Consider the following 47,307-nt stretch of genomic DNA (forward strand, 5'->3'; position numbering starts at 1 on the left):
TGGCATGCAGTTGCAAGGTGCGATGGCCATATTTGCGGTGAATCTAAAGCGGATATTGAGAATAGCCGACTAAGGATCATTGAGGAATACAACCGAATAGGGTCAAAAAAAGAAGACATCTCCTCTACAAAATGGGAATAAATGTCTTCTTTTTGGTTGAACTCGCCGGCCAGGAAAAAAACGTAAGTTCTTCAGTGGCCTCCAATTTCCGGGACGGTCTTTTTGTTTTTCGACAAATTACCTCATTTTTGCCCAAAATAGCTCTTGAATACCTAGTTCTTTTGGCATATGATTTAATAAATTCGATAGGCTTTATGAACCAATTCAGTAGATGCTTGCGGTATATGGCAGGGGAGGATCAACGTGAAACAGGTTATGAAAGTGTTGGTTATGCTGGTCATCGTATTAGTGGTGCTCAGCGGCAGGGGGGAACTGACGGGACAAGCAAGTGCAGCTTCAGATAAAGGCCCGAGAGAGGTCGGCGTCGGCCTGTATCTGCTAAGCATGGGGAAGCTGGATATTACGAGCGGGACGTTTAACGTGGACTTTTATTTGACGCTCAAGGATACGCAGCCGATTGAAGACAAGAGCTTCGAGGTGATGAACGGACGTGTGTCGAAGCAGGATTTGATCGAAACCAAGAACGATTCGGACGGCAAATTCGTCAAAATTTATCGCATCATCGCAACGCAATCGACGAAGACGGACCTTCGGAAGTTTCCGTTTGACCAGCAGTCACTGCCCATTGTCGTGGAAAGCACGCAGGAGGATAACACGCAGGTTAAGTATGTGCCGATCGCGGACGAGACGGGCATCGATGCGGATAACAGCTTTCCCGGGTGGACGATTAAGGGCTGGAGCACCAAGGTAAATGAGCATAATTACACGGTGTTTAACCAGCAATATTCGCAGTATGTGTTTAGCGTGGATATCACGAAGATTTGGTTCAACTCGTTTATCAAAACGTTTTTGCCCGTCCTATTTACGATCTTGATTACGCTTGTCATCTTCATTATTGCACCGGATAAAGTGACGACGCGGCTGGAAATCATTTGCTCCTTGCTGGTCGCCATTGCGATGTTCCATATCTCGATCTTTAATCAGCTGCCTCCAGTGAGCTATGCGACCGTCGCGGATGAGTTTATGTTTTTGACGTATTTCATTTTACTCGCGTGCATTTGCCTCAACGTTTATATTTATAAGCTTCTGAGCAGCAAAGACAGCCGAATGGTCAGCTTCGACCGAAAGGCCAAAGTCGGTCTGTTCAGCTGCGTTCCGGCGGCTTATATCGTATTTTTTGTCTTTCTGATTTAATTAGAGAATCGCAGAATGAGGGTATGATTTTGAAACTAGCACTGAGAACGCTCATGATCGCTATACTTCTGCTGCTTTTCGTCCGTCATGATGTCATGGCACAGTCGCAGCCGGAACGCCCAAGGGAAGTCGGGGTCGGGTTGTATGTGCTCAATTTCGGGGCTCTGGATATCAATGAGGGGACGTTCACAGCCGATTTTTACCTAACCATCAAAGATAGCCAGCCGATCCAGGACGACAGCTTCGAGTTTGTAAACGGCACGCCGCGCAAAATCAATACCACTGACGACTACAAAGAAGCGGATACGTATGTGAAGGTTTATCGGATCACAGCGGATTTGACGACGAAAGTCGACCTAAGCAAGTACCCGTTTGACAGCCAGCAGCTGCCTATTCGCCTGGAGAGCAAGGTGGAATCTACGGAGCACATGGTGTTTGTTCCATTGGACAGCAAATCCGGGATCGATGAGGGCAACAGCCTCCCAGGATGGAGCTTGGGCGCCTTGGCGGTGGACGTCAAAGAGCATTATTATCCCGTTTTTAAAGAGGGATACTCTCAGTTTCGGTTTGCCGTGACTGTCAGCAAGAACAGGTTCAATGCTTATTTTCAAACCTTCAGCTCGGTATCGTTTACTATCTTGGTTTGTCTGTTAAGCTTCTTGCTAGGGCCGGACAAGCTGCATATCCGATCCAAAATCACCAACGTCGCCCTTATCGCCTCGGGCATGTTTTTCAAAAAGCTGGTCGACCGCATTCCCGCCGTCAGCTATCTTACGTTTTTAGATAAATTCATGTTTCTTACCTATTCGGTGCTGATTATTTACATTCTTGTCAATGTGTACGTCACCTATCTGCAAAATCAAAACAACGACGGGCGAATCGCCGCTATGCAGACGTACTCTGTGTATGTGCTTGCGATGCTGACCCTGACGTTGTATATGGGCTTGTTTTGGATATATTTGTGAGGAGTCTGCCGTGAGGCAGGCTTTTTTTCTTTTGCTTTGCTCAGCCAAATTCCCCCCCAAGTGAAGTATAACAAGCACTCCAATCGAATATGGATTTAGGATAGGGACTACCACAGCGCGGAAAAAGGGGGCGTGAGCATGCGAGGGACACCGGTCGTGGGGATTACGGGGTACCATGTCCTTGGAGAGGAAGGTGTGGGAGGCAAGTTTCGCGGGCTTGCAGGGCAGGGCTTTAGCGTCATCGGGCACGACTACATTAACGCGGTGAGTCAAGCAGGGGGCATTCCGATCGGTATTCCGGTCGGAGATCCGGCAACAGCCAGGTCGATCATCAAGCGGCTGGATGGGCTGGTTCTGGCGGGCGGGGAGGACATGGATCCTACGCTGTACGGAGCGCATCCGGATGGACGCTGCGGGACGATCCGGCCGGAGCGGGATCTTTTTGAGCTGCAGCTGCTCGGAGAAGCGCTGGCCTTGAACAAGCCGATCCTCGCGATCTGCCGGGGGATGCAGCTTTTGAATGTGTTTTTTGGCGGCACGCTGTACCTGGATATTGCGGACTATTCGGACCAGGTGCTGTCCCATCAGTTTTCACGTGCACCGCGGTGGTATTTGGCGCATAGGGTTCAGCTGCTGTCCCCGCTGCTTCAGCGATTGTATCAAGCGGATGAAATTCGCACGAACAGCTATCATCATCAGGCCGTTCACGAGCTCGGCGAGGGGCTGCAGGTGGCGGCGGTGGCTGAGGACGGGATCGTGGAGGGCTTGCTGCATCCGGACCATCCGCAGCTGCTTGCCGTGCAGTGGCATCCGGAAATGCTGTCCGTGAAGCATGAGGAAGGGCTGATTCCGTTTCATTGGTTATTGGAGCAAATCCGAAGTGAAGGTGGGTGTTCGGCATGAGCTTGAGTGGTCCCTTGGAACGGTGGAATTTCGCATGGGTTAACGGGGAGCCGGTGAGGCTGGCACAATCGTTCGAGATTGTCAATCCCGCAACAGGAGAGCAGGTCGGTAGAGCACCCAAAGGCGGGAAAAAGCTGACGCTGCAAGCCATTGATGCGGCGTCCGAGGCGTTCCAGACTTGGGGCCGGACGCTGCCGGAGGAACGAGCACGCGTGCTGCATGGATGGGCCGATCGATTGCTTCAGCATCAGGCTGAGCTTGCGCTGTTGATGTCGCTCGAGCAGGGCAAGCCCTTAGAGGAAGCGGAGGGCGAGATCGAGGGCTCGGCCCGGTTTATCCGCTGGTATGCGGAAGAGGCGAAGCGCATTTACGGGGAGACGCTGCCGGGCTCCCGTGCGCAGCAGCGCATCATGGTGTGGCGCCAGCCGGTTGGCGTGGTCGGCATGATTACGCCATGGAATTTCCCGGCGGCGATGGTCGCGCGCAAGGTGGCGCCGGCGCTTGCTGCGGGCTGCACCGTGGTGCTGAAGCCTGCCAAGCAGACACCGCTTATCGCAATCGCGATGTTTGCGCAGTTAATCGCGTCGGGGCTTCCGCCCGGCGTGGCCAATCTGGTCACCGGCGATGCGGCGGCCATCGGAGATACGCTGCTCGGAGATCGGCGAGTGCGCAAAATTTCGTTCACCGGTTCAACGGAGGTTGGCAAGCGGATCATGCAAAAAGCGGCCGATCAGGTCAAACGGTTGTCCCTGGAGCTGGGAGGAAATGCGCCAGTCATCGTGTTCGCGGATGCGGACCTTGATCTAGCAGCGGAGGCGATCGTCAGCAATAAGTTCGAAAACTGCGGGCAAGTGTGCAACGGCATCAATGTGATTTATGCGCAGCGGGAGATTCAAGCGGCGTTATGCGACAAGATTGCGGCCCGCGTTCGAAGCTTGAAGGTTGGCCTTGGAACGGAACCGGGGGTTCAGATGGGGCCTTTGATTGATGAACCCGCTCGTGCCAAAGTTACGCAGCTCGTTGCTGACGCTAAGGCGAAGGGCGCGCAGGTGATTACAGGGGGCCACTGCATAGAGGGTGCCGCTTATGAGCGGGGATATTTTTATGCGCCAACGGTTTTAGCCGGAGTTACTGCAGACATGGCTCTAACTCAGGAGGAAATTTTCGGTCCGGTGGCTCCGATTGCATCTTTTGATGAGGAGCAGGAGGTGCTGGACCGCTGTAACGAAACGCCTTACGGGCTGGCTGCCTATGTATTTACACGGAATTTGAGCCGCATTTACCGGATGAGCGAGGGCTTGGAATTCGGGATGGTGGCGGTGAACGGGACGTCGTTAAGCGTTCCTCAGGCTCCTTTTGGCGGCATAAAGGAAAGTGGGATGGGGCGCGAGGGAGGCCATCACGGATTAGATGAGTTTCTGGAGCTGAAGTATGTTTCCTTGACTCTGGTGGAGTAGGGGGAAGGCATGATGGGGGAAAAGGAAAGCAATGTGAAAGGTATGCTCACGCTGGAGCAGCTGGAAGCGGCGATCCGTGGTGGAAGCATCGATACTCTGATCCTCGCTATATGTGATATGCAAGGGCGGCTGATGGGCAAGCGGTTGACCGGAGATTATGTGCTGCGGCAGGGGATTGTGAAGGGGACGCATTTTTGCGTCTACTTGCTGGGGACGGATATGGCGATGAACACGCCGACCGGCTATCAGCTGATGAGCTGGGAGAGCGGCTACGGCGACTGGCTGGCGGCACCGGATTGGACGACGCTGCGGATGATCCCTTGGCTCGACAAAACGGCGATGGTGCTCTGTGATGTGCTGGATGAGAAAACCGGGTTGCTAGTCCCGATCGCACCGCGCACGATTTTAAAGGCACAGCTGGAGAAGGCAGCGGAAAAAGGCGTTCGCTTCAAAGCCGCCAGTGAGCTGGAGTTTTACTTGTTTAAGGAGCCGTATGATGCGATTTATCGAAAAAACTACTCTGGCATGCAGGCAGCGGGCCACTACAATGAGGATTACCATTTGCTGCAGGGGACGCGCAATGAACCTATTTACCGTACGATTCGGAATCAGATGATTGAAGCTGGGATTCCCATTGAATCGTCGAAGGGCGAGGCGTATACTGGCCAACACGAAATGAACCTGCTGTACGGGGATGCGCTTGTTTCCGCCGACCGGCATTTGCTGTTCAAGCATGGGGTCAAAGAAATCGCGATCCAGCACGATTGCGCCGTCACCTTCATGGCGAAGCCGCATCACCAGTGGACCGGATCCAGCGGCCATTTGCACATCAGCATGTGGGATGCCGAAGAGGAGCGAAATCTGTTTTACGATCCTCAGGCAGAGCCGCACCATATGTCGGAGAGCATACGTCATTTTCTGGGCGGGGTGCTGGCGTTTACGCGGGATTTCTCGCTTTGTTTCGCCTCCAATATTAACTCCTACAAACGGTATGCCTCCGAAAGCTGGGCTCCGGTCTCACTGGTCTGGAGCGTGGATAATCGAACGTCCGGCTTTCGCATCGTTGGGGAGCGGCAGAGCCTGCGCATCGAAAACCGCATCCCCGGAGCGGACATGAACCCTTATCTGGCTTATGCGGCCATGATCGGCGCGGGGATGTATGGCGTGGAGAGCAAGCTGGAGCCCCCGCCAGAGTTTAAAGGCAATGCGTATGCTAGATGCGATTTGCCCCGAATTCCTTCGACACTCGGCGAAGCGAAGGAGCTTTGGCGGGAGAGCCCGGTGGTGCAGCGGGTGTTCGGTGAGCAGGTAGCGCAGCACTATTACAATATGGCCAGGGTGGAGCAGCAAGCCTTTGATGCTGTCGTGACGGACTGGGAGCGGTCGCGGTATTTTGAACAGGGATAGGGGGAACGGGAGATGCGCTTGCGGGATAAAGTATGCATCATTACGGGAGCGGGCGGTGGCATGGGGCGGAAGGCGGCGCTGTTGTTTGCCGGACAGGGGGCCAAGGTCGCTGTGTTTGAGGTGCAGGAGCAGGCCGGGCAGGAAACGGTTCGTTTCATCCGGGAGCAGGGGGGAGAGGCGGATTTTTTTGCCTGCGATGTGGCGGAGGAGCGGAGTGTCAGGGAAGCGGTGGAGGGGACGGTTGCGCGCTTCCAGCACATTGATGTGCTGTATAACAATGCCGGCATTATGCCTGCGGACGATCATTCGGTCATTGATACGTCGGCGGAGGTGTGGGATCGGGTGTATGGGGTGAATGTTAAGGGGATCTTTTTTACCTGCAAATATGTCATACCGGAAATGCAGAAACGGCAAAAAGGCTCCATCATCAATATCGCGTCCTTCGTTGCTTTGATGGGATGCAGTGTACCGCAGGATGCGTATACGGCTTCCAAGGGCGCGGTGCTCTCGCTCACCCGTTCGCTGGCGATCCAGTTCCGGCCGCAGGGAATTCGCACAAATGCTATTTGCCCTGGACCGATTGAGACCCCGCTCTTGACCGAATGGCTGCTGAAGGATGAAGAGGCAAGGCGTATTCGATTGGGACGTCAACCCACTGGTCGCTTCGGGAAGCCGGAGGATATCGTGAACTGCGCGATCTACCTCGCCTCGGACGAGTCGGATTGGACGAATGGAGCGATCATGAGCATCGATGGGGGGATTACTTGCAATTATTTTTGAGAGGGACTATAGGGAGGTTAGCTGCAAGGTCGGTTATGACTTTGCGGCTTTTTTAGTAATATTACACGAACTTATGTTCTGTAGCTCTTTTAACATACATCGGTAATAACTACAAGAGAAAGTAAAAACCCACCCCAAGGTTCTCCGCCGAAGGTGGGTTTTTGCCCTGTTTGACAAGAAGGGATAGCCCATTCAAGCCAATTGTATGGCCGAGTGTTTGCCGCACTCGGTCTTTCTATAACAAATCATACCATATTGAAAGTGTGAGTGACAATCATAAAGTTCCTTTTGAAGAGCAAGTCTTCGACTATATCAATCATCATAATGATGTTAGTGGCATTACCCATCGACGAGATCAAGGCGAGTAAATCAACTATTCGAGGGCAGGTGACCTCGCCATGCCATTCAACTAGCTTCCGATTCACCGTCCTGCAACACCTGTTTGCACAGCCAGATGAACGCCAGATTTTCCAGGATTGGACCCAACACATCAATGCCAGCCACCATCACAAACCCTAAGACGCTTCCAACGATCAGCAGCAGACCGGGCCAGCGCAAGGCGGTGCGGGAGAGCATGAGCGCAATACCATACAAGATCATGCCGACTCCTTGTAGAAGCACCGCACTCAAAAACCCACTACTGAGAGGCGGTGTCATCTCGGGTATTGGTTTGTGCGAAGTAAACGTATGATCCAGCCCTTGCAGGACCGGTCCAAAGAACGCGACTCCCCAGACCAAGCAACAGATCCACAGCATCCCCAGCAGCCCGACGATAAAGCTGATCAGCCCGTAGCGGCCCAGCTTGCTGGACAGTACCAGATACGAACTGAAAAAGCCGAAGACGAGCAGGTTTAGTCCGATGGCGCTGGCTAGATTCCGCACCAGAAAGTCGTCTGGCGAAACCCATCTCAGCAGGTTGGCAATGATCGAAATGATGGCCCCTGCAATCCCGATTACCGCGAACGCTCGGTATGCCCTTCCCATAGTCATTGTAAATCCCTCCGATCAAGTATGAGTTCGCTACTCAATCTATTCGAAGGGACACTATGGTAGAAGGAGAAAAATGCCATACTTGGTCGAATTAACTATAATTTAATTTCCTCTTCCGCTACGCGGCGTTGGCCGGATTTTACCGCTGCCGCCGGAACAATCGTCGGTGCTGCCTCACCGGCATAAACCATATGCCGAATCAGCTTCTCTGACAGCACACGGGACACCTCCACGTGCGATTCGAACCCGGCCAGGTTCGTCAGCTCATACGGATCGGCCTCCAGGTCGTACAGGAATTGCTCGACGTAGGTGTCCGAGCACGAATCCTGCACAGGATGCTTGTCCGGCGCTACGACGCAGTATTTCCAGCGCCGCGTCCGGATCGACCGCGCTACGCACGACTCGCTGATCTGAACGAACACCTCGTCGCCGGCTTCTGCCCCTTGCTTGCCGAGGCGAGAGAGCACGCTCGTCCCGTGCATATGCTCAGGAACGGGAATGCCGGCCGCATCCAGCAGCGTTGGCGGAATATCGATTAGGCTCGTCAGCCCGGTGAAGCGACCGCGAGCGGTAAAGCCAGGGCCGGTGATCGCCATCGGGATGCGAATCGAGCTTTCGTGGCAGGAGCGCTTGTATTCCGCGTTCCGCGTCTTAAAGTGGTTGCCGTGGTCGGTCGTAAACAGCACGATTGTGTTGTCGATCATGTTCAAGCTCTTCAGCGTATCCATCAGGCGGCCGAGCGCTTCATCCAGCCGTTTCACCATGCCGTAGTAGCCGTCGAGGTGCTGATGGGCCGTCCCGCCAAGCGCTGCCAAGTCCGGTGGAGTATAGCGAGATTGATACGTATTGCGGTATACGTCCGGGGACGGATAATCGTCGCGGTGATTTTGGTGATGCGGCTCGAGGAACGACATGAACAGGAAGAAGGGCTGATCGCTCTCTTGCTGGCCGTTGATGTACCGAATGGCGGCATCGGTTAAAGCATCTACACGGTAACCGGGCAGCTTTACGCGGTGGTTGTCATTATCAAAAAGTACCGTGTCATACGCGTCGGAAGTGTGCTCGAGGGAGTCAGCAGCTAGCCAGTAGCGGTAGCCTCCACGCTTTTTAACCGGAACAGGCGATGTGCGCGTGGCAGCCAAATGCCACTTGCCGATGTATGCGGTGTCATATCCCGCCTCATTGAAATACTGCGCAAGCGGCTTCGGCGAATCCGGCAGCGGAATGCCATTGCGGTAGCAGCCGGTGGCGGTGGCGTGCAGACCGGTTTGCAGGCAGGAGCGTGCCGGACCGCACACCGGCTGGCATGTAAACGCATATTCCACATGGGTGCCGTACTGTGCCAAACGGTCGAAATTCGGGGTCAGTCCCAGCGGATTGCCGTGAACGCCGGTCGTATCCCAGCGCTGTTGATCGGTAAAAAAAACGATAATATTTGGCTGGCTCAAAATCGTTCTACCTCCTTAAGATCGTTAAACAGTGCCTCGTTGTTGTCACGCTTCAATTATAACGCAGATCAAATATTAAATTATACTAAAGTAACGAGAAAAGGAGCCGAATTCTCTACGAATCAGCCCCTACATAAAATGTATTCGCTTACAAAATTGTTCCTAATGAACTCTTATACTTCCCAGGAGAGATGCCTACGGTCCGCTTGAACATTTTGAGGAAATTCGAGTAATCGTTGAACCCGCATCGCTCGCACGTTTCCGTGACACTGACGCCGCTGGCCAAAATTTCCTTCGCCTTGGAGATGCGCTTGAACAGGATGTATTCGTGGATGTTGCTGCCGATGTGCTTTTTGAATACGCGCCCCATATAGAACCGGTCTACGTAGAACTTCGCGGACAGCGACTCCAGCGACAGATCCTTGTCCAGATTCATGTCGATATGGTCGAGCAGCGCAATGAGCAGGTCCGGCATCGCGGTCTGAGGATCCAGGCGATTCACGTCTTTGAACACCAGATTGAGCAGCACGAGCACCTCGATCAGATAATTCAGCTTCAAAATCTCATATCCGGCATTGTTCTTCAGATTCTCGAATTGAGAAAACAGGCGCAGCAGCTCTTTCAGCTGGCTGGAGGAGAGCGAAATTTTATTATGCTGGCCCTTCGGCTTATTCAGAAAGCAGCCTAATAAATCCAGCCGGGGGGAGTTGAATGAGCGGACGATATGCGGCGCAAATTGCAGCGAAATCCGTTCGTACAAGTGGTCATTTCGAAACGAAGGCTTATGAATTTCTTGGTTGTTCGTAATCATCACATCGCCGTACTTGATCGGGTACATGCTTTTTTCCACAAAGTAGTTCACATCGCCCGAGATGAGAAAGTAAATTTCAAACTCGTTATGCAAATGGAAATTCACATTACAGGGGTTTGGATCATACCGCTGATAGTCGTACCGAATGCAGTCGTCTATACGTTCATAGGCCAAGTTCATCGCAATTCCCTCACTTTTGAAAACGGAATGGTTGTAGGCAAATGGTAGACAAAAGGTCGGTTCCTATGACTAGCCTAATATAGACTTTATGCCACTTTCCTTGCACATTTTGCTGAAAATATGGCTATTATTGGTGAAACTGGGATGCACAAAAACCTAGTTTTTAATCACAAAAAACAAGGACGATTTCTGACGTTGTATTTTAGAATAGCAGAGTAAGCGCTTTATTCCAGATACTACTAGTCAAATTGTATACGCTTTCGAGTACCGGGGGCAAGTCAATCTATAACCATGGAGGTTAGCTATGAGTCTGAAAAGCAAAGTGAAATTAGGTGTCGTAGGCATAGGCGGAATGGGAAGCAGCCATCTCCGGTATTTGACGCAAATGGATACGGTGGAAGTCGTAGGCGTGTGTGATGTGGTGCGGGAAAAGGCAGACAAAGCGGCAGCGCAATACCAGACTAAAGCGTACTACAGCCACACGGAGATGTTCGATCAATCCGGCATCGAGGCGATATTGATTGCCGTTCCGCATTACGATCACACAACCATCTCGATCGAGGCGTTCCAGAGAGGCATTCACGTGCTGTGCGAGAAGCCGATTGCCGTGCATGTGAACGATGCGAAGAGAACGATTGAAGCTTATGAACAGGCCAAGGAAACTTATCCTGAGTTGATTTTCGGCATCATGTTCCAAGAGCGAACCTATCCTTTCCATAAAAAAATCAAAGACATTCTGGAGGGCGGCGAGCTCGGCAAATTGATTCGGGCGACCTGGATTAATACGAAGTGGTTCCGCTCCCAGCTATACTACGATAGCGGTGACTGGCGTGCAACTTGGGCAGGCGAAGGCGGCGGCATTTTGACCAACCAGTGCCCGCATAATCTCGATCTGTATCAATGGCTGTTCGGCCTCCCGTCGAAGATCAACGGGTTTGCTCATATCGGCAAATACCATGATATCGAGGTGGAGGATGAAGTGACCGGCTACTTCGAGCATGAGAATGGCATGGTGGGCCACTTTATCGTGACGACGGCGGAGACACCGGGATCGAACCGGATGGAAATTGTGGGTGAGTACGGCAAGCTCATCTTTGAAGACAATAAACTCGTCTTTTACCGCACACGCGAATCGAGCATCGACTTCATTAAAAATTCCGACAGCCGGATGGGCAACCTGGAAAATTGGTACACCGAAATTCCAGTCAACGTGAATCAGCCAACCGGACATCGCGTGGTGACAGAGAAGTTTATCGCAGCGATTCAAAATGGCGGCGGCGACCTAATCGCCCACGGTCCGGAAGGAATCAACGGGCTGACGCTGGCGAATGCGATCATGCTGTCCTCGTTCAATGAACGTGCGGTCAGATTGCCGATCGATGGCGACGAGTATGAGGCAAAGCTGAAGGAGCTCATCCAAAGCTCCAAATACAAGAAACCCGTGAAGCAAGATGGCTCGATGGACATTAGCTTTTCCCAAGCTTAAATTTTCGCAGCTGCTTTACTAATAAAGTATAGGGGGAACGTCCAATGAAACGGAATCTTGGCAAACTTTCTGCATTATCGCTTTCAGCGGCTTTGCTCGTCAGTGTATTTTCAGGCTGTACCTCGAATGCTACGAAGCCTACGGGCTCCACGGAAAAAAGCGGCGAAGCAGCCATATCGACCATTCCATTGCCTATTGTAAGCAAGCCGATTACGTTAAAAATGTTCGTTGCCATGGACGCCAAAGTCGCCGCTACGATGAAGAACTACAATGAAATCGCCGTGTTCAAGGAGCTGGAGAAGCGGACTGGCATCCATATCGAGTTTATTCATCCGGCGTCGATGGATGCGGCGGCAATCAAGGAGCAGTTCAATCTAATGGTGGCCTCGGGCGATCTGCCTGACCTCATTTATTACAACTGGATCAACGATTACAATGGCGGACCGAATAAAGCGATCAAGGACGGTGTGATCCTGCCGCTGAATGATCTGGTCGACAAGTATGCGCCGAACCTCAAAGCGTTCATGGCTTCCGACCCGAAAGCGAATAAGCAGCTGCGTACCGATGACGGGACGATCTATGTGTTCCCTGAGGCGCAATCGCCGAATCAGTTTGCCAAGGTGAATCCGAACCCGAACCCTGCGTTCCAAACCTTCGGATGGCAGATCCGGGAGGATTGGCTGGAGAAGCTGAACCTGAAGAAGCCGGAAACGATCGACGATTGGTACGAGGTGCTAAAAGCATTTAAGACGAAAAATCCGAGCGGCAGCGGCAAAGGTGACGAAATTCCACTCGCGCCAAAAGGTGCCGGCGACCTGCAAAACTGGGTCCGAGCTTGGGGGATCAACTACGGCTTCTATGTAGACAACGGTAAAGTCAAATACGGGCCTTACACCCCTGAATACAAAGATTCCCTCACCACCTTGGCCAAATGGTATAAAGAAGGCTTGATTGACCCGGATTTCGGGATCACGGACGCCAAGCAATTCGATGCCAAAGTCATGGGCAACCGTGCAGGCTCTTGGGTCGGTTCGACGTCGGGAACGTTCGGACGCTTCGTGCAGCTGATGAAGGCGAAGGATCCGTCGGTCAAATTGGGCGGTACGGTGCCTCCATATGTAAAAGGTACGAAATCGTATAACTTCAACATCGATGAAATTAAGGTAGCCAGCGGTGGCGGCGTCGCCATCTCCGCGAAGAGCAAATATGCCAAAGAAGCGGCGATGTGGCTGGATTATGGCTATAGCCCTGAAGGCGGCCTGCTCAATACCTTTGGGATCGAAGGGCAAAGCTACAAAATGGTGAACGGCTCACCACAGCTGCTCCCAGAGATTACGAACAACCCGCAGGGGCTGTCGATTGACGAGGCATTGTCCAAATATTCCAGAGGCTCGGGCGGTCTTGCCTTCATCATGACGCCGGAGATTTGGCAGCAGCGGATGGCACTGCCTGAACAGCAGAAAATTATCGGCTTGTGGAAGGAAGGCTCCTACGATCGGACAATGCCGCCGGGCGTTACGCCGACCATCGAGGAATCGACGAAGATGGCCTCCGTTCTGTCGCAGGTGAACACCTATCGTGACGAAATGTTCTCGAAGATCATCATGGGACAAGTGCCAATCACCGAGTTCGATAATTATATGGCGAAGTTAAAGCAGATGGGCATCGAGGACGCGATCAAAATTCAACAAGCCGCTTATGACCGGTATATGGCAAGAAAATAAGCAGGATGAGTAGCAGCTAGGCGCGCCGGCTTCGCTTCAAGAGCGGAGCCGGACGTCAAGGCTGCTGCGCCAATTTCTTCTCTCAACGTTGACAACTGCAACAAAGGAGAATGGACGATGGAAAATATTACGGCACACGAAGCGGCGCTATCCCGAAGTGCCTACGAGAAGAAAAAGCAAGCCAGCTTTGTCCATAGACTTAGACGAGATCTAGTCAAGAACCGAATGATTTACATCCTCGCTTTGCCTGTCATTGCTTACTATATTATTTTTCAATATGTTCCGATGTATGGCGCTACGATCGCATTTAAGGATTTCTCCCCGATGAAAGGGATCTTAGGCAGCGATTGGGTGGGCTTCGAGCATTTCAAAGCGTTTTTCAACGATGTTTATTTTGGACGTATCCTTACGAATACCCTTCTTATTAGCATATATAACATTGTGTTCGGATTCCCGGCTCCGATTATTTTGGCGCTGCTGCTCAATGAAGTGCGCAAAGCCGGCTTCAAGCGCTTCGTCCAGTCGATCACCTATCTGCCGCATTTTATTTCCGTGCTGGTGCTCTGCGGGCTGATCGTGGATTTTACCGCTCGCAACGGGATTGTGAATGATTTGATGGCGTTTATGGGCTTTGAACGCACGGCGATGCTGCTGCAGCCCGGATGGTTCCGGACGATCTACGTGAGCTCGAATATTTGGCAGGAGGTCGGCTGGGGCTCGATCATTTATTTGGCAGCGTTAGCCGGTATCGATCAAGCACTGTATGAAGCGGCTACGATCGACGGAGCGGGGCGGTTCAAGCAGATGCTGCATGTGACTCTGCCGGGCATTATGCCTACGATCATTATTTTGTTCATTCTGCGTATGGGCAGCATGATGAACGTCGGCTTCGACAAAATTTTTCTGCTCTATAACCCGGTTACCTACGAGACTTCGGATGTCATTTCGACCTATGTGTACCGCAAAGGGATTCTCGAAGCGAACTACAGCTTCAGCTCGGCCGTGGGTCTATTCAACTCGGTGATCAACTTCGTGCTGCTCGTCATTACGAACAAGGTCAGTAAAAAAGTCAACGAGACCAGTCTGTGGTAGGGGAGGGATGACCATGAAGCAAACCATAGCGGAAAAGGTGTTTGGCGTATTCAATATCGCATTCCTGCTGTTTCTGACTTTAATTACATTGTATCCGTTCCTATATGTGGCTATGGCGTCCTTGAGCAATCCTTCCGAATTGGCTAGTCATTCCGGGATCTTGCTGTGGCCGATGGGCTTTAATATGGACGGGTACGTCAGCGTGTTTAAAAATCCGAATATCATCACGGGGTATACGAATACGATCATTTATGTGGTAGTAGGGACGGCCATCAACGTCATTATTACGGCTCTTGGTGCCTACGTCCTATCGAGAAAAGGCGTCATGCTGCGCGATTCAATAATGATGATGATCGTGTTTACGATGTTTTTTAGCGGGGGGCTCATTCCGAACTATCTGCTGGTCAAAAGCCTGGGCATGTTCGACACGATGTGGGCGCTCATTCTTCCCGGGGCGATCAGCACCTATAACTTGATCATTATGCGGACGGCGTTTGCGGCGATCCCGGAAAGCTTGGAGGAATCCGCGCGCATCGATGGAGCAGGCGATCTGACCATTTTGTTCAAAATCGTCATTCCGCTCTCGCAAGCGGTTATCGCGGTTATGATCCTGTTCTACGCCGTGGCTCACTGGAATTCCTGGTTCAGCGCCATGATTTATTTGCGCAACCGGGATGCGTATCCGCTGCAGCTGTTCCTTCGCGAAATTCTAATCAACAGCAGCACGGACAGCATGATCACCGGCTCCAGCGGGAGCGACAAAGAAGCGATCAGCGAAATTATTAAATACTGCACGATCATCGTCGCTACGCTGCCGATTATTGTCGTTTACCCGTTCTTGCAAAAATATTTTACCAAGGGTGTTATGATTGGCGCAGTGAAGGGATAAGCGGGATTCATTAGCTGGATAAGGCTGAAATCAAGGGGAGAAGAGGGAAGGACATGATCTCTGAGGACCAAGTGAAGTTTTATCAGGAGCAGGGGTATTTGCTGGTCAAAGGGGTGTTTAACAGCGAGGAAGTGGAGACGCTCCGGGGCTCGGTGGATACGTTCTTGCAGCGGGCGGCGGCCTCGAAATATGATCGCAGCCACGCATGGCAGGGAGACTACCTCCCGCCGGAGGAGCTCAAGAAGCTGGTGCTCAAAGGCTTCCACGATGTGCAATATCATGATGCGGCATTTATGCGGATGATTACGCAGCCGAATTTGGTTCACATTTTTACGAAGCTGATCGGAGACAACGTGCAGCTGCACCACACGAAGATGATGGTCAAGCCACCGGAAAAAGGCGCCGCTTTCCCGATGCACCAGGATTACCCGTATTTCCCGCACAGCAAGCACAGCATGATGCTGGCCAGCATCCATTTGGATCCGACCAATGAGGAGAACGGCTGCGTGCATGTCATTCCCGGCTCCCATAAGCAGGGTCCGCTGCCGCACGTGGGAAGCCATTACTTGAACCATAAGGAGTACCCGATCGACAGCGGCATTCCTTGCTTCGCCGAGCCGGGCGACGTGCTGTTCTTCAACTATTTGACGATTCACGGCTCGCCGATCAACCGGAGCGACCGGTTCCGACGCAACATTCTGGTGCAGGTACGTGATCCGGAGGATGCGCCGACCAACGATAAGCACGTCAACTGGGGCCAAGGCCTGATGCTGCACGGCATTAATCCGAGGTTCCGGAATTATAAGTATGAAGGAAAGCTGGAGGAAGCGGAAGCTTAACGGGCATGGGGCTGTCTCGAAGGTAGTTCATCTACTGGGCGGGGGAGCCTTTTGTCATTTGTTATTAGGCATGCTTGCTGGAAAAATAGAGCTTGGCAGCGCTGCCAACATACTGGCATAATTTAGGAGTAGTTACTCGTGTGCGTAGAGGAGGATGGGCAGTGGAGTTTCAAGGGAAGGTAGCGATTGTAACCGGCGGGTCCAAAGGCATGGGATATGGGGCAGCCAAGCGACTGGCCTCCGGAGGGGCAGCAATGGTCATTGCAGCATGGGAAGGAGCCGAGGAAGCGGCGGAGCAGGTACGTCAGGAAACCGGCAATCCGAACGTGCTTGGGGTGACGGTGGACGTGTCGCGCAGCGAACAAGTACAGGCCATGGTCCGGCAAACGGTGGAAGCGTTTGCGGGTGTCGATATTTTGGTCAACAGCGCCGGCATTCAGCGATACGGCACCGTGGTGGACACCGAGGAGGACGTCTGGGATGACGTGCTGAACATCAACCTGAAGGGCATCTACTTGGCGTCCAAGTATGCGATTCCGGAAATGCGCAAGCGCGGGGGCGGCGCTATTGTTCATATTTCCTCCGTGCAAGCTTATATGGCGCAAAAAGGAGTAGCAGCCTACAGCGCCTCCAAAGGGGCGATCAACGCCTTAACCCGGGCGATGGCGGTCGATCATGCGGCGGAAGGGATTCGCGTCAACTGCGTCTGCCCGGCTTCAATCGACACCCCGATGCTGCGCCATTCGGCGGAGCAGTTCAAGGGCGAGAAGACGCAGGAGGACATCCTGAAGTCGTGGGGCACGATGCACCCGCTCGGGCGGATCGGTACGATTCCTGAGGTGGCGGAGCTGATTGCCTTTTTGTGCAGTGAAAGAGCGTCCTTCATTACCGGAGGCGATTACAAAATCGACGGTGGCATGCTCTCCGCGCTTGGTGTGGTACTGCCGGAGTGAGTTACGTTCAGAAGTAAGTTGTGGCAAGGTAAGCAGCAAAAAAGACACGTTTCAGGCAGTGTCGCCTTGGGGACGTGTCTTTCGTTTTTTTGTGGCTCCAGTTAGGTTCGGTCTTCTGTGAGATAGGCTTTAACGGCCGGAGGCGTATAAGCGGCAAATTGCTGCAAGATGCCATGAGGAGTCGTATCCGTGATGACCATGGCGCGATTTTTTTCCTGCATAAATTGTTCACTGAGCATACGGTCGAATAATGAAATCAGAGGGTCAAAGTAACGGTTGATGTTAAACAACCCGCAAGGCTTGGCATGCAGACCCAGCTGCGCCCAGGTGAAGATCTCAAAATATTCCTCCATCGTACCCGGCCCGCCCGGCAAAGCGATGAAGCCGTCCGAGAGCTCCGCCATCTTGGATTTTCTCTCGTGCATGGAATCCACCAGGATCAGCTCCGTCAAGCCTTGATGCGCAATCTCGCGGTTTTGCAGAAAATAGGGTAGCACCCCGACAACTTGTCCTCCGGCCTCAAGCACAGCGTCTGCCACGGCTCCCATTAAGCCGACGTTCGCTCCGCCATACACCAGACGGATCCCCCGCTGTGCAAGCTCCTTGCCCAAGGCAGCAGCGCTTTCTCGATAAATCGGCGATGCCCCGACACTTGAGCCGCAAAAAACAGCAATACTTTTCATGATTTGACCTCCCCTTTTTGTAACAAAGATTGGGATTAATTGTATATGAGAAAAGGGAGGCAATCAAGGACCTGGAGTGTAGAATCGGCCAAAGACAAGGAGAACATCATGATCGCCCGCAATGCCACGATGTACCGCAAGGACTGGCTGGATGAGCTGGACTTAAAGAGCCTGAAACGCGGGAGGACGAATACATTATCATTAAGGTGTTTACGCGAACGACGATGGGGTACAACGCTTAGAGCTGATTTCGGACCTGCGATTGTAAACTATTAGAGAGCAGAGGGATAGGATGATGAGTGAAATGGAACGGAGACATCGGAGGCCGAATGTGCTCATTTTTATGACGGATCAGCAGCAGGAGGCGGTAACTCGGGAGACACATCCGTGTCGGACGCCGCACCTCGACCGGTTTGCGCGCGAGGGCGTGCGCTTTACGCACACCTACACGACAATGGCGCATTGCTGCCCGTCGAGGGCTTCTTTTTTTACCGGGTTATATCCGTCGCAGCACGGCATTCATAACAATGTCTGCACCGCCACGGCGATTCAGAAAGGGCTCAATCCAGGCGTAGAAACGTTCGGCGAAAAGCTGAAGGACGCCGGCTACTCGATGCATTTTAGCGGCAAATGGCACATCTCGGCCGAGGAAAATCCTTGCGATCGCGGCTGGGAGGAGCTGAAGGTGACCGCCGGCAAGGACGTGTTTATGGGGGCGAAAATCGACTCGTGGAGGCAGACGGTGCCTCAAGTGAAGCACCCGTCTGAGCGCAAGCCGGGCGAGCTGCTGCGTCCGGGCTGGGACGAGTACGTCTTGTACGGCACCACGGATCAGTCCTATGAGGAAATGGGCGATTACCGGGTGGTGACGAAGGCGAAGGAGCGGCTGGCGGAGCTGAAGCATGCCGAGCAGCCATGGTGCATGTATGTTGGGGTGCTGGGCCCTCACGATCCGTTCCTGATTCCGGAGAAGTACGCCGCCATGTACGACCCGGACGAGGTGGAGCTGCCGCCGAACTATGGCGATTCGTTGGAGTCGAAGCCCCGGGTGTACCAACGGATGCGGCGCGTCTGGAGCCAGCTGTCCGAGCGGGAGGTGCGGGAGTCGATCGCGCATTATTGGGGCTACTGCACGATGGTCGACGATCTGTTCGGCGACGTGCTGGAGGCGCTCAAGCAAACGGGCCAGGCAGACGATACGCTCGTGCTGTTCCTCTCCGATCATGGCGAGAGCGGCGGGGCGCATGGGTTGTTTTTGAAGGGGATCAGCCCGTACGAGGAAACGTACCGGATTCCTTGCATCGCGCGCTGGCCCCAAGGGATAGTTAATCCAGGGCGCAGCGTAGACGCGCTGGTCAGCATCATGGACTGGGCGCCCACATTTATGGACGTCGCGGAAGCGGGCGAGCTGAACGCCGGCGGCGCGGGGGCAAGCCTGCTGCCCTGGCTGCGGGATGAGCCGGTGGCGCCGGGGGCTTGGCGCGATGCCGTGTTCAACCAGTGCAACGGCGTGGAGGTGTATTTTACCCAGCGGATGGTGCGGACGGACCGGTATAAATTTGTCTACAATCCGGTTGATCTGGATGAGCTGTACGATTTGCAGGAGGACCCGTACGAGCTGAACAATGTGGCGGACGATCCGGTCATGCTGCCGGTCAAAACGATGCTGTATCAGCGCATGTGGCAGGAGGCGGCGCGGAGCGGCGACCGGATCTTCAATCAATATCCGTCGATTGCAGCGGCGGATATTGGTCCCGCGCTGGCGATCGGCCGGGTGCCAGAGTGAGCGAGGGCTTGCAAGGCGGAAAACCCGCGCTAAAAGCAAACGCTTCTAATATTATAGTTACTCTTTTGAGCCTGCCGGCGGATCGGCGGGCTCTTTTTGTCTGAAAATTTCAGTTTATTTTCAGATGCGCTTAACGTTGGTTTCAGTTTCGGCCTTTACAATGCTACTTGTAAACATATTCAAAGCAATGGAGGTTACCACTATGGAACACAACAATAACGAATTTAATCCGATGGATAACTATAACAATGACAATACAAATGAGATCAAGGCATCGAAGCCAGCGCGCATCAACAGCCCAAGAACGAATTCCCGCTTTAAAAGCACGGTGGCAGCCTTCCTCGCAGGAACGCTCGTTACCGGCGGTCTGATGTTCGCTTCTGACAAAATGAACCTGTTCACCGCCTATCAAGGCGTTATGCACGGCAGCACTGCTGCAGTGGCCACCACAGGATCGGGTTCTTCGGCAACGCTTGGCGGCATTGAGAAAGCTTCCGTAGACCCGGGGACAGCGACGGGCAGCATCGCGCAGATTGCGAAGCAAGCCAGTCCGGCGGTCGTCAAAATCGAGACGAAGGTGAAAGCGAGGACTAATAACAGCGCAATGAATGACCCGTTGTTCCGTCAATTTTTCGGCGGTGGCAGCAGTTCAAATGATAGTGGCGGAGATTCCGGCGAGCTGCAGGATGGCGGTCTCGGAACGGGCTTCATTTTCGATAAAGCCGGGTACATCCTGACGAACGAGCACGTTATCGACGGTGCGGAGGAGATTTGGGTGACGGTGCAGGGCTACGACAAGCCGTTCAAAGCTACGCTATTAGGCAACAGCTATGATCTGGACCTTGCTGCGCTCAAAATCGAAGGTGACAAAGACTTCCCATCCCTGCCGCTCGGCAACCCGGATGATACGAAGGTCGGCGACTGGGTTGTAGCGATTGGTAACCCGTACGGCTTCGACCAAACGGTGACCGAAGGCGTTCTTAGTGCCAAAGAAAGACCGATTACGATTCCGGATGAGCAAGGCACGCGGGAATACAAGCATTTGCTGCAAACCGACGCGTCCATTAACCCAGGGAACTCCGGCGGACCCCTGCTGAACATGAATGGCGAAGTCATCGGGATCAACACGGCTGTGAATGCGGAGGCGCAAGGCATCGGCTTTGCCATCCCGACGAGCACCGTCGCTACCGTACTGGAGAACCTGAAAAACAATAAGCCGATTCCGAAAACCCCATCCCCATACATTGGGGTAGGTCTAGAGGATATCGATGACAGCTGGGTCAGCGATCTGAAGCTCAGCAGCAAGGACGGAGCGATCGTATCGCAGATCGAGCCCAAAAGTCCGGCGTTCGCCGCGGGCATCCGCGAGTACGACGTGATTACGGCAGTCAATGGCGAGAAAGTGGCGAATTCCGACGAGCTTTCGACCAAAATTAAAGCGCAGCAGGTCGGCAGCACCATTAAAGTGACCATTTCCCGCAACGGGCAGCAAAGCGATGTTAGTGTCACTGTAGGCGACAAGAACAACAGCAGCGCGCAAAAATAAGATAGCTCCGATAATGCGGCTTTCTCTCCACTGGGGAGGAAGCCGTCTTCTTGTTATTCAGGTTTTCCTAATCCAGGGCTGATTATCCGAAGGCGGGTGGCATTCAGATAACTTTCAGCTTAAGATTCATCTGAATTTAAGGTTGGTCGTGCATAATGCAAGGAGTAAGAAATACGGACAAGCATTAGGGAGGAAGGAACCTTGCTGAACCCGACCCGATCGAGACCCAAATTCGCGTGGCCGCTTTTTTCGTTGCTGCTGACCACCCTGTTGATTTTTATGTATAGTCAAAATATGTGACTTGATATCGCACCTTAATCAATATAAACTTACCTCATTCAAAGAAAGGGAGTATGAATAGTGAATAAAAAAACTTCAAATAAAACTTGGATCGCCGCATTTTTGGTTGTGTTTGTAGCCTTTGGTTCTTATGTGATGATCTATCCGCCGAAAGGGAAGGCCGAGGAGGCAGCAGCTAAAGTTAACGGAGTAACGATCGGCAAAACCGAGGTACTCAATCAAGTCATGGCCAGCGGCGGCAAAGAATTGCTGAACCAAATGATTGATAACGAAGTGATCCGTCAAGAAGCAAAGAAAGCAGGCATTACCGTTACAGCGGCGGATGTGGACAATGAGTTGGCTAGCACCAAGAAGATGTTCCCTACCGAGGATGCATTCAACCAGGCACTGACCAGCAGCGGGATGACGGTGGACGCCCTAAAGCAGCAGCTTGAAACACAGGTGACGCTGAGGAAGCTTTTGGAGCCGCAAATCAATGTGACCGATGAGGACATCAAGCAATATTATGATCAAAATCTGGAGTCGATGAAAACGCCGGAGCAGGTGAAAGCCTCGCATATTCTGGTAGCGACGAAAGAGGAAGCCGAGTCGATCCTTAAGGATCTGAAAAACGGAGCCGATTTTGCTACAGTGGCGAAGGAAAAATCGACGGATACCGCTACGAAAGATAATGGCGGTGATCTGAGCTACTTCGGCAAGGGCGAGATGGATGCTGCCTTCGAAAAGGCTGCGTTCGCCCTCCCAGTGGGACAATTGAGCGATGTGATTCAAACCTCGTTCGGTTACCACATTATCAAGGTGACGGATCACAAGCAAGCTACAACACCAACGCTGGACGAGAAGAAGGATGAAATCCGTGAAACGCTCGTGAAACAGCAAGTTCAGACGCTGTCTACCGATTGGCTTAATAAGAAGAAGTCGGAGGCGACCATCGTTAATTATTTGGATAAGTCGACCCCGGCGACAACGGCAACAAACGGAACAAGCGCAACAACGCCTGCGACATCGCCAACAAGTCCGGCAACAAGCGCAACAACGCCTGCACCATCGCCAACAAGTTCGGCAACGAATGCAACAAAATAATAGATTATTCTGTACGCCCTCAAGGTCCTGTTCATTCGAACAGGACTTTTTTTTGTATTCTCCGCCAAGACCTGCCTTCAGCTAACTTTCAGTCCCCTTTCATGGTCACCTCAGAAACGAACGGCATAATGGTCTTAGTTGAACGGGCGAGCAAACGGTCTACACAAGTTTCAAGAAAGCAATGGAGCTGGCAGGCAAACGATACGAATCAGTGATAAGCTGGGCTACATGAAGGCGATTCTGGAGATCGGACTGCAGCGTGAGGCCGATGCGGAAAATGACCTGACGTGGAGCTGCTCCACCCGCAAGGAAGGGCGGCCCGTCAGCGCTGGAGCACAGGACATGCTGCTATGGCAGTGAGGGAAGCAAACATGAATCAAATGTTATAAAGGGTTCCCAGGGGATGGGAACTCTTTTTTTGGTAATCCTAGGGGAAATGCAGTTTGAACTGAAGGCGAGGCAGCCGAGAGATGGAAAGCATACAGAGTAAGTTGCAAAAATTCTTCTTTCGCGTGATAAGGCTGAATCGAATGTGGAAGCGCACGGGAGAAGAGCTGCGCTGCTATGTCGAGAACAAGCAGAAAAAAGATCGTTATGAGCCGCCGAAGTCGTATTATGATCGATATGAGATTAAGAAATGTACGGTTGAGCGATTTCCTTGTTATGAATTGAAACCGCGTACCGGTGGCGGGCGGAAGCATATCATTTTCATGCATGGCGGGGGCTATGTGCTGGAAATTACAAGCATGCATTGGGAATTTATTGGCAAACTAATCGATCGGACCCAGGTGGGCGTGACGGTGCCGATCTATCCTTTAGCACCCCGCTATACCTACCGCGATACGATGGGGATGCTTCAAGCCCTTTATTCTGAGCTGCTGACCCAGCACGATCCGGGGGATGTGATCTTTGCGGGGGACTCGGCCGGTGGAGGAATGAGTCTCGCATTCGCGATGCTGCTGAAGGAGAAAGGGTTCGCCCTGCCGGGACAGCTCATTTTGATCTCACCTGCGCTTGATATGACTTTTTGCAATCCGGAGGTTTCCTGCGTCGAAAAGCGTGATCCCATCCTGGCAACACCCGCCATCGTCGATTGCGGTAAGTGGTATGCGGATAATCTGAATCTGAAGCATTACTTGATCAGTCCGTTATATGGGGATGTTCAAGGGCTGTGTCCCATCCGTCTATTCACGGGAACCGATGATATTTGCAATCCAGACGCGCGTAAGTTTAAGGCCAAGGCGGAAGCTCAGGGGATCGCGGTCGACTATTACGAGTACCCGGAAATGCTGCATGTGTGGCCTTTTTTCGGGCTTCCGGAATCCAAGCAGGCGGTGGAGCAGATCGTTGAAGCTATTGAAGCGTGAAAAAAGGGACCGCTTTTTTTTGTAAAAGATGGTCTTCTTTTTGTATGCGTTTATGCGCTTTGTGAGCGGGGATTAGGGGATCACTTTGTTGGATGAGTGGAAAAAATTCATTCTACTTGTTGGCATCCGGCATGTGGCGCTCTAGAGCGGAAAATCCGCGCTGCAGGAGGGTCTATGAGCCGGAGGTGGCGCTCTAAGGCGGAAAATCTGCGCTGCAGGAGGGTCTAGGAGCCGGAGTGACGCTCTAAGGCGGAAAATCCGCGCTGCAGGTGGGTCTAGGAGCCGGAGTAGCGCTCTAAGGCGGAAAATCCGCGCTGCAGGCGGGTCTAGGAGCCGGAGTAGCGCTCTAAGGCGGAAAATCTGCGCTGCAGGAGGGTCTAGGAGCCGGAGTGACGCTCTAAGGCGGAAAATCCGCGCTGCAGGCGGGTTTAGGCGCCGGAGTGGCGCTCCAAGGCGGAAAATCCGCGCTGCAGGCGGGTCTAGGAGCCGGAGTGGCGCTCCGAGGCGGAAAATCCGCGCTGCAGGCGGGTCTAGGAGCCGGAGTGGAGCTCCAAGGCGGAAAATCCGCGCTGCAGGCGGGTCTAGGAGCCGGAGTGACGCTCTAAGGCGAAAAATCCGCGCTGCAGGCGGGTCTAGGAGCCGGAGTAGCGCTCTAAGGCGGAAAATCCGCTCTGCAGGCGGGTCTAGGAGCCGGAGTAGCGCTCTAAGGCGGAAAATCCGCGCTGCAGGCGGGTCTAGGCGCCGGAGTAGCGCTCTAAGGCGGAAAATCCGCTCTGCAGGCGGGTCTAGGAGCCGGAGTATTCGTCCGGCCCGGTCGGGCTCTATACGAATAATGAAATGACCTATTATGACGATGTAACGGTTCAGTAAACGTAGGGCATCGCGGTAAGACCGGCACCGATGATTTCTCAGACTGTTCCTTTATCGGACAGTCTTTTTTTCTTGGCGCTGCACGGGTGATCCTCTATAATTGAGCCATAAGCTTTAGAGGAGTGAGCATCGTGGCCCAACCGATCCGTCACCACGCGCTAATCATCATGCTAGGATTCGTACTAGGAATGACAACCGCTTGCCAGCAGCAGGCGGCACAGCAGCAATCGCAGCAACTACCGCAGCAGCAGGCCGATGTGTTGCCCAAGACCGAGGCGGCCCCGATGGAACCGAGCGCCTTGGGACGGGAGACACTGGCAGCGAACGATGGCTGGGCAGCGGCCGAAGGCGGGACGACCGGCGGATCGAAGGCGAGCGCCGATCACGTGTATACTGTGACCAACCGGAGCGAGCTGGTCAAAGCCCTCAGCGGAGGAAGCAATAGCGGCGCGAAAATTGTTTACGTGAAGGGAACGATCAATCTGAGCGTGGACGACAGCAATAAGCCGCTCGGAGAGCAGGATTATAAAGATCCGCAGTACGATCTGCAAGCTTACCTGAAGCAGTACGATCCGAGCGCCTGGGGAACGAAGCCGGTCGCCGGGCCGCTCGAAGACGCGAGGAAGCGGTCGCAGGCCAATCAGGACAAACGCGTGACCGTCCGCGTCCCGTCCGATACCACGATCGTTGGATTGGGCAGCGATGCCCGGATCGTCGGCGGAACGATGCTGCTGAACGGAGTAAACAACATCATTATCCGCAACATCGAGTTTCAGGACGCGTATAGTTATTTTCCCGCATGGGATCCATCGGATTTAACCGGACGGTGGAATTCGAATTTGGATAACGTGACCTTGGTGAAAGCGACGCACGTTTGGGTCGATCACTGCAGGTTCAACGACGGGGCTCGCCTTGATGAGAGCAGCGAGGATTATTACGGCACCAAGTACCAGCATCACGACGGGGAACTGGATATCGGGTACGAATCCAACTGGGTCACGGTTTCGTATAATCATTTTTCCGACCATGACAAGGTGATGCTGATCGGCTCCAGCGACAGCTCGACGACCGACAAAGGCCGGCTCAAGGTAACGATTCACCATAATATGTTTGAGAACGTTGCCCAGCGCACGCCGCGTGTCCGGTTCGGGCAGGTGCACGTGTACAACAATTACTATAAAAACACGAAGGGCTCGTACAATCACAGTATCCTTGCAGGCGTATCGTCTCACATTTATGCGGAAAACAACTATTTTGAACTCGCGAGCAGTACAAATGTAGAGAAGATCATCAAGGTGGAGGGGGGCACCGCGTTGTACGACACCGGCTCCATCGTCAATGGAAAGCCGGCCCAATTGGTGAAAGCGTATAATTCCCGCGCCAAAACTCCCCTAAGCGAGGATGTCGGCTGGAAGCCGGAATACTTCCTCAAGGTCGATCCGACGGAAGAGGTGCCGAAGCTTGCAAAGTAAGAACTAAGGGGCGGACGCAGGTCAGCCCTTCCGTTTTAATAATATGTATGCGCTTACTCCGCTTGCATCCTTTCTGAAAGGGGACGGCCCGTCATGCGCTTTTTGCAAGGCAATTTATCCGGTCGCTTCAAAATGATCTACGGGCTGTTCTTTCTGCTCATCATCTCGTCGACGGTGTGGCTGTCCTATTTGAGCTCGAAGGGCAGTCTGGAGCATCAGGTGCGCAGCACCAATATTGCTCTCTTAAACCTGATCCAGCAAAAGATTGAAATGATGCTCAGAGAAATCGATACGAATACGATCAATTTCATTCAGGAGCCGGAGGTCGCCTTTTTCCTGCATGGGCAGTACGCTACGGACGAATTGCGCTTCAACCATTTCCGCGTGCTCAATGACCGGTTCCGCTCACTCATGTTTGCCAACAGCAATGTATCGTCCTTTTATTTGTACTCGCTGGAGAAGAAAAGCCTGCTGACCGACACGACGTTCTCGGAGCAGTCCGACTTTTACGATATGAGCTGGCTGGATTCGTTCAACCGGATGAAAAGCTATCAGCAGTGGCTGGACACGCGGAAAATTACGGAGATCAGCTCCGGCTTCCAAAATGATAAAAATGTTGTTACCCTCATTCGCTCCTACCCCCTCATCAGCAATCCTCAATTCCGCAAAGGCGCGATTGTCGTTAATGTAGCCGAAACCACCATTTCCAATCTGATTCAGGACGTCGACACTCAGCGGGCTGGCCAAACGCTAGTCGTCAATCCGCAGGGCATGATCATCTCGTCGCAAAACAAAAAACAGCTGTTTCAGCCACTGAGCAGCATCGAAGGCGCACCGGAGCTGGAGCAAATGGGATCCAGCGGGTATTTAACCAAGCCTACGCTAAACGGCGGGAGTTATACGACCTTTTATTTAACGTCAGCGTATAACGGTTGGAAATACGTCAGTATTGTCCCGGACCCGGAAATGAACCGCCCGCTGCAGCTGATCCGCAATTTTCTGCTGGCGATCGCCGTTGGGATGTTTATTCTGGCGATTGTCATCGTCTTTGCCGTAAGCAATTACACGTTTCGTCCGCTGGAGCTGTTTTTCCGCTCATTTACCGAGAAGAAGATCGCAGGTGCTGGTGACCTGACGTATATGGAGCAGTTTTTTAAGCAGATTCTCTCGGACAACGAGTCGCTGCAGAAGCAGATGAATGAATCGCTCCCAGCGCTGAAATGGCGGTTAATCATGAGCCTGCTCATGGGAGACAAGGCGAATTACAACCGCATGAGGCCATATTTCGGCACGCTTGGCATTACGCTCCACGCCGGCCAATTTGTCGTTCTGGTCATCGAGCTGGATCGCATTCAAGAGATTGCCTCGCCACGCGACGTGTACTTGTTTACTTATGCGGTCAGCAATGTGGCGGAGGAGCTGGTGGCCGGCGTGTGCAAAGGTGTCTCGTTGGAGCTGACGGACGGCAGGGTAGCAGTCATCATGAGCTTCGAGGAGGAAGGCGGCCAAGGGCATCAGCTTCAGGCGCTTCAGGTGGCGGATCTGCTCAAGGACTATGTGAAAGGCCATTTCAAGCAGACGGTCACGATCGGCGTCGGTCGTCCGCACAAGCAGTGGGAAGGGATTCAGCATTCGTATCGGGAGGCGCTCACCGCGCTGAAATATAAGCTGATCATGGGCGATAACACGGTCGTTTCCATCGATGATGTTGCGGGCAATGATCATAATGATAATTTTTACCGGCTCAGCGGTATGGCGGATTCGGTGGTCGGTCTCATTCGGGATACGGACAAGGGCAAGCTGGAAGCGAGGCTGAACCACATTTTCGGCGAGATGATCGGCAGCAACGTGCCTCCCGAGATGATCAAGCAGATGTGCATCCAGCTGATCATGAAGTCCATTAAGGTGATCTCGGATAAAGGGCTGGAAGTGAAGGAGTTTCTGGATCCGAGGGAAAACATCTATCACCGGATCGAGTCCTGCGCCAACGTGGACGAAATTAAAAGCTACCTTTCCACCTTCCTGCATCATCTGATTGCCAGAACGGAGCAAAACCGCGCTGCCAGAGGAAGCAACGAGACGATCCAGCAAATCATGGATTATTTGGAGCAGCATTATATGGACAGCGATCTGTCGCTCAACTTGTTGGCGTCGCAGTTCCGTCTGAGTGTGCCTTACTTAAGCAAGCTGTTCAAGGAAACGATGGAGCAAAATTTTATGGACTGGTTAATTGAGCTGCGGATGGAGAAATCCAAGGCGCTGCTGCTGAATCCGAGCTCGAAAATTCAAGCGATTGCCGAGAGCGTTGGATACAATAATACGCAAAGCTTTATACGTATTTTCAAGAAATACACCGGGCAAACCCCAGGGGAATTCAGGGAAAACCATAAAAAAGGTGAAGAGGATAAAAAGTGAACATCCCCCTGGCATAAAAAAAGCGATCAGCATAAAAAGTGGATATTTCCATGTCCGCCGGCAGCTTATACCATGAGGGTGTAATCCGGCGAAGCGGAAGGGAGGTGTAGAACATGCGATCACACATCGGTGAAGCCCGTGCGGAGGAGGGGGCTTATGTCCGGCCGGCTCCATCGGCGAATCGTCTGATGCTGTTATGGAAGTACGTCAAGCGGGACAAATATTTGTATCTGCTGCTTGTACCGATTTTGGCCTACTATGTGGTATTTAAGTACACGCCGATGCTCGGGGAAATCATTGCCTTCAAAAACTACCGTTTTGCCGACGGCATCTGGGGCAGCCAGTGGGTGGGGCTTAAGCATTTCAACCGGCTGTTTACGAGCCCGGATTTTTTCAATGTGCTTAAAAATACGCTGCTGCTGAACGTCTACAGTATCGTCTTTGCTTTCCCGGTGCCGATCGTGCTGGCGGTGCTGCTGAATGAGGTCCGGCTGGAATGGTACAAACGGACGATCCAGAATCTGCTGTATATCCCGCACTTCATCTCGTGGGTCGTTCTTGGCGGTATTTTCATTGCACTGCTCTCTCCGTCTACAGGGATCGTTAATACGGTGCTGGTGAAGCTGTTTGGCATTCAGCCGATTTACTTCATGGCAAGCAACGCTTGGTGGCCGGTGATGTTCATTTTGTCCGGGATTTGGCAGAGTGCCGGCTGGGGGACGATTCTGTACCTGGCGGCGATGGCGGGCATCGATCCGCAGCTGTATGAGGCGGCCAAGATCGACGGGGCGAGCAAGCTGCGCCGGATCTGGCATGTGACGCTTCCGGGCATCCGCAGCACGATTGCCATTCTGCTCATTTTGCGGGTCGGCCAGATGATGGATGTCGGGTTCGAGCATATTTTTGTCATGCAAAATAAAGCGGTGTACGAGGTGTCCAACGTTATCAGCACCTACGTGTACCATGCGGGGCTGGAGGGCTTGCAGTACAGCTACACCACGGCGCTGGGGCTGTTTCAGTCGGTGATCGGGCTGATTCTGGTTGTAAGCGTCAACAAAATCATTAAGGCGATGGGCGAAAACGGGCTATGGTAATGGCAATGGTAATGAAGGGAGGGATTCAATTGTCAAGCAGTCAATCGCTTCGGGTTCGGCTAGGGTATGGCCTAGTGTATGTATTTTTGGCCATGCTGGCCGTGACGACGGTCTTTCCGTTCGTTCATGTGCTGGCCACCTCTATGAGCAGCTCTCGGGCTCTGCTCTCAGGGGAAGTGTTCCTGTGGCCGAAGGAGACCACGTTTATCTCGTTTTCCAACTTAATTGATGACGGGCAGCTCCTGCACGCGATGAAAAATACGCTCGTCATTACGGTATTCGGCACGCTGATCAATATCGTCGCTACGATTATTGCCGCTTACCCTTTGAGCCGGAAAAGGCTGAAGGGGCGGGGCGTGATTCTGATGCTCATTACGTTTACGATGCTGTTTGGCGGCGGGATCATTCCCAACTACATTTTGATCAAGACGCTCGGCATTATGAATACGTACTGGGCGCTGTGGCTGCCCGGCCTCTTGAGCACGTACAATTTTTTCGTGATGAAAACGTTCTTCGAGAACCTGCCCACCGAGCTGGAGGAGTCGGCGGCGATGGACGGCGCGAATGATCTGGTGATCATCGCGAGAATTATTTTGCCGTTATCGATGCCGATCATTGCGGCGCTGACGCTGTTTTATGCCGTGAGCTGGTGGAACTCGTACATGAACGTGCTGATGTATATCAGCAGCTCGGGCAAGCTGTCCCTGATGGTGAAGCTGCTGCAAATGATCGAAACAACCAGTCAGAGCCTGCTTAATTCGAGCACCACCGGCGGCACCGAGGGAGCGACCATGCAAAATCTTGTGACTCCGGAGGGCATTCGGGCGGCGGCGATCATCATTTCGGTGACCCCCATTTTATGCGTATATCCTTTCCTGCAAAAATATTTTGTCAAAGGGGTATTAATCGGATCCATCAAAGGCTAAAGACGGCAGCGTTCTAAATTGTTCATGGAGGCGAAACGACAATGCTTAAACGACAGCACATGGCGTTATTGCTTGCGGCTTCCCTAGGCACCATTACAGCATGCTCTTCCAGCGGGACGGACAGCAGCGGCGATACCGCAAAAAAAGACAGCGGCACGGAAAAGAAGAAGCTCGAGGTCAGCGTATCGATTCTGGACCGGGGCCAGGTGGCGAGCGATGAAGGGACCTACGAGAACAACCGGACGACGAAGTATATCAATGAGAAATCCGGCATTAATGTGAAATGGGTGCCGATCCTGCGTACGGAGTCGACCAAGAAGCTGAACACGCTGATTGCCGCAGGCGAGGCGCCGGATTTGATGTGGGAGTTTAACCGGGATTATATGTCGACGTTGAAGGAGCAAGGGGCCATTCAGCCGATCGATGATTACATTGAGAAGTACAGCACCAGCTATAAAAATTATTTGAAAGCGCATCCGGAGCTGAAGCCGTACACCCAGTTTGACGGAAAAACGTACATTGCCACCAGCGCGCGGGGAATCGACTCGATTGCCAACCATGCGATCTGGATCCGGCAGGATTGGCTCGACAAGCTCGGCTTGAAAACGCCGCAGACGATGGATGAGCTGGTGAACGTGATGCGGGCCTTCAAGGATAAAGATCCGGACGGCAACGGGAAAAACGATACGCTGGGCGCAGCCTTCAACTTTAACTATACGGGCATTATTCAGGCGATGTATGCGGCTCACGGCGGTTTGTGGTATTTGGAAAACGATAAGCTCGTCAAAGGGAACTTCACCGACCGGTATACGGATGTCTTGGCGCAGCTGAAGTTGTTTTTCGATGAGGGCTTGATCGACAAGGAATACATCACGGATAAGAACTATCAGAAGGAACGGTCTCTGCTTGTAACCGGGAAGGCCGGCGTCTATTTCTCCAGCTGGAACATTGCTCCGGAATACCGCGAGCTGAAGCAGAATGTGCCGGATTCCAAGCTGGTGCCGCTGGAGCCGGTGGCTACCAAGTATGGCAAGTTCGGGTTGTACCAGGAACCGCCTGCCAACCGGTTGATCGTGTTTAATAAAAACATGAAAAACCCAGAGGCGGCTGTGAAGCTGCTGGATTGGTGGATTGATAAAAACTGGTTCGATGTTCGCTTCGGCCAGGAGGGTGTGCACTACAAGCTGGTGAATGGGGTGCCGCAAGCCATTGATGCGGAGAAGAACAAGAAGGAAACGCTGTATGCTCCCGAATACGCGGTGCTGGATCAATGGAGTCCGAAGCCGGAGGATTTCCCGGTCATGGCGGCTCAAGACCCGATCTCGCAGGAGTATGCGAAGGTACAGGGCGAATCGCTGAAGGTGGCGATGAAAAACAAATTCCGTCGCGATATTCCGTACAATCCTACGTTCCCGGAGCTGGCTGAGACATCCACTTCGTTCGGTCCGGTCGCTGAGGATATCGAGACCAAGGTCATTACCGGCGGCAGCCAGTACACTGCGCAGTGGGGCATGGAGCAGCTGCGGAAGGAATGGAAGCGGCTCGGCGGCGACAATGTCGACAAGCTGGCGCAGCAATGGTATGAGAAAAATTTAAAAGGTAAATAAGCCCAGGGAGGACGCACATGGCTATCGATTCTAAAGCGCTGCTGCTGCGCCAGCTGGACCAGTGGCACGCCGAGTATTCGCCTGAGCACAAAATGGTTCGCAAGCCGTTTCGTACGCCAGGCTACCACAGCACCTTAAAGGATGTGGCGTATACCCATCCGACGCGGGACGCCCTCGTCTATGCGCTCGCGCTGCTCGACAGCGGGGTCCAGGAGCATGTGCAGCGGGCCTCCGAGATCATCGAGAAGGTGATCGGCCTCCAGGACCAGAACCCGGAGAGCCGTACCTACGGCATCTGGTCCTGGTTCCTGGAGGAGCCGCTTGCGATGATGGCTCCGCCGGATTGGAACTGGGCCGATTTCTGCGGCAAACGGCTGGTGCTCGCAGCGCAGCGGCATGCGGGCGTGCTGGATTCCGCTTTGCAGGAGCAGATTCGGCAGGCGCTGTTCTGCGCGTGCGGCGCGATTATTAAGCGCGACGTCGGTCCCGGCTACACGAATATCGCGATCATGGGCGCGTTCGTGACGCTGCTTACTGGAGAGGTATACGGTCACCAGTCGTATGCCGACTACGGTCTCGAGCGGCTGCGCAAGTTCAGCCGGTATACGAAGGAGCTGGGCACGTTCCAGGAATATAACAGCCCGACGTATACGATCATTGCGATTGAGGAGCTGTCCAGCATCCACACCTCAGTCTCTCATGCGGAGGCGAAGGAGCTGAGCGCCGAGCTGCTGGATGTCGCATGGCGCATGCTGGCAGAGCATTTCCATGTGCCGAGCAAGCAATGGTCCGGGCCGCACAGCCGCAGCTACAGCACGGTGATGACGCCGGCGTCGTATTCATTCCTGCAGCTGGCCAGCAGGGGAGCCTTGGCGATGCTGGCGGAGGAGCAGCTCGTTTACAATCTGGATTGGTACGGAAATGACATCCAATGTCCTGAGCCGTATTTGCCTGCGTTTCGAGAAGAGGTCTTTTTGAAGACCATCAGGCAGCCGATCGCCAAAGACGAGTCCGGTGCTGCATTGAATACAGCGACGACGTATTTGAACGGGCCGCTGAGCTTGGGGACGTACAGCAAGGACGTCATGTGGAACCAACGGCGCAATCTGCTTGCGTATATTGCGGAAGGCGAAGATCGCTTCAGCTATGTGCATCTGCGCTTTTTGCGCGATGGCTACGATTACTCCTCGGCAGTATTCACCAGCGTACAGGAAGAGAGCGAGGTCTTGTTCGGCATCGGCTTCTGCACGAATGGAGGGAATACGCATATCGGGCTGGACCCGATTGACGGAACCGTGGATGCGGCGGATTTGCGTCTCCGCTTTGAAATCGGCGGCAGCTTGGAACGGGTAGAGGAGGAAGCATTGGCAGACGATGCCGAGGCTGCAACTGTTCATATCGCGGGGCATGCGATGACGGTGAGGACGCTATTCGCCGCCTTTGACGGTGAGCGTCCGCGATGGGAGCTGACTCGGGACGGGCAGAAGCTTTGCTTGGATTACGTTGTTTATTCAGGCTCAGACTCGGGTTCAAGCGAGCGAAAAACCTTCGATTTCCGCACGATGGAGCAGGCGCTGCTTCTGTTCGCTCTTCGCTTCAGCGTAGGGGCAGGCGGGCCGCTGGATGCGACTGCCATGATCTCAGGCACCGAAGCACTAGCTGAATCGAAGACGCGCAGCGGAGCGGTGCTCCAGCTGGCGCTGCCGCTGAAGCCGGGCGAGAAGCGGGATATGATGCGACCGCGAACGTAAGGTCAGAAAACGAGGTGCGTGATGGGCAAAGGTTCAAGGATCACGAATGCGTTTCATACGTACACCGATCCGTATACCGGACGGACGGTGACCCGGCTTACAACGCCGGAGCGAGTGAATCATCATCCGTATTTCTACTACAAGATGATCACGAACGACAATCGGCATTTGATCTATGCCAGTGAACGCGATGGGCAAAGGCAGCTGTACCGGATGAGTCTAACGGACGGGTCTGCGCTGCAACTGACCGAAGGCGCGGGAGTCCACGATTTCAGCTGCAGCCTGACCAGCGACGACCGGTTTCTGATCTTTTGCCGGGACAACCGCATTATGCGCATGGATATGAGCACGCTGGAGGAGGAGCTGATCTATCAATCGCCAGCCGGCTGGGTGCCGAACGCGAATCCGGGTCTGGGCTCCGATGATGATTGCCTGGTGCTCGTTGAAATGAAGGAAAGCGACGTCGTGCACGGCAAGGGGGATTGGTCGACCTTCGAGCCGCAATGGGCGGCTAGGCCGCACTGCCGTATCGTTTATGTGGATATCGGACGGAGAACCAGCCATATCGTGCATGAGGAGACGAACTGCTGGCTCGGACACCCGCAGCTTCGGCCGCATGACCCATCGACCGTCCTGTTTTGCCACGAAGGTCCGGGTCACTTGATCGATGCGAGGCTGTGGCTTGTTCAAGCGGATGGCAGCCGTCTGCGCTGCGCAAAGGAGCAAACGCACGATGAGCTGATCACCCACGAATATTGGCTCGCCGACGGCTCCCGATTCGCTTTCGTCTACCGGCATAAAGACTTTAAGCTGCATGAGAGCATGCGGTTTGTGAATCCGGAGACGCTGGAAGAAGAGGTCTGGATGGACTGCTCGAAGTATTGCCATTTTATATCCAATCATGACAATACCCGTATAGTCGGAGACGGCCAGCTGCGGGAGCAGCATTTCATTTACCTCGTAGATGTCCCGAACCGGCGCGAAGAGAAGCTGTGCTCCCATGGAACGAGCTGGAAAACGTATGGCCATACGCAGGATTCCCACCCGCACCCTGCTTTTTCGCCGGACGGTACCTTTATGGTGTTTACCTCCGATATGGAAGGGATTCCTTGCATTTATAAGGTGGATCTGGAGTAAGAATGTTATCATAAATGAAACACCGCAGCATGGGTTGTTAGGTTAAACCCCAGCTGCGGTGTTTTTTTATCCCCGATCGATCATGCGCACCAGATTAGCTGCGATGAGCTCAAACCCTTCATCAATTGGGTGCACCTTGTCGGCGAGCAGCGCCGGATCACGGGGAAGCAGCTCGGTTCCAGAAATGATCTGAATCGAAGGAAACGCGCTGCAGGCTTGGACGATCGCATCCACCATCTCCTGGAACGTACCCATCGGCTTCGGGTGTGTTCTCTCATTCTCCCCCTACAGCCCGGCCTTCCCCCAAAATGACTGCCCCAGCGGATGAAGCAGGTCGTCCCATGCGTCCCTATACCGGATCAACTCCCCGCGCAGCTTCGAGACAAGGCCCTCATACGCCTCCTGGCCATATAAGTTGTTGCACTCCCTGGGATCGGCATGGAGATCAAAAAGCTGCGTCTCCCGAACGGCTCCGGCATACTCGATCAGCTTATAGCGGTCATCCTTCACGCTCCGAATGAGATCACTGTAGGCAAAATACAGCGTCTCCCGCAGTGCAGCGTCCGGATCTGCCATGCTCGGATACAGGCTCTGGCCTTCCACGGTGTCCGGGATGTTGACGCCCGTCAGCTCGCATAAGGTCGGGTACACATCCAGCAGGTACGCGTACTGCTCCCGGCGCTCTCCTTTCGGCACCCCAACACCGCTAAAAATCAGCGGCACCCGCACGCTATGCTCATAATGGCTTTGCTTGCCCATCAGCCCATGCTGTCCTACAGCCAGACCGTTATCCCCTGCGAGCACAATAATCGTGTTATCTGCCTGACCCGTCTGCTCAAGCGCTTCAATTACCCGGCCGATCTCAAAGTCCAGATGCGTGATCATGGCATAATATTCGGCGATATGTCGCTTGACTTCTTCAGGCGTACGCGGATAAGGGGCGAGCAGCTCATCGCGGATGTGCTCAGCGCCGTAGTTGAAAGGATGCTGCTCCATAAAATTGTCCGGCAGCGTAATCTCGTTCGGATCATACATCTCCTGAAAGCGTGGAGGCATTGTTCGAGGATCGTGTGGGGCCAGATAGGAGATATACATGAAAAAAGGCGCGTCAGCGTCATAGTCTTCAATAAAATCAATAGCGGCCTGACTGAACAGCTCCGAGGAATGCTTCCCAGCGGAAAAATAATCGCAATGCACCTTCGACGTCGTATTGCTGCGCATAAAATTGTGCGTAAACGGAATCAAATTCTCATACTTCCCCGACGGGTCAAAATGACATAACGGCACATTCCAGTGATCCCACATGCCGCCAAAAAAGATCGCCGTCCCATCGGTAAAGCTGCGTCCGTAGGAAGCCGGACCGTTGTGCCATTTGCCGGTGCCGAAGGTGCGGTACCCTGCTTGGCGGAACGTCTCGCCCATGGTTCGATGCTCGGTTGGAATCTGCTGGCCTTCCTGCTGGATATGGAACAGCGTGCGTCCCGAGTGCAGCATCGCTCTGCTGGGCATGCAAATCGCACCAACGGTGCCGCTCGGAATGTGGGCATGAGTGAAAGCGGTGCCATTTTTCACTAATCGGTCCATCGTCGGTGTCTGGATCTCGCCGTTGCCCAACGCATGAATCGTATCAAACCGTTGATCATCGGTAAAGAAGAAAACGACATTTGGCTTTTTCGCAGGCATGGACATCCCCCTGGCTCATGAATTTGGATACTTCCATTGTACAGGAAGTACGGCGCCTCTTGTAACTTTTTTCCACACGGTGCGTCTAACGAATATGGAAAAAGTAAGGGAGATGAATCCAATGAAAAAAATCGCGACAGGATGCCTGCTGCTCCTAATCCTGCTGCTAGCTGTACCGGTACCAACGAAGGCGGAATCCGCCACGGTGAAAGTCACGATACCCGACTATCCTGTAAGTGTGAACGGTCAGCTGATCGACAGCCGTCACAGTCAATATCCGCTGTTGGTGTACAAAGACATTACGTATGTTCCGCTCAGCTGGAATATGCTTCAGGAGCTGGAGCTGGAGGCGGATTGGAGTGCAGAGGAAGGGCTGAAGGTGTACCGCAATTGCTGTGTCTATGAATATTGGAAAACGCCGGCGCTGGAAAAGCAGCCCTACCCGCAGCCGCATACGACCACCAATCTGCCCCAACATGCCTATATGGCCTCGAAGGCCTCTTACCCGATTCAGCTCTGGGGAGAGCAGATCAACAATGAGCAGGAGCCGTACCCTTTTCTCGAATTTCGGGACGTGACCTACATGCCGCTTACCTGGAGGTTTGCGCATACCCGCCTGATGATGGATTTGGAGATGAGCGAGGATGCCGGGCTGTCGATTTGGAGCGGGCAGGACAAAGTGATGGGCCAGATCATAGACGATGATGAGAACTCACTGTATGTGTCAGCCTATCGTTCGACGGACAATGCACATACCCTGCTGAAAATAGCCAAAACACTCGCCGAGCCCCCGGTCTGGCTGGACGCTGATCAAGCCAAGGCCGTCAGGGACCGTGTAGATCAAGCCCGTACGCCGCAAGGCCAAAAGGTCACCATCGAGCAGAAGGACGACTGGTTCATGTACCAAGGCCAAAAGCTCGCACCACTTCGCGACGAGGATAAGCAAAATCTTGGTGGAAACCCGCTGAAAGCCGAGGGGACGCTGTACGAAATCGACGGCAGGCGCCAGCTGCTCGCGGTGTATTCGTATTACCCGATTGCGGTGATCGGACCTGCTCCAGGCAGCCGGTATCAGCTGTTTAGCATAATGGACGGTAAGATTACGTTTATCGACGACTATCCGTATCTTCCTCAGCGCATCTGGAGCAACCCGGACGGCTCCGTTTGGATTGCACGGGAACGGATGTATTCTAGAAAATTTTATTTCCCAGGCTCGGGGCTGCTCGCGCTTATGAACACGTCTGGGAAGGTAATGTCCGCGAACCAAGCCTGGGGAGAACTGGACGTAACACCGCTTGATCTTGTGAGCGCAGGCGCTTCTCCAAACCGTCAGGACGGCAGCGTGTTGGTCCGGCTCTATGGCCAGTCGAAGGCGGATGGAGAGTATAATGCAGACAGGGACGGGATTTTCCGAACGAACGCCTCATTGAAGCTGGAGCGTCTGTCTAATGCACCGGATGAGCTGGATGATCTGCCTATGTATGTAGACCGCCAGGGCGATGTATATTCGGTGAATCACTATAGCAACACGATAAAAAAGTGGACTCAATCTCAGCCGCTCACCAAAACGTGGACGGACGTGGAGCTGCTGCAGGGGCGTTAGGCAGGGAATGAGGACTTTCACTATGCTGCATTGGTAGACCAAGTGACCTAGTATTTACGCATTTTCCATAATATTGTATAGTTGAATAAAGACACTTCGGGTAAGAGACGATGAGATACCCTTTGTCCAAGGAGCATCCTGCTAATGGGATCGCTGGGCCAAGGAGATCCTTCGTCTCTTTTTTATTTTAAGGAGGTACCACATGAAGCATGGTACAAAGCTAAAAATACTGGCGGCCGTAGCGATTAGTGCGGTGCTTATTGCAGTGGCTTGGACTAAGGTGGACATCGAGCCCAAGCAGACCGCCACTGCGGTTGAACCCGCTGGAGCGCCCGCTCAGGAGCAGAAGAAGGAAGAAGCACCGCTGCGTACCAAAGAGGTATTCGATCGGGCCAAAGATAAGGGCCTGCTGACGATCCGGTACTTTAACCTCAAGGATCTGAAGGTGGCGACTGGGGACAGCTATCTGATCACCAGTCCGGACGGTCAGACGATGCTGATGGATGCCGGCATTCCTGAGACGGGCAAGCAGGTGGTCGGCTATTTGGACCAATTAGGCATCCAGACGCTGGATATCGCCTTCAATACGCATCCGCACTCTGACCATCTCGGGGGCTTTGCTGAGGTGCTGAAAGTGAAAAACGCCAAAGCCTATTACATGGAAAACTTCCAATACACTGTTTCCGGCGCCTACCGAAATGTAATGACGCAGGTGGAGAAGAAGCGCATTCCGATCCGCACGCTGGAGGAAGGCGACACCTTTGAGCTAGGAAGCGATGTCAAATTCGAGGTGCTCAGCCCCAAGAAAGGGGTTCTGCCGGAGGCCATCCACAACTACGATCCTGCGACACTCAATTATTATGCCTTGGTCGTGAAAATGACCTATAAGAACAACACGTTCCTGTTCCCTGCGGACATTTACAAGGATAGAGAAGCGGAGCTGATCGCGCTGTACGGCAATAAGCTCGATACGGATTTTGTTCATGCGCCTCACCATGGGAACAACACGTCCTCGTCGCCATCGTTCGTAGATACCGTTTCGCCGAAAATTACGGTGCTCAGCTCGAACATTTTTAACAGCCTGGATGTATTGAAGCGCTATGAAAGGAAAGGCTCCGCTGTGTACTCGACAGGACTGAACGGGAACATTCTGATCACCTCGGACGGGGAGAGGTTGAACGTGATCACCGAGAAAGACCGGGTGCCTACCAAATGATCCGGCGTGTAATCTCGCTTGCTGCTCTTATGGCCTTTTTACTTTGTAATTCAGCTGGCAAAGTCAGTGCCCACAACTTCAACAACGGCTATACCTACATGCATTTATTCGACAACAGCGTGGAGCTGGAGCAGCTGTTTCCGTTTCCTGTGATGCTTCAATACGATACGAATGGCAACCAGCAAATCGAAAAGGAGGAGCTGGCCAAACAGAGGGCTTCGATCGAAAGCTATGTACTGAGCCACTTAAAGCTGTATTCCCGTGAACAGCCCATGGAGGGAAGAGTCGAAAGCATTCAAACGATCATCCAGGAGCAAACGGAAGATCCCATGGTACGCATCATGATGACCTTCACTTCGCCGTTGCCGGTGGAGGATTTGACGATCCATTATGCAATGATTTTTGACGATGTAGATGAAGCGCATCAAAATTATATGGTGCTATACGACGCACAGGACCAGCTGCTGGAGCATTGGGTAGTGGAAAAAGGCACGGGACTCGTCCACTATTCACCAAGTGACCAGTTCCGGTTTAATTTGCCCCTCATTGGCGACTATATCGTGCTGGGGGCGCAGCAGATGCTCTACAGCGGATTTTGCTGGCTGCTTCTAGCGTTTCTCATGCTTACCGCTCCGACGTTCCAGGCTTCGTGCATAGCTTTGGGGAATGGCATTTTGTATACGCTGCTTGGTGTCATCGCGATGGATCGGCTCGGGACACATTCTTGGGCTATCTATATCCATTCAGCAGCGGCGGTGCTGGCCTTCGGGTATGCGGGTTATATGATGTTCACCGGGCGGGGCGTGTATCCGAGGGTTTTGAGCGCTTTATTCGGAACAGCATGGGGGACTGGGTCTGTCTCACTGCTGTCCCAACTGCACCTAAATCCTCAGTTTAAGGTGATCTCCCTCTTGTTTTTCTACCTTGGGGTTGCTTTGGCATGGGGAGGGGGGCTGTATGTGCTGTATTTCACCATCGAGCCCTTGCTTCGCAGCCGTCGGCTTAAACAGCGGGCGCAGCAATATTTTTGGCGGAAACGTTTGGCGGATCTGCATTCGCAGAAATGAAGGAGGAAAGCTGTCATGGACATATTTACGGTTATTTTTATGTACATCAATCTGGGTCTGGAGCACATCATTACCGGGTATGATCACTTGCTATTTTTGCTCGGGTTAATTGTGATTGCGGAGCGGTTTAGAGCGGTTTTGAAAATTATAACGGCGTTCACGATTTCGCATAGTCTCACGCTGTGTCTTGCCGTGCTTCATCTGGTTCCGGTCTACCCGAAATGGATTGAAGTAGGCATAGCCCTGACGATCTGTTATATTGCGGTCGAAAATGTGTTCATCCAAACGTTTCGCTGGCGCTGGGCGTTGACATTTGTGTTTGGCCTCATTCATGGGCTCGGGTTTGCGAGTGCGATTCGTGAGGTTGGATTTCAGCAGAGCTATTTGGCGACTTCCCTCGTTTCGTTCAACGTGGGGATTGAGCTCGGTCAGCTGTTAATTGTAGGTCTACTGCTGCCGATGCTGATTCGATTCCGCGAAAAAAGCGGATATTATCCCATCTTCTTCCGTGGGGTATCCGCTTGCATCTTCTTGATCGGGCTGTATTGGGTGGTTGCTCGAATGGGCGCACTCTAAGTCTCCGTCATCAATCGAAGGCCGGTATTTTACACTAGCCAAAATCGAAGGGATTCAGAAGAGCCTCCTGTTGCTGTATTAGAACAATGAAGCCTAGGTCTTAGGATGAAGACTGGGGCTTCTCGTAGTGTCTGCCGTACGAAATAAGAAAAGCACCTTGCGAACATCCATTCGCAGGTGCTTATTAGATCGATTTTAAGAAAGAAACGACAAGTTTATTTGCCGTATATCAATTTTAGATAAATTTTAACTAAAATGAGGTATCCTCGACCTCTATAATATTATTATAACTGACGCTGAATTATAAGTCTATACTTTTTTTGCCATTTTCGATATATTTTTTTAGCACCGCAAATGAAGGAGGTTTGTTCGATGATTGCACTTCAAGGTATTAGCAAATCGTTTAAGGTGGCCAAACGGTCGGCCGGTCTACGGCAGGCGGTTAAATCGCTGTTCGTCCGTGAGCACACGATTGTGGAAGCACTCCATGGCATTTCATTTTCGATCCAAGAAGGGGAGATCGTCGGCTATATCGGCCCGAATGGCGCGGGGAAATCGACGACCATCAAGGTGATGAGCGGAATTCTCATGCCGGATCAAGGCACGTGCTCCATCATGGGCTATACGCCTTGGAAGGATCGAACGGCATATGTGAAGCACATCGGTGTCGTATTTGGCCAGCGCTCCCAGCTTTGGTGGGACGTCCCGGTGATCGATTCCTTCGAGCTGCTGCGTGACATCTATAAAATACCGGCTGCAGAATACAAAGCCAATCTTCAGCTGCTGACCGAATCCCTCGGCTTGCAAGAGCTTCTCCGTACGCCCGTCCGTCAGCTAAGTCTAGGACAGCGGATGCGCTGCGAGATTGCTGCTTCACTGCTGCATGGTCCCAAAATTTTATTCCTGGATGAACCGACCATCGGACTGGATGCCGTCAGCAAGATCGCCGTGCGCCAATTTATTAAGACGATCAATAAAGAAAAGGGAGTGACCGTCATCTTGACGACCCACGACATGAACGACATCGAGGCGCTGGCCGACCGGATCCTCATGATCGGAAAAGGCACACTCCTCTACGACGGCACGCTAAGCGAGCTGCGCAGCCGCTTCGGGACGCACCGCATCATTACGGCGGATTTCTGCGAGCATGCACAGCCGGTTGATATCCCCGGAGCGTTCCGGCTTTCATGGTCACCGGAGCGGGCTGTGTTCAGCGTCGATATCGAGCAGGAGCAGATTGCCACGATCATCTCGAGACTGTCCGAGCAAGTGGCACTGCTGGATGTGTCCGTGGAGACGAAGCCGGTCGAGGAGTTAATCGTGCAGCTGTATAAGGAGTATCAAGTATGAATATGGCTGCCTACCTATCCGTCTGGAAGCTGCGTTTTATCATGGGCCTGCAGTACCGTGCAGCCGCCTTGGCCGGCATGGCGACTCAGCTGTTTTTTGGCTTCATCTTCATCATGATATTTGTGGCGTTCTACAGCCAAGGCACGGGGCAGGCCCCCATCTCGCTTCCGAACCTTGTTGCTTATGTGTGGCTTCAGCAGGTGTTCCTCACCTTTATTATGCTGTGGTTCCGCGACACGGAAATTTTTCAGCTGATCACAAGCGGCAACATTGCGTATGAGCTGTGCAGACCGTGCGGCATCTACCCGTTCTGGTTCGCCAAGCTGCTGGCTCAGAGACTTTCGAGCGCTATCCTCCGCTGCTTTCCGATTCTCATCATCGTGTTCATTTTGCCGGAGCCTTACCGGATGACCCCGCCCCCAACGCTCTACTCATTCGTGTTATTTCTCATCACGCTCGTGCTCGGATTGCTCGTCATTGTCGCCATCTCCATGTTAATTTACATTTCCGTGTTCTGGACCATGTCTCCTACGGGCTCAACGCTGCTCATCGCGGTGGCCGGTGAATTTTTGGCGGGGATGATCATTCCAGTTCCGCTGATGCCCTCTTGGATGCAGATGATCACCTATCTGCTGCCGTTTCGCTGGACGGCGGACTTTCCGTTCCGCGTGTACTCAGGGCAAATCCCGCCGGTCGACGCGCAATGGGGAATTCTCGTACAGCTGCTGTGGCTTGTTGTGCTGGTAGCCGTCGGACAGTGGTGCTTAAAACGGGCGCTGCGGCAAATTGTGGTTCAAGGAGGCTAAAGCTTGTGAGCTTATATTTCAAATATTTGTCCATTCACTTCAAATCCCAGCTGCAGTACCGAACCTCGTTTTGGCTGTTGACCTTTGGACAGTTTTTTATCCCCTTCACGGTATTCGCCGGGCTGTACTTCATGTTTAAACAGTTCGGACAGCTGCGAGGGTGGACGTTCTTCGAGGTGGCGTTGTGCTTTGCGGTCGTCGGGATGGCGTTTTCGCTTGCCGAATGCTTTTCGCGCGGGTTTGATATGTTCTCCAGTCTCGTGGGCGGCGGCGATTTCGACCGTCTGCTGGTGCGTCCGCGAAGCACGGCACTTCAGGTGCTGGGCTCCAAGTTTGAGTTTACCCGCTTCGGGCGCTTGTTCCAAAGCTCCATCGTGCTAGGGTGGGCCTTGCTGAATTTACCGGTCGTTTGGACCGTGCCGAAGGTGATTACGTTAGTGCTAATGATTGTGTGCGGCGTGCTCATTTTTACGGGAATTTTCATGCTTGCTGCGACGCTGTGCTTCTGGACGATTCAAGGGCTGGAGGTAGCCAACATTCTGACGGACGGCGGCCGGGAGATGGCGAAATACCCGCTCAACATCTATGAAAAATGGGTCACCTTATTTTTCACCTTCATCATCCCTTTTGGCTGTGTCAGCTACTTGCCGCTCATGTATTTGCTGGATAAAACGCAGGGAGGCGGGGTCTGGTATATGCTCATGCCGCTGGCCGGCGTGCTGTTCATTCTACCATGCCTGCTGGTGTGGAACTTTGGCGTGCGGCATTACCGCTCAACAGGATCATAATGACTCAAGGGCTCCGGCATTCGCACGGGGCCCTTTCTTTATGCGGCTAATCTATTAACCCTGTCAAAGCGAATGCAAGATTCATATATTGAATCATCTGGACAAGAAAGGGGGGGACATCCTATGAAAAAACTAGTTCGTATTAGTGGCTATGGCTTCGGCTACGATCCTTTCTATGGCTGTAAAAACAAGAAAGAAGATCACAACAAATGTGATGACAAGAAGAAGGACGAAGACAAGAAAAAATGTGATCACGACCACGACGAAAAATGTGATTGCTGCGACAAGTGTAAGCATCGCAGTTCTCGTGGATCGCATGGCTCTCGTGGAACCGGCGGTACACGCGGATCTGGTGGAACTCGCGGATCTGGTGGCACTCGTGGAACTGGCGGTACTCGCGGATCACGCGGTAGTCACGGAACCCGTGGCACTCGCGGAACTCGCGGAACTCGCGGAACTCGCGGTACCCACGGAACTCGTGGTACCCGCGGAACTCGTGGTAATCGCGGTACTCGCGGTAACCGTGGCACACGCGGCGGCAAGCGCTAGGTGCAGCTGCCTGAACGTCAAGAAACCGTCTGGGATTTTTCCCGGACGGTTTCTTTTGCCTTCATGCCAAACCAACTTATCCCTGCAAAATCGCTTCAATCGCGCTAAGCACATCCGACGACAACTCGATGCCGACGGCGGCGCAATTTTCTGTGACCTGCTCCGGGCGGCTTGCGCCGACCAGGGCGCTGGCGACATTGCTTTGACGCAAAATCCAAGCGAGCGCCAGCTGGGACACCTGGATACCGAGCTCATCCGCCACGCGGCTTAGCTGCTCTACTTTTTGCAGTGCGGCGTCATTCAGGCGCTTCTCATCCCAGTTTTTACTGGCGGCACGGCTATCCGCAGGGATGGGCTGACCGATGCGGTATTTCCCTGTGAGCAGACCTTGTGCGAGCGGGGAGAAAACGACCTGCCCGAAGCCTTTGCTCAGGCCGAGCGGAATAATTTCCTTTTCGATGTAGCGGTTGAACATGTTGTACACCGGCTGGTTGACGATCAGCTTGTCCAATAGCAGGCGATCGGCAATTGCATACGCGTCGACGATTTGAGCCGGTGTCCATTCGCTAACGCCAATGTACAGCACCTTACCTTGGGTTACGAGATCGTCGAGGGCGCGGAGCGTTTCTTCCAGCGGCGTCTCCGGATCATAACGGTGGCAGTAATAAATATCGATGTAATCGGTGCCCAAACGCTTCAAGCTCGCTTCACACTGCTCCATAATGTGCTTGCGGGACAAACCGCGATCATTCGGGCCTTCGCCCATTTTATTGAATACTTTGGTGGCCAGCACATAAGAATCTCGATTGTAGGCGGACAGCGCTTTGCCCATCACCTTTTCCGCTTCGCCCCGTTCATACATATTGGCTGTGTCAAAGAAATTCACACCGAGATCATATGCCTGCTCAATCGAACGGACCGCTGGATCATCGCCAACATAACCGCCGTACGTGAGCCAGCTGCCTAAGCTGATTTCGCTGACCTTCAAGCCGCTGTTGCCTAGCTTCCGATATTTCATAGGATGAGCCTCCTTGGTAGGTTCGTAGAATGGTATTCCGTTTCTATTATAGATAAAAGGGGCCGGAACATGTAAGGACTGAAAAGTTATTGATTTAGTTACCTTGAAGTTAGTGACTATTAGAATGTAATAACACGTGTTATAATGTGGTTATTGGGCCTAACCCCAACCATTTGAAGGGAGCATGATGAAGTACGATGTCTTGGAATTCAAACCGGTACGATAAAATGCAATACCGCAGCTGCGGCAAGTGGGGCTTGAAGCTGCCCGTCATTTCACTGGGGGCATGGCAAACGGTAGGCGGCTACGAAGAGGAGGAGGCAGCGAAAAAGGTGTTCTATGCTGCGTTTGAAGCGGGCATTACACACTTTGACTTCGCCAACAACTATGGTTCACCGGCGGGGAGTGCAGAGGTACTCGGCGGGAAAATTTTACGGGAGCTGCCTCTGGACGAAATCGTCATCGCCAGCAAAGCGGGGCACCGCATGTGGCCGGGACCCTACGGCGATTGGGGCAGCCGCAAGTATATCATCGCCTCCTGCGATCAAAGCCTGAAGCGGATGGGGATCGATTATTTCGATATTTTTTACCATCATCGTCCGGACCCGAACACGCCGCTGGAAGAGACGCATGGCGCGCTCGAAACGCTGATCCAGCAGGGCAAAGTGCTGTACGCCGGGGTATCCGGCTTTTACTCGCCGGAGCGGAGCGCGGAAACGGTTCAGCTGAGGGAGCGGAAGAACTGGTCACCGCTGACCGTGCAAATGAACAACTACAGCCTGTTCAATCGGAAGCTGGAAGAAGGCTTGAAGGACACGGCTGCAGAGCACGGGATCGGACTTTTGGCATATTGCCCGCTGGCGCAAGGACTCTTGACGAACAAATACTTGAACGGCATTCCAACCGATTCCCGCGCAGGGAAAAACAAGCTGAAGCCGCCGACCGAGGATGAGCTCAGGAAGATCCGATTGCTGGACGAGGTAGCGGCAGCGCGCGGGCAAAGCTTGGCGCAAATGGCGATGGCCTGGATTCTGCGCTTGAAGGAAATGACCTCTGTCGTCACGGCGGTATCCAGTCTAAAGCAGCTGGAGGACAGCTTAAAGCTGCTGGACAACATGGAGTTCAGTGAGGATGAGCTGCGGCGGATTGATTCCATTTTGCAGTAGACGAGCTTGCTATACAAGGAACAGTCTGCCAGGGCGGCGGGCTGTTTTTTTTCTACAGCGGAATAACTATACGACTAAAGGTTTTCGCCCCCTGTTTATCGAAGTAATTAGGTAACCATTACTTTAATAACAGGGGTTTCTAATGCGTCCAAAAGATCGAATTGTGCCTGAAAAAACTATATATTTTCGACCTGAAATTACGAACTGCCC

Annotated in this window: 41 protein-coding genes; 34 read left to right on the forward strand and 7 right to left on the reverse strand. The window is 53.1% G+C overall.

All coding sequences use genetic code 11. The annotated features are described in order from the left end of the window. The first annotated feature begins 363 nt into the window (after positions 1-363). The 6 genes from FPZ49_RS30080 (at position 364) to FPZ49_RS30105 (ending at position 6,826) form a co-directional block, all read left to right on the forward strand. Positions 364-1,314 (forward strand): hypothetical protein, encoded by a 951-nt coding sequence (locus FPZ49_RS30080; protein WP_144854061.1) that lies wholly within the window; start codon positions 364-366, stop codon positions 1,312-1,314. Positions 1,315-1,343: 29 nt separating this feature from the next. Then, the gene (locus FPZ49_RS30085; RefSeq protein ID WP_144854062.1) at positions 1,344-2,279 is read left to right on the forward strand and encodes a hypothetical protein; all 936 of its coding nucleotides are present in this window, start codon (positions 1,344-1,346) and stop codon (positions 2,277-2,279) included. A gap of 138 nt (positions 2,280-2,417) precedes the next feature. Next, complete coding sequence (locus tag FPZ49_RS30090) at positions 2,418-3,182, forward strand: gamma-glutamyl-gamma-aminobutyrate hydrolase family protein (RefSeq protein ID WP_144854063.1); 765 nt, start codon at positions 2,418-2,420, stop codon at positions 3,180-3,182. Further along, entirely contained in the window at positions 3,179-4,639 is a 1,461-nt protein-coding gene (locus tag FPZ49_RS30095; protein ID WP_144854064.1) for an NAD-dependent succinate-semialdehyde dehydrogenase, read from the forward strand. The genes FPZ49_RS30090 and FPZ49_RS30095 overlap by 4 nt, the downstream gene beginning before the upstream one ends. A gap of 9 nt (positions 4,640-4,648) precedes the next feature. Continuing rightward, entirely contained in the window at positions 4,649-6,046 is a 1,398-nt protein-coding gene (locus FPZ49_RS30100) for a glutamine synthetase family protein (protein ID WP_261381687.1), read from the forward strand. 12 nt (positions 6,047-6,058) lie between these two features. Continuing rightward, on the forward strand, positions 6,059-6,826 hold the full coding sequence (locus tag FPZ49_RS30105) for an SDR family NAD(P)-dependent oxidoreductase (RefSeq protein ID WP_144854065.1): 768 nt from the start codon (positions 6,059-6,061) through the stop codon (positions 6,824-6,826). Between the two features lie 405 nt (positions 6,827-7,231). On the opposite strand, the gene FPZ49_RS30110 is transcribed toward FPZ49_RS30105, so the two are convergent. The 3 genes from FPZ49_RS30110 to FPZ49_RS30120 form a co-directional block, all read right to left on the reverse strand. Then, a complete protein-coding gene (locus FPZ49_RS30110) occupies positions 7,232-7,816 on the reverse strand; it encodes a hypothetical protein (protein ID WP_144854066.1) in 585 nt (194 codons plus the stop codon). Between the two features lie 95 nt (positions 7,817-7,911). Continuing rightward, positions 7,912-9,264 carry a sulfatase-like hydrolase/transferase gene (locus tag FPZ49_RS30115; protein WP_261381688.1) on the reverse strand — a complete coding sequence of 451 codons (1,353 nt, stop codon included), beginning with the start codon at positions 9,262-9,264 and terminating at the stop codon, positions 7,912-7,914. A 148-nt stretch (positions 9,265-9,412) separates the two neighbouring features. Beyond that, the gene (locus tag FPZ49_RS30120) at positions 9,413-10,255 is read right to left on the reverse strand and encodes an AraC family transcriptional regulator (protein WP_144854068.1); all 843 of its coding nucleotides are present in this window, start codon (positions 10,253-10,255) and stop codon (positions 9,413-9,415) included. 304 nt (positions 10,256-10,559) lie between these two features. Between FPZ49_RS30120 and FPZ49_RS30125 the strand changes: the two genes are divergently transcribed. The 6 genes from FPZ49_RS30125 to FPZ49_RS30150 all read left to right on the forward strand — a co-directional run bounded on the left by FPZ49_RS30125 (position 10,560) and on the right by FPZ49_RS30150 (position 17,238). Beyond that, on the forward strand, positions 10,560-11,741 hold the full coding sequence (locus tag FPZ49_RS30125) for a Gfo/Idh/MocA family protein (RefSeq protein WP_144854069.1): 1,182 nt from the start codon (positions 10,560-10,562) through the stop codon (positions 11,739-11,741). A 44-nt stretch (positions 11,742-11,785) separates the two neighbouring features. Continuing rightward, positions 11,786-13,465 carry an extracellular solute-binding protein gene (locus FPZ49_RS30130; protein WP_144854070.1) on the forward strand — a complete coding sequence of 560 codons (1,680 nt, stop codon included), beginning with the start codon at positions 11,786-11,788 and terminating at the stop codon, positions 13,463-13,465. 117 nt (positions 13,466-13,582) lie between these two features. Then, positions 13,583-14,557: an ABC transporter permease gene (locus FPZ49_RS30135; protein ID WP_144854071.1), complete on the forward strand. Its 975-nt coding sequence runs from the start codon at positions 13,583-13,585 to the stop codon at positions 14,555-14,557. A gap of 13 nt (positions 14,558-14,570) precedes the next feature. After that, a complete protein-coding gene (locus FPZ49_RS30140; protein WP_391563883.1) occupies positions 14,571-15,446 on the forward strand; it encodes a carbohydrate ABC transporter permease in 876 nt (291 codons plus the stop codon). 53 nt (positions 15,447-15,499) lie between these two features. Beyond that, a complete protein-coding gene (locus tag FPZ49_RS30145) occupies positions 15,500-16,285 on the forward strand; it encodes a phytanoyl-CoA dioxygenase family protein (protein WP_144854073.1) in 786 nt (261 codons plus the stop codon). A 161-nt stretch (positions 16,286-16,446) separates the two neighbouring features. Next, positions 16,447-17,238, forward strand: a complete 792-nt coding sequence (locus FPZ49_RS30150; protein WP_186446185.1) for an SDR family NAD(P)-dependent oxidoreductase — start codon at positions 16,447-16,449, stop codon at positions 17,236-17,238. A gap of 101 nt (positions 17,239-17,339) precedes the next feature. On the opposite strand, the gene FPZ49_RS30155 is transcribed toward FPZ49_RS30150, so the two are convergent. Next, positions 17,340-17,921 carry an LOG family protein gene (locus FPZ49_RS30155; protein WP_144854074.1) on the reverse strand — a complete coding sequence of 194 codons (582 nt, stop codon included), beginning with the start codon at positions 17,919-17,921 and terminating at the stop codon, positions 17,340-17,342. A 45-nt stretch (positions 17,922-17,966) separates the two neighbouring features. Here FPZ49_RS30155 and FPZ49_RS30160 point away from each other — a divergent pair, with 45 nt between their 5' ends. The 14 genes from FPZ49_RS30160 (at position 17,967) to FPZ49_RS30220 (ending at position 35,275) form a co-directional block, all read left to right on the forward strand. Next, complete coding sequence (locus FPZ49_RS30160; RefSeq protein WP_144854075.1) at positions 17,967-18,197, forward strand: hypothetical protein; 231 nt, start codon at positions 17,967-17,969, stop codon at positions 18,195-18,197. Between the two features lie 28 nt (positions 18,198-18,225). Then, positions 18,226-19,707, forward strand: coding sequence for a sulfatase-like hydrolase/transferase (locus FPZ49_RS30165; protein ID WP_186446186.1), 1,482 nt, complete (start codon positions 18,226-18,228; stop codon positions 19,705-19,707). Between the two features lie 202 nt (positions 19,708-19,909). Beyond that, a complete protein-coding gene (locus FPZ49_RS30170) occupies positions 19,910-21,253 on the forward strand; it encodes a S1C family serine protease (RefSeq protein ID WP_261381689.1) in 1,344 nt (447 codons plus the stop codon). Between the two features lie 360 nt (positions 21,254-21,613). Next, positions 21,614-22,636: a peptidylprolyl isomerase gene (locus FPZ49_RS30175; RefSeq protein WP_144854078.1), complete on the forward strand. Its 1,023-nt coding sequence runs from the start codon at positions 21,614-21,616 to the stop codon at positions 22,634-22,636. A gap of 138 nt (positions 22,637-22,774) precedes the next feature. Next, positions 22,775-22,996, forward strand: a complete 222-nt coding sequence (locus FPZ49_RS30180; RefSeq protein ID WP_144854079.1) for a hypothetical protein — start codon at positions 22,775-22,777, stop codon at positions 22,994-22,996. A gap of 170 nt (positions 22,997-23,166) precedes the next feature. Continuing rightward, positions 23,167-24,003, forward strand: coding sequence for an alpha/beta hydrolase fold domain-containing protein (locus FPZ49_RS30185; RefSeq protein ID WP_186446187.1), 837 nt, complete (start codon positions 23,167-23,169; stop codon positions 24,001-24,003). Between the two features lie 440 nt (positions 24,004-24,443). Beyond that, the gene (locus tag FPZ49_RS36160) at positions 24,444-24,608 is read left to right on the forward strand and encodes a hypothetical protein (protein ID WP_186446188.1); all 165 of its coding nucleotides are present in this window, start codon (positions 24,444-24,446) and stop codon (positions 24,606-24,608) included. Positions 24,609-25,004: 396 nt separating this feature from the next. Then, positions 25,005-26,345: a pectate lyase family protein gene (locus tag FPZ49_RS30190; protein ID WP_261381690.1), complete on the forward strand. Its 1,341-nt coding sequence runs from the start codon at positions 25,005-25,007 to the stop codon at positions 26,343-26,345. A 93-nt stretch (positions 26,346-26,438) separates the two neighbouring features. Further along, positions 26,439-28,760 carry a helix-turn-helix domain-containing protein gene (locus FPZ49_RS30195; RefSeq protein WP_144854081.1) on the forward strand — a complete coding sequence of 774 codons (2,322 nt, stop codon included), beginning with the start codon at positions 26,439-26,441 and terminating at the stop codon, positions 28,758-28,760. A gap of 113 nt (positions 28,761-28,873) precedes the next feature. Beyond that, a complete protein-coding gene (locus tag FPZ49_RS30200; protein ID WP_144854082.1) occupies positions 28,874-29,854 on the forward strand; it encodes an ABC transporter permease in 981 nt (326 codons plus the stop codon). 29 nt (positions 29,855-29,883) lie between these two features. After that, complete coding sequence (locus tag FPZ49_RS30205; RefSeq protein WP_261381691.1) at positions 29,884-30,780, forward strand: carbohydrate ABC transporter permease; 897 nt, start codon at positions 29,884-29,886, stop codon at positions 30,778-30,780. 41 nt (positions 30,781-30,821) lie between these two features. Beyond that, on the forward strand, positions 30,822-32,387 hold the full coding sequence (locus FPZ49_RS30210) for an extracellular solute-binding protein (RefSeq protein WP_144854083.1): 1,566 nt from the start codon (positions 30,822-30,824) through the stop codon (positions 32,385-32,387). Positions 32,388-32,404: 17 nt separating this feature from the next. Then, positions 32,405-34,138 (forward strand): hypothetical protein, encoded by a 1,734-nt coding sequence (locus tag FPZ49_RS30215; protein WP_144854084.1) that lies wholly within the window; start codon positions 32,405-32,407, stop codon positions 34,136-34,138. A gap of 21 nt (positions 34,139-34,159) precedes the next feature. Continuing rightward, the gene (locus tag FPZ49_RS30220) at positions 34,160-35,275 is read left to right on the forward strand and encodes an oligogalacturonate lyase family protein (protein ID WP_144854085.1); all 1,116 of its coding nucleotides are present in this window, start codon (positions 34,160-34,162) and stop codon (positions 35,273-35,275) included. Positions 35,276-35,341: 66 nt separating this feature from the next. Here the strand turns inward: FPZ49_RS30220 and FPZ49_RS30225 are convergent, their stop codons facing one another. Together FPZ49_RS30225 and FPZ49_RS30230 are read right to left on the reverse strand one after the other, a co-directional pair. Continuing rightward, entirely contained in the window at positions 35,342-35,530 is a 189-nt protein-coding gene (locus FPZ49_RS30225) for a hypothetical protein (RefSeq protein WP_144854086.1), read from the reverse strand. 30 nt (positions 35,531-35,560) lie between these two features. After that, entirely contained in the window at positions 35,561-36,958 is a 1,398-nt protein-coding gene (locus FPZ49_RS30230; protein WP_222429989.1) for a sulfatase-like hydrolase/transferase, read from the reverse strand. A gap of 121 nt (positions 36,959-37,079) precedes the next feature. Here FPZ49_RS30230 and FPZ49_RS30235 point away from each other — a divergent pair, with 121 nt between their 5' ends. The 7 genes from FPZ49_RS30235 (at position 37,080) to FPZ49_RS30265 (ending at position 44,364) form a co-directional block, all read left to right on the forward strand. Then, a complete protein-coding gene (locus FPZ49_RS30235; protein WP_144854088.1) occupies positions 37,080-38,561 on the forward strand; it encodes a hypothetical protein in 1,482 nt (493 codons plus the stop codon). Positions 38,562-38,763: 202 nt separating this feature from the next. Then, positions 38,764-39,777 (forward strand): ComEC/Rec2 family competence protein, encoded by a 1,014-nt coding sequence (locus tag FPZ49_RS30240; RefSeq protein ID WP_144854089.1) that lies wholly within the window; start codon positions 38,764-38,766, stop codon positions 39,775-39,777. Further along, positions 39,774-40,844: a hypothetical protein gene (locus FPZ49_RS30245; RefSeq protein WP_144854090.1), complete on the forward strand. Its 1,071-nt coding sequence runs from the start codon at positions 39,774-39,776 to the stop codon at positions 40,842-40,844. Before FPZ49_RS30240 ends, FPZ49_RS30245 begins: the two co-directional genes overlap by 4 nt. Positions 40,845-40,859: 15 nt before the next feature. Next, positions 40,860-41,420 carry a HupE/UreJ family protein gene (locus tag FPZ49_RS30250; protein WP_144854091.1) on the forward strand — a complete coding sequence of 187 codons (561 nt, stop codon included), beginning with the start codon at positions 40,860-40,862 and terminating at the stop codon, positions 41,418-41,420. A gap of 372 nt (positions 41,421-41,792) precedes the next feature. Beyond that, positions 41,793-42,770 carry an ABC transporter ATP-binding protein gene (locus FPZ49_RS30255; RefSeq protein ID WP_144854092.1) on the forward strand — a complete coding sequence of 326 codons (978 nt, stop codon included), beginning with the start codon at positions 41,793-41,795 and terminating at the stop codon, positions 42,768-42,770. Between the two features lie 2 nt (positions 42,771-42,772). Beyond that, positions 42,773-43,576 (forward strand): ABC transporter permease, encoded by an 804-nt coding sequence (locus tag FPZ49_RS30260; protein ID WP_144854101.1) that lies wholly within the window; start codon positions 42,773-42,775, stop codon positions 43,574-43,576. Between the two features lie 5 nt (positions 43,577-43,581). Further along, positions 43,582-44,364: an ABC transporter permease gene (locus tag FPZ49_RS30265; protein ID WP_186446189.1), complete on the forward strand. Its 783-nt coding sequence runs from the start codon at positions 43,582-43,584 to the stop codon at positions 44,362-44,364. Between the two features lie 625 nt (positions 44,365-44,989). On the opposite strand, the gene FPZ49_RS30275 is transcribed toward FPZ49_RS30265, so the two are convergent. After that, complete coding sequence (locus FPZ49_RS30275) at positions 44,990-45,931, reverse strand: aldo/keto reductase family protein (protein WP_144854095.1); 942 nt, start codon at positions 45,929-45,931, stop codon at positions 44,990-44,992. Between the two features lie 197 nt (positions 45,932-46,128). Here FPZ49_RS30275 and FPZ49_RS30280 point away from each other — a divergent pair, with 197 nt between their 5' ends. Beyond that, positions 46,129-47,097: an aldo/keto reductase gene (locus tag FPZ49_RS30280; protein ID WP_144854096.1), complete on the forward strand. Its 969-nt coding sequence runs from the start codon at positions 46,129-46,131 to the stop codon at positions 47,095-47,097. Positions 47,098-47,307: the final 210 nt, after the last annotated feature.

Origin of the sequence: Paenibacillus cremeus (assembly GCF_007786445.1) — a bacterium.
Classification (GTDB): domain Bacteria; phylum Bacillota; class Bacilli; order Paenibacillales; family NBRC-103111; genus Paenibacillus_G; species Paenibacillus_G cremeus.

Excerpts from the sequence above, each read along its gene's own strand:
- FPZ49_RS30090 (WP_144854063.1), top strand. The coding sequence starts at position 2,418 with ATGCGAGGGACACCGGTCGTGGGGATTACGGGGTACCATGTCCTTGGA.
- FPZ49_RS30095 (WP_144854064.1), top strand. The coding sequence starts at position 3,179 with ATGAGCTTGAGTGGTCCCTTGGAACGGTGGAATTTCGCATGGGTTAAC.
- FPZ49_RS30100 (WP_261381687.1), top strand. The coding sequence starts at position 4,649 with ATGATGGGGGAAAAGGAAAGCAATGTGAAAGGTATGCTCACGCTGGAG.
- FPZ49_RS30105 (WP_144854065.1), top strand. The coding sequence starts at position 6,059 with ATGCGCTTGCGGGATAAAGTATGCATCATTACGGGAGCGGGCGGTGGC.
- FPZ49_RS30110 (WP_144854066.1), bottom strand. The coding sequence starts at position 7,816 with ATGACTATGGGAAGGGCATACCGAGCGTTCGCGGTAATCGGGATTGCA.
- FPZ49_RS30120 (WP_144854068.1), bottom strand. The coding sequence starts at position 10,255 with ATGAACTTGGCCTATGAACGTATAGACGACTGCATTCGGTACGACTAT.
- FPZ49_RS30125 (WP_144854069.1), top strand. The coding sequence starts at position 10,560 with ATGAGTCTGAAAAGCAAAGTGAAATTAGGTGTCGTAGGCATAGGCGGA.
- FPZ49_RS30130 (WP_144854070.1), top strand. The coding sequence starts at position 11,786 with ATGAAACGGAATCTTGGCAAACTTTCTGCATTATCGCTTTCAGCGGCT.
- FPZ49_RS30135 (WP_144854071.1), top strand. The coding sequence starts at position 13,583 with ATGGAAAATATTACGGCACACGAAGCGGCGCTATCCCGAAGTGCCTAC.
- FPZ49_RS30140 (WP_391563883.1), top strand. The coding sequence starts at position 14,571 with ATGAAGCAAACCATAGCGGAAAAGGTGTTTGGCGTATTCAATATCGCA.
- FPZ49_RS30145 (WP_144854073.1), top strand. The coding sequence starts at position 15,500 with ATGATCTCTGAGGACCAAGTGAAGTTTTATCAGGAGCAGGGGTATTTG.
- FPZ49_RS30155 (WP_144854074.1), bottom strand. The coding sequence starts at position 17,921 with ATGAAAAGTATTGCTGTTTTTTGCGGCTCAAGTGTCGGGGCATCGCCG.
- FPZ49_RS30160 (WP_144854075.1), top strand. The coding sequence starts at position 17,967 with ATGAGAAAAGGGAGGCAATCAAGGACCTGGAGTGTAGAATCGGCCAAA.
- FPZ49_RS30165 (WP_186446186.1), top strand. The coding sequence starts at position 18,226 with ATGGAACGGAGACATCGGAGGCCGAATGTGCTCATTTTTATGACGGAT.
- FPZ49_RS30170 (WP_261381689.1), top strand. The coding sequence starts at position 19,910 with ATGGAACACAACAATAACGAATTTAATCCGATGGATAACTATAACAAT.
- FPZ49_RS30185 (WP_186446187.1), top strand. The coding sequence starts at position 23,167 with ATGTGGAAGCGCACGGGAGAAGAGCTGCGCTGCTATGTCGAGAACAAG.
- FPZ49_RS30195 (WP_144854081.1), top strand. The coding sequence starts at position 26,439 with ATGCGCTTTTTGCAAGGCAATTTATCCGGTCGCTTCAAAATGATCTAC.
- FPZ49_RS30200 (WP_144854082.1), top strand. The coding sequence starts at position 28,874 with ATGCGATCACACATCGGTGAAGCCCGTGCGGAGGAGGGGGCTTATGTC.
- FPZ49_RS30210 (WP_144854083.1), top strand. The coding sequence starts at position 30,822 with ATGCTTAAACGACAGCACATGGCGTTATTGCTTGCGGCTTCCCTAGGC.
- FPZ49_RS30215 (WP_144854084.1), top strand. The coding sequence starts at position 32,405 with ATGGCTATCGATTCTAAAGCGCTGCTGCTGCGCCAGCTGGACCAGTGG.
- FPZ49_RS30220 (WP_144854085.1), top strand. The coding sequence starts at position 34,160 with ATGGGCAAAGGTTCAAGGATCACGAATGCGTTTCATACGTACACCGAT.
- FPZ49_RS30225 (WP_144854086.1), bottom strand. The coding sequence starts at position 35,530 with ATGGGTACGTTCCAGGAGATGGTGGATGCGATCGTCCAAGCCTGCAGC.
- FPZ49_RS30230 (WP_222429989.1), bottom strand. The coding sequence starts at position 36,958 with ATGCCTGCGAAAAAGCCAAATGTCGTTTTCTTCTTTACCGATGATCAA.
- FPZ49_RS30235 (WP_144854088.1), top strand. The coding sequence starts at position 37,080 with ATGAAAAAAATCGCGACAGGATGCCTGCTGCTCCTAATCCTGCTGCTA.
- FPZ49_RS30240 (WP_144854089.1), top strand. The coding sequence starts at position 38,764 with ATGAAGCATGGTACAAAGCTAAAAATACTGGCGGCCGTAGCGATTAGT.
- FPZ49_RS30245 (WP_144854090.1), top strand. The coding sequence starts at position 39,774 with ATGATCCGGCGTGTAATCTCGCTTGCTGCTCTTATGGCCTTTTTACTT.
- FPZ49_RS30250 (WP_144854091.1), top strand. The coding sequence starts at position 40,860 with ATGGACATATTTACGGTTATTTTTATGTACATCAATCTGGGTCTGGAG.
- FPZ49_RS30255 (WP_144854092.1), top strand. The coding sequence starts at position 41,793 with ATGATTGCACTTCAAGGTATTAGCAAATCGTTTAAGGTGGCCAAACGG.
- FPZ49_RS30260 (WP_144854101.1), top strand. The coding sequence starts at position 42,773 with ATGGCTGCCTACCTATCCGTCTGGAAGCTGCGTTTTATCATGGGCCTG.
- FPZ49_RS30275 (WP_144854095.1), bottom strand. The coding sequence starts at position 45,931 with ATGAAATATCGGAAGCTAGGCAACAGCGGCTTGAAGGTCAGCGAAATC.
- FPZ49_RS30280 (WP_144854096.1), top strand. The coding sequence starts at position 46,129 with ATGTCTTGGAATTCAAACCGGTACGATAAAATGCAATACCGCAGCTGC.